44 protein-coding genes, 1 pseudogene, 1 riboswitch and 1 other annotated feature are annotated in these 57,671 nt (G+C 29.7%); of the genes and pseudogenes, 8 read left to right on the forward strand and 37 right to left on the reverse strand.

Annotation, left to right across the window (positions count from 1 at the left end; translation table 11 throughout):
* Positions 1 to 62: 62 nt before the first annotated feature.
* The 4 genes from E5347_RS14230 to E5347_RS14245 form a co-directional block, all read right to left on the reverse strand.
* The gene (locus E5347_RS14230; protein WP_136007902.1) at positions 63 to 476 is read right to left on the reverse strand and encodes a PTS sugar transporter subunit IIA; all 414 of its coding nucleotides are present in this window, start codon (positions 474 to 476) and stop codon (positions 63 to 65) included.
* A gap of 212 nt (positions 477 to 688) precedes the next feature.
* A complete protein-coding gene (locus E5347_RS14235) occupies positions 689 to 3,412 on the reverse strand; it encodes a sigma 54-interacting transcriptional regulator (protein WP_136007903.1) in 2,724 nt (907 codons plus the stop codon).
* Positions 3,413 to 3,642: 230 nt separating this feature from the next.
* A complete protein-coding gene (locus E5347_RS14240) occupies positions 3,643 to 5,367 on the reverse strand; it encodes a Na+/H+ antiporter NhaC family protein (RefSeq protein WP_136007904.1) in 1,725 nt (574 codons plus the stop codon).
* A gap of 163 nt (positions 5,368 to 5,530) precedes the next feature.
* Positions 5,531 to 5,707, reverse strand: a riboswitch (Lysine riboswitch).
* A 198-nt stretch (positions 5,708 to 5,905) separates the two neighbouring features.
* Positions 5,906 to 6,484 carry a TetR/AcrR family transcriptional regulator gene (locus E5347_RS14245; protein ID WP_136007905.1) on the reverse strand — a complete coding sequence of 193 codons (579 nt, stop codon included), beginning with the start codon at positions 6,482 to 6,484 and terminating at the stop codon, positions 5,906 to 5,908.
* A gap of 184 nt (positions 6,485 to 6,668) precedes the next feature.
* On the opposite strand from E5347_RS14245, the gene E5347_RS14250 reads away from it, so the two are divergent.
* Positions 6,669 to 9,341, forward strand: a complete 2,673-nt coding sequence (locus tag E5347_RS14250; protein ID WP_136007906.1) for a YhgE/Pip domain-containing protein — start codon at positions 6,669 to 6,671, stop codon at positions 9,339 to 9,341.
* A gap of 126 nt (positions 9,342 to 9,467) precedes the next feature.
* On the opposite strand, the gene E5347_RS14255 is transcribed toward E5347_RS14250, so the two are convergent.
* On the reverse strand, positions 9,468 to 10,511 hold the full coding sequence (locus E5347_RS14255) for an aldose epimerase family protein (RefSeq protein WP_136007907.1): 1,044 nt from the start codon (positions 10,509 to 10,511) through the stop codon (positions 9,468 to 9,470).
* A 184-nt stretch (positions 10,512 to 10,695) separates the two neighbouring features.
* Between E5347_RS14255 and E5347_RS14260 the strand changes: the two genes are divergently transcribed.
* Positions 10,696 to 11,871 carry a galactokinase gene (locus tag E5347_RS14260; RefSeq protein ID WP_136007908.1) on the forward strand — a complete coding sequence of 392 codons (1,176 nt, stop codon included), beginning with the start codon at positions 10,696 to 10,698 and terminating at the stop codon, positions 11,869 to 11,871.
* Between the two features lie 26 nt (positions 11,872 to 11,897).
* A complete protein-coding gene (locus E5347_RS14265; protein WP_136007909.1) occupies positions 11,898 to 12,923 on the forward strand; it encodes a LacI family DNA-binding transcriptional regulator in 1,026 nt (341 codons plus the stop codon).
* 188 nt (positions 12,924 to 13,111) lie between these two features.
* On the opposite strand, the gene E5347_RS14270 is transcribed toward E5347_RS14265, so the two are convergent.
* From E5347_RS14270 to E5347_RS14285, 4 genes are all read right to left on the reverse strand, one after another.
* Positions 13,112 to 15,058 carry an FAD-dependent oxidoreductase gene (locus E5347_RS14270; protein ID WP_136007910.1) on the reverse strand — a complete coding sequence of 649 codons (1,947 nt, stop codon included), beginning with the start codon at positions 15,056 to 15,058 and terminating at the stop codon, positions 13,112 to 13,114.
* Positions 15,059 to 15,238: 180 nt separating this feature from the next.
* Complete coding sequence (locus E5347_RS14275; protein WP_136007911.1) at positions 15,239 to 16,306, reverse strand: helix-turn-helix transcriptional regulator; 1,068 nt, start codon at positions 16,304 to 16,306, stop codon at positions 15,239 to 15,241.
* Between the two features lie 341 nt (positions 16,307 to 16,647).
* Entirely contained in the window at positions 16,648 to 19,989 is a 3,342-nt protein-coding gene (locus tag E5347_RS14280) for an ABC transporter permease (protein WP_136007912.1), read from the reverse strand.
* A 9-nt stretch (positions 19,990 to 19,998) separates the two neighbouring features.
* A complete protein-coding gene (locus E5347_RS14285; RefSeq protein WP_136007913.1) occupies positions 19,999 to 20,700 on the reverse strand; it encodes an ABC transporter ATP-binding protein in 702 nt (233 codons plus the stop codon).
* A 125-nt stretch (positions 20,701 to 20,825) separates the two neighbouring features.
* Here E5347_RS14285 and E5347_RS14290 point away from each other — a divergent pair, with 125 nt between their 5' ends.
* Complete coding sequence (locus E5347_RS14290; protein WP_136007914.1) at positions 20,826 to 21,413, forward strand: TetR/AcrR family transcriptional regulator; 588 nt, start codon at positions 20,826 to 20,828, stop codon at positions 21,411 to 21,413.
* Here the strand turns inward: E5347_RS14290 and E5347_RS17245 are convergent.
* The 10 genes and pseudogenes from E5347_RS17245 to E5347_RS14345 all read right to left on the reverse strand — a co-directional run.
* Positions 21,389 to 21,544 (reverse strand): annotated as a pseudogene (locus E5347_RS17245) (transposase); the annotation flags it as partial. The gene E5347_RS14290 and the pseudogene E5347_RS17245 sit on opposite strands and share 25 nt — an antisense overlap.
* Positions 21,545 to 21,782: 238 nt before the next feature.
* Positions 21,783 to 23,645, reverse strand: a complete 1,863-nt coding sequence (locus E5347_RS14300; protein ID WP_136007915.1) for a beta-glucoside-specific PTS transporter subunit IIABC — start codon at positions 23,643 to 23,645, stop codon at positions 21,783 to 21,785.
* Between the two features lie 150 nt (positions 23,646 to 23,795).
* A complete protein-coding gene (gene licT, locus E5347_RS14305) occupies positions 23,796 to 24,626 on the reverse strand; it encodes a BglG family transcription antiterminator LicT (protein WP_136007916.1) in 831 nt (276 codons plus the stop codon).
* A gap of 320 nt (positions 24,627 to 24,946) precedes the next feature.
* On the reverse strand, positions 24,947 to 26,380 hold the full coding sequence (locus E5347_RS14310; protein ID WP_136007917.1) for a 6-phospho-beta-glucosidase: 1,434 nt from the start codon (positions 26,378 to 26,380) through the stop codon (positions 24,947 to 24,949).
* A gap of 709 nt (positions 26,381 to 27,089) precedes the next feature.
* Positions 27,090 to 27,617, reverse strand: a complete 528-nt coding sequence (locus E5347_RS14320) for a putative immunity protein (RefSeq protein ID WP_136007918.1) — start codon at positions 27,615 to 27,617, stop codon at positions 27,090 to 27,092.
* Between the two features lie 74 nt (positions 27,618 to 27,691).
* Positions 27,692 to 28,102, reverse strand: coding sequence for a peptide deformylase (locus E5347_RS14325; protein ID WP_136007919.1), 411 nt, complete (start codon positions 28,100 to 28,102; stop codon positions 27,692 to 27,694).
* A 243-nt stretch (positions 28,103 to 28,345) separates the two neighbouring features.
* On the reverse strand, positions 28,346 to 28,786 hold the full coding sequence (locus E5347_RS14330; RefSeq protein ID WP_136007920.1) for an ACT domain-containing protein: 441 nt from the start codon (positions 28,784 to 28,786) through the stop codon (positions 28,346 to 28,348).
* A gap of 77 nt (positions 28,787 to 28,863) precedes the next feature.
* Positions 28,864 to 29,085, reverse strand: coding sequence for a hypothetical protein (locus tag E5347_RS14335; RefSeq protein ID WP_136007921.1), 222 nt, complete (start codon positions 29,083 to 29,085; stop codon positions 28,864 to 28,866).
* 120 nt (positions 29,086 to 29,205) lie between these two features.
* The gene (locus tag E5347_RS14340) at positions 29,206 to 29,730 is read right to left on the reverse strand and encodes a spore maturation protein (RefSeq protein WP_136007922.1); all 525 of its coding nucleotides are present in this window, start codon (positions 29,728 to 29,730) and stop codon (positions 29,206 to 29,208) included.
* A 12-nt stretch (positions 29,731 to 29,742) separates the two neighbouring features.
* Positions 29,743 to 30,318, reverse strand: coding sequence for a nucleoside recognition domain-containing protein (locus E5347_RS14345; protein WP_136007923.1), 576 nt, complete (start codon positions 30,316 to 30,318; stop codon positions 29,743 to 29,745).
* Between the two features lie 116 nt (positions 30,319 to 30,434).
* Here E5347_RS14345 and E5347_RS14350 point away from each other — a divergent pair, with 116 nt between their 5' ends.
* Complete coding sequence (locus E5347_RS14350) at positions 30,435 to 30,620, forward strand: hypothetical protein (RefSeq protein WP_136007924.1); 186 nt, start codon at positions 30,435 to 30,437, stop codon at positions 30,618 to 30,620.
* Between the two features lie 413 nt (positions 30,621 to 31,033).
* Here E5347_RS14350 and E5347_RS14355 read toward each other — a convergent pair whose 3' ends face one another.
* Together E5347_RS14355 and ileS are read right to left on the reverse strand one after the other, a co-directional pair.
* Entirely contained in the window at positions 31,034 to 32,035 is a 1,002-nt protein-coding gene (locus E5347_RS14355) for a LacI family DNA-binding transcriptional regulator (protein ID WP_136007925.1), read from the reverse strand.
* A gap of 247 nt (positions 32,036 to 32,282) precedes the next feature.
* Entirely contained in the window at positions 32,283 to 35,393 is a 3,111-nt protein-coding gene (ileS, locus tag E5347_RS14360; protein ID WP_136007926.1) for an isoleucine--tRNA ligase, read from the reverse strand.
* Positions 35,394 to 35,754: 361 nt separating this feature from the next.
* Positions 35,755 to 36,001, reverse strand: a binding site (T-box leader).
* A gap of 362 nt (positions 36,002 to 36,363) precedes the next feature.
* On the opposite strand from ileS, the gene E5347_RS14365 reads away from it, so the two are divergent.
* Positions 36,364 to 36,582, forward strand: a complete 219-nt coding sequence (locus E5347_RS14365) for a (2Fe-2S)-binding protein (protein ID WP_136007927.1) — start codon at positions 36,364 to 36,366, stop codon at positions 36,580 to 36,582.
* Positions 36,583 to 36,712: 130 nt separating this feature from the next.
* Here the strand turns inward: E5347_RS14365 and E5347_RS16960 are convergent, their stop codons facing one another.
* Positions 36,713 to 36,889: a hypothetical protein gene (locus E5347_RS16960; RefSeq protein ID WP_168354979.1), complete on the reverse strand. Its 177-nt coding sequence runs from the start codon at positions 36,887 to 36,889 to the stop codon at positions 36,713 to 36,715.
* Positions 36,890 to 36,915: 26 nt separating this feature from the next.
* Positions 36,916 to 38,058 carry a glycerate kinase gene (locus E5347_RS14370; RefSeq protein WP_136007928.1) on the reverse strand — a complete coding sequence of 381 codons (1,143 nt, stop codon included), beginning with the start codon at positions 38,056 to 38,058 and terminating at the stop codon, positions 36,916 to 36,918.
* Positions 38,059 to 38,289: 231 nt separating this feature from the next.
* Between E5347_RS14370 and E5347_RS14375 the strand changes: the two genes are divergently transcribed.
* Positions 38,290 to 39,465, forward strand: coding sequence for a class I SAM-dependent rRNA methyltransferase (locus tag E5347_RS14375; protein ID WP_136007929.1), 1,176 nt, complete (start codon positions 38,290 to 38,292; stop codon positions 39,463 to 39,465).
* Between the two features lie 156 nt (positions 39,466 to 39,621).
* Here the strand turns inward: E5347_RS14375 and E5347_RS14380 are convergent, their stop codons facing one another.
* From E5347_RS14380 to E5347_RS14415, 8 genes are all read right to left on the reverse strand, one after another.
* Positions 39,622 to 40,158, reverse strand: coding sequence for a 5' nucleotidase, NT5C type (locus E5347_RS14380; RefSeq protein WP_136007930.1), 537 nt, complete (start codon positions 40,156 to 40,158; stop codon positions 39,622 to 39,624).
* Positions 40,159 to 40,281: 123 nt separating this feature from the next.
* The gene (locus E5347_RS14385) at positions 40,282 to 40,839 is read right to left on the reverse strand and encodes a GNAT family N-acetyltransferase (protein ID WP_136007931.1); all 558 of its coding nucleotides are present in this window, start codon (positions 40,837 to 40,839) and stop codon (positions 40,282 to 40,284) included.
* A gap of 93 nt (positions 40,840 to 40,932) precedes the next feature.
* Entirely contained in the window at positions 40,933 to 42,006 is a 1,074-nt protein-coding gene (locus E5347_RS14390; protein WP_136007932.1) for an ABC transporter permease, read from the reverse strand.
* Position 42,007: 1 nt separating this feature from the next.
* Positions 42,008 to 42,742, reverse strand: coding sequence for an ABC transporter ATP-binding protein (locus E5347_RS14395; protein WP_136007933.1), 735 nt, complete (start codon positions 42,740 to 42,742; stop codon positions 42,008 to 42,010).
* Between the two features lie 274 nt (positions 42,743 to 43,016).
* On the reverse strand, positions 43,017 to 43,862 hold the full coding sequence (locus E5347_RS14400) for a CAP domain-containing protein (protein WP_136007934.1): 846 nt from the start codon (positions 43,860 to 43,862) through the stop codon (positions 43,017 to 43,019).
* Between the two features lie 394 nt (positions 43,863 to 44,256).
* Positions 44,257 to 44,988: a 2-phosphosulfolactate phosphatase gene (locus E5347_RS14405; protein WP_136007935.1), complete on the reverse strand. Its 732-nt coding sequence runs from the start codon at positions 44,986 to 44,988 to the stop codon at positions 44,257 to 44,259.
* Between the two features lie 21 nt (positions 44,989 to 45,009).
* Entirely contained in the window at positions 45,010 to 45,933 is a 924-nt protein-coding gene (locus tag E5347_RS14410) for a TIGR01212 family radical SAM protein (RefSeq protein WP_425350478.1), read from the reverse strand.
* Positions 45,934 to 46,013: 80 nt separating this feature from the next.
* Entirely contained in the window at positions 46,014 to 47,114 is a 1,101-nt protein-coding gene (locus tag E5347_RS14415) for a hypothetical protein (protein WP_243109791.1), read from the reverse strand.
* A gap of 225 nt (positions 47,115 to 47,339) precedes the next feature.
* Between E5347_RS14415 and E5347_RS14420 the strand changes: the two genes are divergently transcribed.
* The gene (locus E5347_RS14420) at positions 47,340 to 48,398 is read left to right on the forward strand and encodes a YkvI family membrane protein (protein WP_136007936.1); all 1,059 of its coding nucleotides are present in this window, start codon (positions 47,340 to 47,342) and stop codon (positions 48,396 to 48,398) included.
* 68 nt (positions 48,399 to 48,466) lie between these two features.
* Here the strand turns inward: E5347_RS14420 and E5347_RS14425 are convergent, their stop codons facing one another.
* From E5347_RS14425 to E5347_RS14450, 6 genes are all read right to left on the reverse strand, one after another.
* Positions 48,467 to 50,239: a heme NO-binding domain-containing protein gene (locus tag E5347_RS14425; RefSeq protein WP_136007937.1), complete on the reverse strand. Its 1,773-nt coding sequence runs from the start codon at positions 50,237 to 50,239 to the stop codon at positions 48,467 to 48,469.
* A 156-nt stretch (positions 50,240 to 50,395) separates the two neighbouring features.
* Entirely contained in the window at positions 50,396 to 51,814 is a 1,419-nt protein-coding gene (locus tag E5347_RS14430) for a peptidoglycan-binding domain-containing protein (RefSeq protein ID WP_136007938.1), read from the reverse strand.
* A gap of 271 nt (positions 51,815 to 52,085) precedes the next feature.
* The gene (locus tag E5347_RS14435) at positions 52,086 to 55,724 is read right to left on the reverse strand and encodes a S8 family peptidase (RefSeq protein WP_136007939.1); all 3,639 of its coding nucleotides are present in this window, start codon (positions 55,722 to 55,724) and stop codon (positions 52,086 to 52,088) included.
* A 317-nt stretch (positions 55,725 to 56,041) separates the two neighbouring features.
* A complete protein-coding gene (locus E5347_RS14440) occupies positions 56,042 to 56,734 on the reverse strand; it encodes a helix-turn-helix domain-containing protein (protein WP_136007940.1) in 693 nt (230 codons plus the stop codon).
* Positions 56,735 to 56,737: 3 nt separating this feature from the next.
* Positions 56,738 to 57,103 (reverse strand): DUF3783 domain-containing protein, encoded by a 366-nt coding sequence (locus E5347_RS14445; RefSeq protein ID WP_136007941.1) that lies wholly within the window; start codon positions 57,101 to 57,103, stop codon positions 56,738 to 56,740.
* A 40-nt stretch (positions 57,104 to 57,143) separates the two neighbouring features.
* Positions 57,144 to 57,668, reverse strand: coding sequence for a peptidylprolyl isomerase (locus E5347_RS14450; protein ID WP_136007942.1), 525 nt, complete (start codon positions 57,666 to 57,668; stop codon positions 57,144 to 57,146).
* Positions 57,669 to 57,671: the final 3 nt, after the last annotated feature.

The raw sequence follows: 57,671 nt of genomic DNA on the forward strand, positions 1-57,671 counted from the left end.
GTAATCCAAGCACAATGATTTGCCATAATTGTATTTGCATTTATTATTCCTCCTTAAACTTACTATTCGTCATCTTCTGATGAGGTAGCTTTTTCTGGACTCATTACAGCCCCTTTAGCTGATTCTTTTAAAGATTCTATTGTTTCACTTAAAGTACTACTTCTTGAAAGACTAGCTTCGATTACTAGAGGTAAGTTAACACCTGCTATAATCTCTACATTTTTATATTTACTCTTAATCTCCAACATTGAAATATTAAAAGGTGTTCCTCCAAATAAATCAACTAATACTAAAAGTTCTTTACCTTCTTCATAACAGTCCTCTACTGCTTTACTTACTTTTTCTTTAAATTCTTCAACTCCACTTTCAGTTAAACCCACAGCATAAACATCTTCTACATCGCCAGTAAACATTTTTAAAGTTTCTTTTAAAGCTGATGCAAGAGGTCCATGGGTAACAATCATTAAATTGTACATCTTATCTCTCCTACTCTGTCCTCTTTATTTTAGTTACTTTTATATAAAGCAATTAGCATGCCAACTTTTAATAAACACTTTTTAAATTAATGAAATTAGCTAAAATAGCCACTTTGTAAGTTTATTAAATATTTAGTGTCCAGGATTGTCTTTAGTGTCCTATCTATATACGCAAAAAAGCTATGACACAAACAAATTGTGTCATAGCTTTTCTATAATTCGACTTTTCCTATTCTACTTTCAATTATAGTTTGAATAATAAAGATTTCTCTTAATGGTATTTCTAAATTATATTCATTAACTATTGAAGAAAAAATAGATTTTGATATTTCAATAAACTTACTGAACTCATTCTTATATTTTTCTTCCTGATCATCCTCAAATTCTAACCCTTGCTTAAGCATTACTCTTTCAATTAATACACTAATATGAATATATAATGTCATTTTTAAATCAACTGAAAATGATTGTCCAATTATTCTTTCATAATTAATTATAATATTTTCAACTTCATTTATAATCTTCTTAGGATTAAGGATTGTCATTCTTGAAATAAGGTTGTCCATAGAAAACATCTTTATTAAATCTTGCCTAATGCTATCAATATTCTTTTGTAATATTACATCTTTTAAGACTTCAATTAATAATTCATCCTTGTCTCCACTTATCAGTTCTTGAAGAAGTATAGTATTAACCCCTTCTATTTCGAGCTTCGTTGTACTTATAATAAGCTTAACATCATAATCAGTAAATATTTTGTCTCCCTTACCCTTTAGATTAAGATTATTATATTCATACTCCTTAACTTCTATATTAGCATCACCTATGCATTCCTGTAGTAATTTTTTCAGCTTAACAGCTGTACCTATTCCAGAAATACATGTTGTAATAATAGCTTTTTTCTTTTCTTTAGCCTTTATATATTTACACATTAAAGTATTATGTTTCTCTATTCCTGAAATCATACTTTCAACATCTTGTCCATTTATAATTCTACCAGCGATATCTAAGGCGATATTAGTAGTTATATTATTTATAATACCTAAATCACCCTCCATTATATCTTCTAATTCATCATTTATATTTACTAATGAACCCATATCAACTAATATAATTGTTCCTTTTGATGTCCCAATCTTGCTTATATAATTCTTTATCTTATTCTTTACTTCTATTGGTGAAATATCTATTGGCATATCAAAGGCTTCAAATATAAATTGTCCATATAGTTGATTAGCAACACTAGCTATACTACTAGCAGTTGAATATCCATGGGCTACAATTAAGGCATTTATTTCAGTTGATTCATTACTCATCATACTAAATATATATAATATTATTATTAATTTAACTCTTATATCTAAGGTATAATCTAAATTATTTTGAAGGTTTACTATTATTTTTTCTGCTACTATAAGAGATTTACTTAATTCCCTACTTATTAAGCTTTTTAACTTTTCTATTCTAATATCATTTTCTATATCATCACTATTAAAGGAATTATTCCTTTGATATAGTAAAACCTTTGATAATACACGAGAAGTATTGCCATAGTATTTTATACCATATGTAGCCTCTATTACTTTTAAAGTATTTTCTACTGTCTCTAAATAAATATTTTTAACTACATCATTATCTTCTTGCTCATCTTCATCGTATACAATTAACTCTAAGCTTTTATTTAACTCCATAGTTAAGTTCTTTCTTAGCTCATCTATAGATAATGAATGACTTTCATAAGATTCAAGTAGATTTTCTACTATGTCAATCATCTCATTTAGCCTATTTTTTCTATCATTACTAACCATATTAATTTGGCTAATATCCTCATCATCTTTATTAACATTCATATATTCTTCAAAATAATATTGCTTAACCTTTAAGTTCATATTATCATCATATACTTGCAAATGATCTTTTCTAATAAAGATTACCTCTTCATTCTTTTGTTCTTTATATGCTAAGGCACAACAGAACTTAACAATATTTTTTAAACTTCCTACATTTCCACCTTTTTTCTGAGAAAGAATATAATTTATAACTCTTCTAGCTACCTTTATATTCTTGTCTATTTCTATAGCCTCACTTTTAAAGAATTTATAAATCATTGTTAATCTTTCATCTATAGGTCTTTCATCTAGCCTTGGAATATTTATTTTAAGTGGTATTCTTCTAGTAAATGTTTGTAATAAAGCTTGATTTGGATTTTCTGTCGTAGCAAAAATAAACCTTACTGATGCTTTTCTTTCTGCTTTTCCTTCTCCTAACCTTTTAAATACTCCCTTGTCCATAAATACAAATAGTTTTTCTTGTCCCTCTGCAGATAATCTATGAACTTCATCTAAAAATAGATATCCACCATCAGCTAACTCTAATGCTCCAATATGATCCTTATCAGCTCCAGTAAAACTTCCCTTAATGTAACCAAATAAATTAGCAGAAAGTAATTCTGGGTTATCAGCATAATCAGCACAGTTAAATACTATGTATGGTGCTCCTTTTTTTATTATCTCCTCATCTTCAGCATATCTATGTAATAAACTAGCTATATAACTTTTTCCTACTCCACTATCACCAGTTAATAATACGGACATATCCTTACTAGGATAATAAACAGCTGCTTTACATTTTTCTATAGTTTCTCTTAAACTTCCATTGTATCCCACCAATTCCTTGAATACATCGTTTTCATTTTCTTTTAAAAAAATAGATTGTGAGTTCATTATATATGTAAATAATACAGGCCTTGTCTTAGATTTAGTTGCTTTCTTTTCTTCAACCAATTCATTTAAATATTGACTTACAATATTTCTTCTCAAATTAAGACTATCTGAAATTTCAATAGTAGTTACACCCTTAAAATCATCATTGCCTATTAGGCTTTCAGTTAGTTCTCTTAATTTTAACTCTACTTTTTTCTTGTTACTTACTATCATTTGAGTATCTCCCCCTATGATTCTTTAGTTAAATATAAGCCTAAAAATTTTTATAAATCAAATTATACATCATATTATTACTTAATAAAAGTAAATGTTAACATTAAAATAAATATATCTAAAATATGTAACTAGTTCCCATAACTCGCTGAAATAAAAAAGAAACTCAGCTTTTGCTGAGTTTCAACATAAATTTTTAACTATAAATTACACCTATTTTATCAAGAAACTTATTTGCTTTCCTCTACTTTTTTACCTAATATCTGAACTCCTAAGAATGTTGCAAGTAAAGCTATTGGTAATACTATATACCACTGAATTCCAAATCCTGCAGGTATATATCCGAATACTATAGTTATTCCAGCTACAAATAATGCATACCACATTTGAGTATTAACGTGAGCTATATGGTTACATCCTGCTCCCATAGATGAAAGAATAGTTGTATCTGAAATTGGAGAACAGTGGTCACCAAAAATTGCTCCAGTTAAAACTGCACTTGTACTAACTATTACAAATCCCATATCTGGATTCATAGAATGAGCTAGTGGTATAGCCAAAGGCATTAATATTCCCATTGTTCCATAAGCTGTTCCTGTTGCAAAGGAAATTACAGAGCCTAAAATAAATATTATTGTTGGAAGTAGGAAGTTTGGTAATGATCCTGATAGCATATTAACTAAATATTTTGCTGTTCCTAAATCCTTAATTACTGAGCTTAATGACCATGCTAGTAATAATATTACTCCAGTTATTAATAGAGGCTTCATTCCATCTATCCAAGTATCTATAGCTTCTGAAAGAGTAAATATCTTCTTATAAACTCCCATTGCAATTGCTACTATACTTGCAATTAATGCTGATTGGAATAATGCAACAGATGCATCAGATGCACTAAATGCCTCTTGTATAGCCTTAAATGATATTGGAGAATTAGTCATTATTTCTTGAACTGCTACATTTTCTCCAGCCATAATTGAAGAGTAACCACTGTAATAGAAGCAAATTAATGCTGTTACTACTAAAACTCCTATAGGTATTATTGCATTCCATATGCTAAGCTTTATCCCTTCTTTAGGTTCAAGTTCTGAATGATCCATCTTTGAAGACTCATCAGCAGACTCTTCTTTATTTAAATCTGCTCTTCTGGCTGCAATTTCAGCCTTATACATAGGTCCAAAATCCTTAAGTAATAATGAAGTTATAAATACAAAGGCCAAAATTAAAATATTATAAAATCTATATGGAATAGTTTCTAAAAATACTCCAAAAGCATCAACTTCAATTCCAAGTCCATTAGTAAATGCATCATTTATTAATCCTACTTCTAGTCCTATCCAAGTTGATACTATTGCTAAACCTGCAATAGGAGCTGCTGTTGCATCTATAATAAAAGCTAATCTTTCTCTTGAAATCTTCATCTTATCTGCAACTGGTTTCATTATAGGTCCAACTATTAGTGAATTTGCATAATCATCAAAGAAAACTGCAAGACCAAGTAATAATGTAACTAATTGTGTACTTTTAGCAGTCTTTGCTTTTCTAGCTAGTGCTTCAGCAACTGCCTTTGCTCCACCCATTTTGGCTACTAAGTGGATAACACCTCCAATTACTAATACTTGAAGTATTATCCCTGCATTCCAAGGATCTGCTAGTGAGTTTAGAGCTCTAGATACAAAATCTAAAAATGCTTGAATTAAAGCACCAACAAATGAATGATCAACTAAACTAACTAAAAATGTACCTGCTAAGGTTCCTACAAATAATGAAATAATAACATTTTTAGTTATAAAAGCTAATACTATCGCCACAATTGGTGGTATTAATGTTAAAAATCCATAATGTTCTGCATTAGATGTTGCAATATCAACTTCAGATGCAAATACAACTGATGTTGATAATAAAACCATCATCATCGTCATAATAATAATTTTAAAATTTCTTTTGTTGTTCATGTTGTTCCCCCCTGTTATAAGTGTAAATAACTAAAAGGTAGCATCTAAAAAAGTGAAATACCAAGTCTAGCTTATACTAATTATAGTCTTAGTCAAAGCTACACCAGATATTCCACCTTTTATTATTTAAACAAATTTAAATTCTTTTTAAAAAGTAAAATTCTCTAATGATAGCTCTCCACAAAATAAACTTTGTGACAGTGTTATATATATTATATATAACCCCAGCGACATGATATTAAAGCATTAATCATACGCTTCGGCAATATTCCCTTTCCTATTAACTCATCGTGCTTACCTCATTAATAGTACTCTTTAATACTGCACCTCTACCTCGTTATTATTTACATTCAATTTCCATATGTATTATACATTCTTAATACTAGTTTTACAACCTTATCCAAGTATAATTAAATTGGTTATTCTTGCTATTATTATCATATCCTCTTGATTACTATATTATATGACTACTTTCCATTATTCAAATTATTAATATACTTTATACTTATTATTTAAAATAATTATTTTAATATTTTTATTAATTAATTAAATTTACTGATTTTAATCCATTTAAAATTATATTTTCTGTTAACATTGCCATATATTCTGGTGATTCCTTAAGTCCATTCTTAAGCCAATAATCTATCAATCCTATGGCTCCATATAAAATAAATGAATAATATTTATCAAAAAGATCCTTATCATTCTTTTTTAAAATATTAGACCAGTCACTATAACCTTTTTCATATATTACAGATACTATTTTTTTCATAAAAGCCATATCTCCTCTTTCACAAAGAATAACTATGCAAAAATCGCTATTTTTTGCTATAAAAGTAAATATATCTTTCAATATAGGTTTTGTTTCAATCTTATCTGGAGAAATTTCATAAGATAATATCATATCTTGAAATTCCTCAAAGAGTTCCTTCTCTATTTCACTTAGCATATGAAAAACATCTTTATAGTGCAAATAAAAAGTTCCCCTATTTATATCTGCTGTTTCACAAAGCTCTTTTACAGTAATAGAATTTATACTCTTCTCCTGCATAAGACTTATTAAGCTTTTCTTTAATACATCTTTTGTTTTTCTTATTCTTCTATCTTTATTAATCATAAAATACCCCTTTCTGAACACTATTAATATCAAATGTTCATTAATGAACTATTTGAGCAACATTGATTATTGCCTTTAACCCTTACTGTAATTATAATAAATATTAAATTAAAAAACAACACCGTGTTCAATAATGCGCATGTGTTGTATTATCAAAGGCAAAAGAAAATAGGAAGGTGATATTATGGATGAATTAAAAGAAGACAAATCACAATTATTTAAAATTATCAAATTTATCGCAGTTATAGCAGTAATATTAATTCCAACGATTTATACTACTGTTTTCTTAGGCTCAATGTGGGATCCTTATGGAAATGTCGATAAACTACCTGTAGCTGTAGTAAATTTAGATGAATCCTGTAATTATAATGGCGAAGAATTAGCTGTTGGAGATGAGCTTGTTAAAAATCTTAAAGAGGATGCTTCTCTTGATTTTAATTTTGTAGATGAAGAAACAGCTCAGATAGGATTAGACAATGGATCTTATTATATGATAATTACAATCCCTGAAAACTTCTCTTATAATGCCACAACTCTTTTAGAGGATAATCCTCTAAAAATGGAATTGAAATATAAGACAAACCCAGGAAAAAATTATATTGCTTCTAAAATGAGTGAATCAGCAATTCAAAAGATTACAACTTCTGTAGAAAATAGCGTTACTGAAGTTTATGCTAAATCTGTTTTTGATGAATTATCTTCAATAGGAGATCAGCTATCTGATGCTGCTGATGGTGCCTCTCAAATAAATGAAGGATTAACATCATTAAAAGAAGGTTCTGATACTATAGGCTCAAACTTAAAACTTCTTTATGATAGTAGTTTAACCTTCACAGATGGAATAAACACATATGAAGCAGGAATCAACGATTATTTATCTGCTGTAGATAAAATACACGATGGTTCTAAAAGCTTAAATGCAGGAATCAGCACATTAAATGATAAATCTTCAACTCTTGCTGAAGGAGTTAGCAGTCTTAATGCTGGTGCTAATAACCTATATTCAGGTTTACAAAGCTATACTTTAGGCGTAGCCTCATTAGGAGATGGTGCTTCCAAACTTAATTCAAATTCTAGTAATTTATTATCAGGTGCTGATAATCTAAATTCTGGAGTATCAGATTTACAAAAAGGAAGTGAAAGTCTTCTTGGTGGATTAAATGCTTTATCTTCTTCTTTAAAGACTTCAGTTAATGATGAAAACAATAAAAACATCAAAACTTTAACTACTTCTTTAGATAGCCTAAATTTAGGTATTAATACTATTAACAATGCTATTCAAAATAGTTCAAGTGATAATTTAACATCTGATTTTACATCTTTAGGAAAAAACTTATATAATGTAGGAACTTCAGTTAAAAATTCTTCAACCTACATTAATGAACTTAAAACAAAAATTGCTGAGACTAAAGAGGCCCCTTGGTTTAAAGCTTTAGACAAGGCTACTCAGGAAGAGATTATAAATGGTCTATCTTCCCCTCTAACTAATTTAAGTAATGAATTAAATAATATAGCCACAGAAACCTCATCAGCATCTAATAATTTAAACTCAGCTGTAAATGGAGTATCTACTATTTCTAGCCAAGTCAATGAAGCAAAAACAGCTTTAGGATCTATTGCTAGTAATTCAGATATACTTACTGATAAAGCTAAAACTACTGTAAATAGCTTATATTCAGGTCTTGAAAAGGTAGAAACTGCTTTAGATAATCAAATAATACCTGGAGCTAAAGCTATAAATTCTGGTATAACTTCTTTAAAGAATGGTAGTGAAATCTTATCTTCTGGAATTGGAAGTTATACTGCTGGAGTTACTGAAATTTATAAAGGTGCTAATACGTTAAATTCAAATTCCAAGGCAATTGTAAGTGGTTCTGAAAGTTTAGCTAATGGAACAGCTACTTTAAATTCTTCAGTTCCAACCTTAACAAATGGAATTGGACAAATTGCTGACGGTTCAAATACCTTAGTACAAGGATTAAACACCTTATCAGAAAATAATGATTCACTAAGATCAGGAATTAGCACAATAAATTCAGCTTCTACATCTATTTCTAATGGAGCTTCTAAGCTTTATGATGGTTCTGTTGAATTAAGTAGTGGAGCTGATAAATTAAAAGATGGTTCAGGAACTTTAATGGAATCTCTTGAAGAAGGCTCAGAAACCATAAAAAGCACTAAATTATCTGATAAGTCAAAAGAAATGTTTGCTTCACCTGTAGAAGGTGTTGAATCAATAAATTCATATATAGCTAACAATGGTAATGCAATGGCAGCATATATGATGTGTGTAGGATTATGGGTAGGTTGCCTAGCCTTCTGCATATTATTCTCTACAGAAAAAGACCTTAAGAATGGAAAAGAAAATCCAAGAGCATTCTGGTCTAAGAAAGCATTAAAACTTTTATCCATAGCAATTATCCAAGCTGTAATTATGGTTAGTGCACTAAGATTATTTAATGGACTTGATCCAGCTTATATAGGTGAAACTTATTTAGTTGCCATAACTGCTTCCTTATCATTTATGGCTATTGTTTACTTGATGAATTTACTTTTAGGAAAAGTAGGAAGCTTTATTTTATTAGTATTTATGGTTTTACAATTAAGTGGTTCTGCAGGAACTTACCCAATAGAACTTTCAGATAGTTTCTTCAAAGCTATTCATAACTATATGCCATTTACCTATGCCGTAGATGGATTTAGAAATGGAATATCTACAGGATTATCAATAGTTCCTCAAATAACTGTTCTTTTAGTAATAGGTATTGTTTGCTCAATCCTTTCTGTAATTGTAGTAATTAAGAAAAATAAAAGCACTAAAACAACTCTACCTGAATTACTAGAAGCATCTATATAAAAATCTTGATAAATAAAATATTAAGAACCTATAGAGTAGAAATTATAAAATCTACCCTATAGGTTTTTTCTATTAAATTTCAGCTACTAGTATGCTCACTCTCATCTTATCCTACTACTTTAAACTCTATCTCCAATAAAACTTAAATACAGTAGTTGTACTATATTCCTGTCCTTCCCTTATCAAAGAATCCTCAATAAACCTATAATTCTCACCTACAGGTAAATTCTGTGTCTCAAAGCAAATTCCATCATACTTACTTTCTACATTTCCATTATCCAACTTCTTGTCCACAGGAAAATTAGTAGAATATATTACCACTGCTTTTCTATTTGTATACACTTCCATTATTCTTCCTGATATATCATCTTCAAGCTTAATATTATATCCCTGATCTTCTGTTAATACCCATGGATGATCATAGCCATTTGCTAATTCTAATTGCTTATTTATTTTTTCTATATCTTCTCCTACTTTTTTACTAGTATTAAAATCAAAAGGTGTCCCCTTAACATCAATTAAATTTCCAGTTAATGCAGAGTCCTCTCTTATAGTTGCAATCTTATCAGCTTTTACAGTTAGTCTTTGATCTAATATATTTCTCTTAATATTTCCAGATAAATTAAAATAACTATGGTTAGTCATATTTAATATGGTATCTTTATCACTTATTCCATTATTCTTTATTGAAAATTCATTTTCATTATTTAAAGAATATACTACTCTTAACTTAAGATTGCCTGGAAAACCTTCTTCACCATCCTTGCTAGAAGACTCTAGTATTAAACTTACTTCTTTATCATTAACTTCTATGGAATCATTCCAAACCTTTTTATTAAAGCCTTCATTTCCTCCATGAAGAGTATTTAATCCTTGATTCTTAGTTATTTCATAAACCTTCTCTCCTATTTTTATCTTACCATCAGCAATCCTTCCACTATTTCTTCCTACAATTGCTCCTGCATAGGATGTATCATCCATATAATCATTTAAGTCATTCCACCCTATAACTATATTTTCTGAAATTCCCTTTGAATCTGGCACTATAATATCTGTTATAATTCCACCTAATGTTAATATCTTTATTTCTATTCCATTATCATTACTAAGTGAATATTGTAATATTTTTTTACTATCATTTAGAGTTATCTCTTTTTTATCTATTCTCATAATTCTTCTCCATCCCCCTTCAGAAACCGCTTACTATATTTGTTCCTTATTAATAATAGTATAATCCTCCCCTTCTCCATTGTAAACATTTTAATAGTAATATTATTGAGAATATTTTCTAAAAAACTCTTTACTTCTTAATAGTAATCGCTTACTATTAAATTATAATAAAGGAGGTATTGAGATGACTGATTTAACAATTTTAAAAAATGATTTTTATAATACTTTTAATGCAAACTGTGAGGATATTTTCTTTTCACCTGGAAGAGTTAATTTAATTGGTGAGCACACAGATTATAACGGTGGTAATGTATTCCCTTGTGCTATTTCCTTTGGAACTTATGGTCTAGTTTCAAAAAGAAATGATAATAAGTTCTTGCTTCATTCTCTAAATTTTAAAGAATTAGGAACTATTGAATTTGATTTAAGTGAACTTGTTTATAACAAGGAACATGATTGGGCTAATTACCCTAAAGGTGTAATAAAGACTATTATTGATCATGGTTATAGCATACCAACTGGATTCAACATCCTTATTTATGGTGATATTCCTAATGGTTCAGGCTTATCTTCTTCTGCATCTATAGAAGTTTTAACAGCTACTATCTTAAATCACTACTTTAAATTAAATATAAGCAATGTTGATATAGCTAAAATAGCTCAAGAAGCTGAAAATAAATTTATCGGTGTTAACTGCGGCATAATGGATCAATTTTCTATATGTATGGGATTGAAAGATTCTGCCCTTCTTCTTGATTGTAATACATTGAAATATAAATATAGCCCTATCAATCTGGATGGATACAAACTAGTAATAGGTAATACTAATAAAAAACGCGGCCTTGCAGATTCAAAATATAACGAGAGACGTACTGAATGTGAAACTGCACTAAAGGAATTACAAACTGTTGTAAATATAAGTTCTTTAGGCGACTTAACTATAGATGAGTTTGAAAAATTTAAAGATTCAATAGCAGACTCCACTAGAATAAAAAGGGCTAAGCATGCTGTTTATGAAAATCAACGAACTTTAAAAGCTGTACAAGCACTTGAAGAAAATAAACTTGAGGAATTTGGTAAGCTCTTAAATGAATCTCATATTTCCTTAAGGGATGATTACGAAGTTACTGGAACTGAACTTGATACCCTTGTTTCTTTATCCTGGGATCAAAAGGATATTGTTTTAGGTGCAAGAATGACTGGTGCTGGTTTCGGTGGATGCACTGTAAACTTAGTTAAGTCTGATTCTATTGACGAGTTTATTGAATTTACTACAAGAGAATATGAAAAGAAAATTGGCTATAAACCTGACTTTTACATTGTAGATATTTCAGATGGCCCAAGAAAATTAAATTTATAAATACATTATAAGGTGGATTATTAATTATGAAAGTAACTATAGCAGAAGTCGCAGAAAGAGCTAACGTTTCCGTTGCTACAGTATCAAGGGTAATGAATGGAAATTACCCTGTAAAAGCTGAAACAAAGGAAAGTGTTCTTAAAGCAATAAAAGAACTTAAATATATACCTAATATGCAAGCTAGAGAACTAACTCAGCAAAAATCTTCTATAATAGGCGTAGTAGTTCCAAGTATAAGCAATATGTTTTTCCCAGCAGTAATTGACGGTATTGATAGTGCTCTTAAATCTAACTCACTATCTTTTATTCTTTGTCGTACTAATGATGATAAAGATGAGGAAATCAAATATGTTAGGGAATTAATCTCAAGAAATGTATCAGGTATAATAGTTATTAGTCCTAATTTAGAGAATGTGAAGTCTAAATTTTATGATGATATAGGAAGTCAAGTTCCAACTGTATTTGTTAATGGTTCTTCAACTTCTCCAAACGTTTCAACAGTCTGTAATGATGAAGCTATAGGTGCAAAAATTGCTTTAAACTATCTTTTGGAAAATAACCATAAGAATATATTATTCATTAGAGGTACTAATAGTTATTCCTATGATGTTAAAGAAGAGTGTTATACTGAATTCATGAAGAATATAGGTAATTTTAAAGAAGAGAATATCATTAATATAGGTTCTGGTAATAGTAGCGAAACTGTTAGTAACACCACTTCCATACTTTTAGATATTTTACAATCTACTAAAGCTACTGCTATATTTGCTTGTAATGACCTTATGGGGGTAGGGGCAATAAATGCATGTAAGAGATTAAATATTAATGTTCCTAACGATATGTCTATAATAGGTTTTGATAATATAGAACTTTGTAAATTTATAGAACCTAACTTAACTACTATAGACCAGAACATGTCTTTATTAGGTGAGAATGCAGCATCTTTACTACTTGAAAAGATTAATACTAATAATGAGTATAGTAAGAATATTATACTTAATAACGCATTAGTAAAAAGAGATACAGTTGCTACGCTTTCTGATAGTATCTAAAATTTTATATAATATATAAAAGGAGATAACTTTTGGGTTATCTCCTTTTCTGATATCTTAGTACCTACTTTTTATTTTAGGTGTTTACTTTTTCTTTCTACATATAGTTAAGCTTCCAGCTCTAATTTAATCTATTAAATAAAATTAAACTTTCTAAAGTTTACTAAAAATTATTAATATACTCTGTATTACAACTCTTTAGCAATATCATATCCTGCGTGAATAGCATCTTTTATTGTTCCAACATTGTTTGCGTCTCCTATAGTGTGATAAGGCATTTGAAGTTCCTTTAAGATATCAGCCAGTTTGGTATCTGTGCGGTAACCTACTGCAAAGATAAGTGTATCAGCATCAGAAATGCAGTGAATCTCACCGTCTTTGCTATAGTATATTTTATCTTCTTCTACCTTTTCAACTTTAGCGCTACAGATTAGCTCTATACCTTTTTTCATCATACGTTGTACAAGTAAACTTCTACCATGGCCTGTTTCTGTTGACATAATTTCTGGAGCCATTTCAATTACAGTAACTTTTCTGTCTCTAGGTAGACGATCGTAAACTAAAGGTGCTAGATAATCTGCAGTTTCACAACCTACAGAGCCACCCCCAATAATGACTATTTTACGGCCAGGGAAGGCTTTTCCACCTAGAATATCATCAGCAGTTGCCCAATGTTTAAATATTGTAAATGGTTGTATAACAATAGGGGAAGCACCATTACTGATAACCACTTCATAATCAGAAAATTCATTTTGCAATAAATCTTTATCAACTTTACATTTTAAACGTATTTGAACTCCAGCTTGTTCAAGTTTTCTAACCATATATTGCGTAACTTTTGAAAGCTCTTGCTTAGCAATTGGAACAGAAGCTATGTTTATAAGCCCGCCTAGTTCTTCATTTTCATCGCAAAGAACTACATGATGACCTCTTTTCTTTGCAACATAAGCTGCTTCCATACCAGAAGGTCCACCACCAATAACAAGAATTTTTTTCTTTATATTTGATAACTTAATAGTATCTTCATTTTCAATTTCTAGAGAAGGATTGATTGTGCAAGCTACACGATTTCCAAACATAATACCGTTCAAGCAACGAAGACATCCAATGCATGGACGTATATCCTTATCCATACCTTTTTCAGCCTTATTAGCAAATTCAGAATCACATAAATTAGCTCTTCCAATCATACAAATATCTGCCTTGCCATTGGCAATTAATTCATCAGCAATCCAAGGCTCTGTAATTCTTCCAACAGTAGCTATTGGAATTGAAGTATGTTTCTTGATTTCTTCTGATAATTTAGAGTGAGAACCTTGCTTTGTACCAGGTGCAGGTATTGAGCTACCACGCATGATAGTAGTTCCTCCAGATACATGAATCATATCAGCGCCAGCTTTTTCTAACTGTTTAGCAATATATATTCCATCGTTAAGGTTTAATCCTCCATCACAGTATTCATCACCAGAAATTCTTACATCAATGATGAAATCTTTTCCGCACATTTTTCGAACTTCTTCAATAACTTCTAGTGTTAATTTTAAACGGCCATTGATATCACCGCCATATTCATCAGTTCTTTTATTATATAGAGGAGATAAAAAACCTCCTAGTAAACCGTGGGCATGAGCAGCATGAATTTCAACACCATCTCCTCCAGCAGTTTTAATTCTTAAAGCTGCTTCACCAAATTGCTTGATAATAACTTTTAATTCTGGTATGGTTACTGCTCTTGGTGCTTCCTTTGCATAGGCAGGCCCAACATTTGATGGTGCAATTAAACGAGGTGTTCCTGGAATAGGGAAGGCCATGTAAGCAGGATGGAATAATTGAGGAATAATTTTTGCACCATACTTATGTACAGCCTCCGTTAACTTTTTCCAACCAGGAATATAAGAATCATCACTTATGGACATATCTCCAGGTAAATATGTATAAATAGGTTCAACAGTAGTTACTTCAGTTACAATAAGACCAACACCACCTTTTGCTCTTGCAGCGTAATGTTCAACTAAAGTATCTGTTACATAACCTTTATCTGCTAGATTTGTAGATATTGGTGGCATAAAAATACGATTTTTAACTGTGGTTTCACCAATTTTAATAGGTGAAAATAAATGACTATATTTTTTCATATCCTCATCTCCTTTTTCCTTGATGTTATCATATTATTCCATTATCATCCTTGTCCTAGCTTGATGTTAAAGGTTAAAATATGCCCTCATATTTAAAAATTAAAGGTGAAAGGAGATGATATTAAAGCAAAAAATGACTTGTAATAGAAAGTCACAAGGTGGATTTTAAGCTACCCAATATTAAACATTATCAATATCTATAATAATTTCATCATTACAATGAGTTATAGTGCTTCTTATATCTTTAGATTTTTGAATAGAACAAAGAATATGCCCTTCTTTCATCTCGATTTTTATACCATTATTTTCATAAATTATGTTTTCTGATTCTTCTAATAAGTGTTGAAGAAGCTGCCTTTGGTTATAATCTAAATACATTAATTGTTCTCTTTTATCTTCATTAAACTTAATATTATTGACAAACTTTTTGCGATAATGACTAGGAACAATTCCATAGAGTTCTTTAAAAGCTGTGGTATAGGCTTTAGAATTTGGCATCCCACAATCAGCAGCAATCTGCTCAATGGATTTTTTCCCTTCTAATAAAGATTCTATGGATTCACGGACTCTTACTAGAGCAACATATTTTACAAATGGAATACCTGTATACTTCTTAAAGAGCTTGGAAGTATATGAAATACTAAACATAAGTGTATTTGCTACATCACTTAAACGTAGATCCTCTTGATAATGGCTATCTATATACTGAATAGCTTTAATATAGTTTTCTCTATGAATAGACTGAAGAGGCAAACGTTCAATAGGGTACTGCATATGATTAGAAGTTATATAAACAATTTCCATCATTATTGTATTTAACTCAAGTAAATTATTATTACCACGTAACAAAACTCCAATTAATTTACCTATTTGAAGCTTTAATTTTTTCAATAATTTAAAATTATTATTGTCAGTGCAAACAATTGATTCGTAAGAATGCTTTATTTCTCCTATCATCGCTGATGGAAATAGAGAAAAATCAATATGTATAGTTAAAATCACATTTTCTTCTCTAGAATTTGGGCGAATTATATGAATATCATTTGGAGCAATGATTACTAGTTCATGTTCTTTAATTATATGAGAGAAGTTTTCTGTAATAACCTCATATTCTCCCTTTAAAACGTAGGCTATTTCTAAACTACTATGACGAGAAAATACTTGTCGGTTAAAGCTGTTAATACTTAAACTTAAAGGATATCCGAATTTTTGTCCCGAAAAATCATAATAATATTTCATATTTTGCATAAAAAACCTCCATTTATCTTAGCTGTAGATTTAATGTGTTTTTTTAATATTTAAAATTTATCTACTCCAATATTCTCTATTTATCATGTTATATATTATAACTTAGCTTAATTCCAATTCCAATATTTGATTTTCTATTTTAAAACATTTATTCTATTATATAGAAATATATAAATTTCATCTTCTCATTCCAATATTTCTTAACATAAAAGAAGAATGAGCACCTTTATGAATACTCATTCTTCTTTAATTATATAGTAGTTATTATTTATAGTCAGATTTATTTAAGAACTTACTGAAATTATCTAGTATATTTTTAATAAAATCACTTTAATTTTACTTTATTCAACTGACTTTAGAGCTTCAAGCATATCAACATTCTTTAATTTATTATTAACATAATATTTCAAAACAAATAAAATAATTGTTATTGCTACGAATGGAATAGCATATGCTCCATTCCAACGATTTGGATTAAACATAACATCATCTGGTGGAACAACATTTAAAATATAGCTATGCAATAGAATACCACATCCCCATCCAGCAATAATCCCAATCAACGATAATACAATTGTTTCTCGATAAATATACATAGTTACTTCTTTATCAAAAAATCCTAAAACTTTGATTGTTGATAATTCTCTAATTCTTTCTGATACATTAATATTAGTTAAATTATATATAATAACAATTGCTAATAATGTAGCTAAAATAATTAATACTTCCATGATTTTATTAAGTGAAGTGACTATAGTATCAATTTGCGAAGTCAAAGTTGTATTTTGAACAACACCTTCAACTGCTGATAATTCAACAAATTTAGATGATTCTATTTTTGTGTTATCAATACTTGAATTCTTTAACATGACAAGGTTAGCATTACTATTGAAAGATGTATCATAAACATTTTCATATGCTTCTGCATTCATAAAAATAAAATGTCCAGCATACATTTCACAAATATTTGATACTACAACTGATCTTTCATTATCATAATTATCTGTAAAAGTAAATGTATCACCAACCTTAACACCTAACAGTTCAGCTAAACGTTCTGATATAACAGCACCATCATCTGTTAATTCTAACTTCTCATTACTCTTTCGATTTTTAAGAGAGATGTAGCTATTAAAATCATTTGCATCTTCAGAAACAATTAATTTTATATCCTGTCGATCATTATTTTTTCCTGCTACTTTTGATACTGTTTCATAATATACAGGAGAGTATCTATCTACTCCATTTGATTTCAATAAATCTAATAGTTCCTGTTTATCACTTTCTTTTGAACTACTATTTTCAGCAACAATAATGTCATACTTGAGAATATCTCCAAACTGGCTATCTTTCATTCCAGCAATAGAGTGCTGAACTGCAAATCCTGCAAATAGTAATGCTACAGACCCAGCTACACCAAAAATAGTCATAAGCATTCTTTTTTTGTACCTAAATATATTTCTTGCTGTAACCTTATGAGTAAAACTCATTCGACTCCATATTGGTGTAATGCGTTCTATAAAGATTTTAGAACCTTTTACTGGAGGTTTCGGAAGTAATAATCTTGACGGCTTATCTTTCAATTCTTTACTTGCTACTATATAAGCAGGAATGACTGCACTTATAATAGATAAAGCAATTGATAATACTGCAATTTTCCAATTAAAATGTAATTCAATTTGGGGAACTGTGAATCCTGAACTATAAGCATTATAGACAATATAAGGTAATAATGTATGTCCTAAAAATATTCCTATAACAGTTCCAAGCATCCCAGAAATAGTACCATAAATAGTAAATTTTTTAATAATATCAAAATCATCATAACCTAATGCCTTTAAAGTTCCTAAGTTTATTCTTTCTTCATCGACAAAACGCGTCATTGTAGTAAGTGTTACTAAAGCCGCTACTAAATATAGAAAGGCAGGAAAAACTTTTGTCATAGAATCTATAATAGATGAAACTGTACTATAAATCTTATACCCCTCGCCTCCAGGAATCTCTCTACGGCTATTAAATGAATAAACTGGACCTGGTAAATCTTCAAATTCCTTTCTTGCATCATTTAATTTTTCTTCATTTTCCTTAATTTCTTTCTCTGCTTTTGGTTCTTCCTCTTGGAATTCCTCTAGTTTTTCATTATATTCTGTTTCCTTAGAAGCAAGTTCACTCTTGGCACCTTCAAGCTGACTTATTCCTGAGCTATACTCACTCTTTGCACTTACCAGTTGCTGTTTAGCATTCTCTAATTGAAAATTTCCTTCATCAAGCTGTGCCTTAGCTAGTACCAATTTCTCCTCTGCCTGCGTTATGGCTAACTGTCCATTTTGCAATTCTTGATTTTTTTCATCAATTTGTGCCTGTGCTTCATTTACTTTAGTAATACCCGGATTGTAAATTTCTTCTATAAAAGTATTATGCTCACTTTCAATTTGTTCAAGTTGTGCCTTATATCCTAACATTTTCTTCTCTAACTGTTTTTTTTCTAATTCAGAAAGATTAGGATTAGTTATGACTGATTCAATTTGACTAATTCCTACTTTAAGTGAATCAATACCTTCTTCATATTGTTGTTTACCACTTTGAAGTTGTGTTTTAATATCATTAACTTCTTTTTGTTTAGTATTTATTTCTTCTTTACCTGACTCTAATTGATTCTTCTTTACTGCCAGCTCACTAATTCCACTATCATATTCAGATTTCTTTTGATTAAAATAATTCTCTTTTTCAGCTATCTCTGCTTCCCCTTTTTCAATCTGACTCTTAGCATCATTTAGTTTAACTTCATTTTCTTCAATTTGAATTTTAGCTGATTCAATTTGACTTTTAGCTTCATTCAGTTGAGCCTTAGCATCTTCTAATTGTTTCTTAACTTCATCTAATTGTTTTCGACCATCATCTATCTTACTTTCATATTCTTCTTGAATAGATTCCATTCTAATTTCTGGCTGATCCTCCAACAACTCAGATAAATTATCCTTATGCTCTTGAATCAAATCAACGTATTCATCGCTATATGGATCAACTCCCTGAGTATCTTTAAAAGTAATCTTTGCCATCATATACACATTAGAATCAAAAACTTCCTCGTTCACAACTGCAAAACTATTTAATTCTCCTGTTCCAGCAGTAGTTTGTCCACGATTTATACTAGATAAAATTTCACCTGAATTAATATATCCAACAACTTTAAAATCATGTCTCTTTAAAATCTTGGCTCCTATAATATCAGAACTTTCAGTAAAATTGATAGTATCTCCTATCTCATACTCATTACCATATACACTATCAATAACAATCTCATCATCTGCTTCTGGCATCCTACCTTCAACTACTTCATATTTAGAAATTGATTCAGGTTTAGAAAATATTCTAAAGCTTATATTAGTATTTTCTACAACAACATCTTTAAGATAAATATATTCAATATCTTTAATATCACTGGCTTTCTCAATGTTACCTTGATCAATTTCATTAATACCATAATCCCCAATGATTGTTATATCAGCAACATTAAGGTCCTCAAAGTAATGTTTCCCAGTTTCTCTCATATCTGGTCCAGTTACAAACAGACCTACCAATGCAAAAGAACCTAAAGCCATTAACATCATAATCGAGAAAAATCTTCCCCATGAATTAGAAAATGTCTTTCTAATATCTTTCCATAACATTGTTTTTCTCATCCATATCACCTACCATTCAATATCAGCAATTTTTTTCGGATTTGGATTTATATCAATTTTTTTAACTTTAGCATCATGCATATGAATCACACGATCAGCAATTTCCGCTATAGCGGCATTATGAGTTACAATAATAACAGTTGCTCCATGTTTTCGACTCATATCCTGAAGTATCTGTAGAACCTGCTTTCCCGTATTATAATCAAGTGCTCCTGTTGGTTCATCACATAAAAGAATTTTCGGATTTTTAGCAACTGCCCTAGCTATTGCTACACGCTGTTGCTCTCCTCCAGAAAGCTGTGCTGGAAAATTATTAATACGCTTTTCCAAACCAACATCCTTTAAAACCTCAATTGGATCCCTTGCATCCTTAACAATTTCCGAAGCCAACTCAACATTCTCCTTAGCAGTAAGATTTGTAACCAAATTATAGAACTGAAAAACAAATCCAACATCACTACGTCTATATGCAGTTAACTGCTTAAGATTATAATTTGAAATATCCTTACCATCAATAATTACTTGTCCCTCACTATTGGTATCCATTCCTCCAAGAATATTAAGAACTGTAGATTTACCAGCTCCTGATGATCCTAAAATAACAACCAATTCTCCTTTTTCAATAGAAAAACTAACATCATTATTAGCAACAATTTCTGTATCACCTGTCTTATAACGTTTATAGCTATGAATCATTTCAATATAACTCATGTTCTTTTCTCCTCCCTTAAATGAACAACATGTTGATTTGTTTATGGATTTATTTTATACTGTTCATATAGAACAATCAATAATCACTTTTTTTAATGTGTTGATTTAAGGAGGAAAAATAAAATATGACTCAGAAAAGAAAGACACAAACTAAAGCTATAATTAAAAATGTCTTTACACAACTTCTTATTGAGAAAGGATTCAATTCTTTAACAGTGAGTGATATTACTAGAATGTCAAATATCAATAGAGGAACCTTTTACTTACATTATGTTGATAAATATGATTTACTAGAGCAATTAGAAAATGAAATAATTAGTGAACTCACTAATATTTTATTAAAAGATTCAGAATACAATTTAAATAATCCCTTAGAATTAATTCCTTACTCTTCAATTTTAAATGCTCTATATTACGTAAAAGAAGATTTTGAATTTATCATGGCTTTAATAGGCAGTAAAGGTGATTCTGCTTTCATAGAAAAATTTAAAGATATTATAAAAAAATTAATAGAGTCCAGAGTAAATAAATCTAATAGTTTAAGTTTATCTATGAAAGGAATCCCGAATGATTACGCCAATGAAATTTTACTTAGCAGTATAATATCAGTTATTTTACTTTGGATAAGAAAAGGTGGAGTAGAATCTCCAGAAGATATTGCTAAAATTATTAGCCAAGCAAAAGAAATTGCCCCATATGAGTTGTTAATATAGATGCCTAAAATATCTTTATAGGCTTTCATTGTGTAACCTAAACAAATGTAAACTGCTTTGTTAACTGTTTTTCCATTACTTCTAACTTTAAAATACATATCATCCAAATACACTATAGGATATATTTTATTAGTTATCCACAGTTTTTAAAAATATAATCTCCTAAAGAATAAAAAAATAACACCTTAAAGTTACATTCTTCATACTGTAACTTTAAGGTGTTATTACTTGCAAATACCTGTGTTAATAATATATTTTAATTACATCTATATTCTCACTAATAACTAAAATTTAATTTCATGCCAGATATTATGAGTAATATTTATAACTACTCATAATATCTACAATCAATAATTTTTATAAACTAAACTATATTACTACTGTTAATAAATCTTCTTTAAAATCTATTTGTTTTTTATCGATTTCTACAACATCTAAATAATTATCTGAGTTTGTTATGATTACTGGTGTGATTAAAGAATATCCTTCTTTTTCAATTGCTTTAATATCAAACTCTACTAAAGTCTGTCCTTTTTTAATTATGTCTCCTTGTTTAGCTTTTAATGTGAAGTGTTTTCCTTCTAATTTTACAGTATCCATACCAATATGTATTAATATTTCTGCTCCATTATTAGTTGTAATTCCCATAGCGTGTCCTGTTGGAAATAGTGTTGTAAGTATTCCATCTGCTGGAGCTACAACTTTCCCCTCTGTTGGCATTATCGCTATACCTTTACCTAATGCACCACAAGCAAAAGCTTCATCTTCAACATTTTTTAACTCTGTTAATTCTCCTTTTAATGGGCTTGAAATAACTTCTTGTTTAACTAATGTATCTTCACTATTTTGTGAACCATCTGTATTAGAATTATCATCTTCCATATCCTTTGGATCTAATTTTATAAATAACATTGCTAAAAATCCTAAAATTAAACCTGCTGCCATTGCTATAATAACTCCATAAAATCCCTTGTCAGGTCCATTTGGTCCTATAAAATTCGGTAAAACAAATATTCCTAAACCACCTGGCGTATATTTTTTAGATTCAAAGAAACCAAGGATACCTCCTGTAACTGCGCCTATTATACAGCTTACTATAAATGGTTTTTTTCTTGGTAATGTAATACCATAAATTGCTGGTTCAGTAACACCAAAGAATCCTGAAATGATTGATGGAACACATAATGATTTTAATTTCTTATTTTTTGCTTTTAATGCTATTGCTAAAACTACACCTGTTTGTGCAAAACATATTGCAACTGAAGTAGCTACAATTGGGTCGTATCCTAAAACTGAGAAATTGTTCATTGCTATTGGAACTAATCCCCAATGTAAACCAAACATAATAAATATTTGATAGAATCCACCGATAAATAAACCTGCTATAGTTGAGTTTAAATTATAAATTGCTAATGTTATATTTCCTAACATTTCACTAGCATATGATGTTACTGGTCCTATAGCTAAAAAAGTAACAGGAACTACTACTATTAAAGTTAACATTGGAACAATAAAAGTTTTAACAATATCCGGAACAATTTTCTTAAATAACTTTTCAACATAAGATGCAAATACAATTGAAATTATAACTGGAATAACAGTTGAAGTATAACCACCTGAAGGCATTATAACTGGAATACCAAAGAATTCAATTGTCTTACCTGCAATACCTGTTATTGTAGGATGAACAAGAGATGCACCTATTGCCATAGCTACAAATTGATTTACATTAAACTTCTTAGCTGTTGTAAATCCTAAGAATATTGGAAAGAAATAAAATAAGCTGTCTCCAATTGTTTGTAGTATAGTGTAAGCACCACTTTCAGGACTTAACCATCCCAAAGCAACAAACATTGATAAAAATCCTTTAATCATACCAGTTGCAGCTAATACTCCAAGTACTGGTTGAAAAACTCCTGATATAATATCAATTAATTTATCGAAAGTCTTCATCTTTTCTGAAGAATTATTTCCTGAACCTTCAGAAAGTCCTGCAACTGCAACTACATCTGCATAAACATCTGGAACATGATTTCCTATAACTACTTGATACTGTCCAGCACTTTGAACAACTGTAACTACACCATCCATATTTTTCAATACATCTGTGTTGGCCTTTTTTTCATCTTTTAACTTAAAACGTAATCTAGTTATACAATGAGTTAAACTGCTAACGTTTTCTTTGCCTCCAACATTTTTAATTATTTCTTTTGCAAGATTTTCGTATTTCATAAGCAATCGCTCCTTTTAAATTAATCATAATCTTATATATAAAAAAGCAAGACCTAAAGTTTAATAATACTTAAATTACTTTTGTATTTTCAAACCTATGGTCTTGCCTGATTCAACAGTAACAATCCTAAATATTTAATTATTTCTATATTATCTATTAACAATACGCTTAATATGAAGTGTCAAATAAAGCTGTTCTTCATGACTTAACTCTATATTTAAATATTTTTCTATCTTAAGCATACATTTATAAGCATCTTTATATTTTTCCTTTACTTGAGCTAAAAGAAAGTCTTCATTTTCATTTCTATACTGTGTTTTATTATTAAGCCTTTTAAAGAAAAATCTTAAATGAGTAATAAACCTTTCATAGTTTAAAGATTGTTCATCTAATTCAATATCAAATGTATATTTCACAATATTTAGTATATCCTGAATCTTTTTGGTCATACTATAAGCAATATCAGTTTTATCGCTTTTTCCATTAATCTGAGCTGTTATCAAGTGAAGTGCAATATTTCCGGCTTCTTCTTCATTAATCTTTTTACCAAATTCACTTTCAATAAACTCTAAAGCTTTTAATCCAATATTATATTCTTTAGGATAAAACTTCTTTATTTCCCAAATCAATATATTTGGTCTTTCTATTCCTTCATCAAATAATTTTAATGTATAACTTATATGATCAGTTAATGTTACATAAATATAATCATTAAGTTCACAGTTTAACATGTTCTTAGCATATTCCACAATATCATAGCACAATGATATTTGTTCTGTAGGTATGTGTTCTAAAATCATTTTAAACTTTTCTAAAGTATCCTTTTCCTTTAAAATAAAAGTTTTTTCTATTAATGATTCATCTACTTCATCGCCAACTTTTTTTCTAAACGCAAGTCCACATCCAATGATAACAGAATCTCGTCCATTGTCTTCTTTAACTATAACTGCATTGTTGTTAAAAATTTTATCTATCTTCAATGCACATCACCTCATACTCCATTCTATACTTGACTATATTAAAAAATAAAAACCTTAATTAATTAAAAGAAATAAATATCATATTTCTTCTACTTAATTAAGGTATAGCCTGATCGAATCAGTAACAATCCCAAGTTAATGTAACCGTTTATTTTCAATTTCATCATACTTTTTTTATGATAACTTGTCAATACTTTTTTTTAAACTTTATATGCTTTCATAAAAAGCTTTAAAAACTCGATTTTGTTTTGCATGACTATAATTTATTCTTCATTTTTGAATCAGCTTTTAAAATATAATAGAATTTAATATTAAGTAAGTTATAGTTCTTCTCCATTAGTTTTTATTACATTTTTGTACCATTCAAATGATTTTTTCTTCTTTCTGTCTAATGTACCTTTTCCAGTATTATCCTTATCTACATAAATAAAGCCATATCTCTTCTCCATTTCACCAGTACTTGCACTTACAAGATCAATACATCCCCAAGGAGTATATCCAATTAAGTCTACGCCATCTTTAACGGCTTCCTTCATTTGAATTATATGATCCTTTAAATATTCAATACGATAATCATCATTAATTGAACCGTCTTCTTCAACTTTATCAAAAGCACCAAGACCATTTTCAACTACCATAAGAGGTATATTGTACCTTCCATACAACTTATTTAAAACATATCTTAATCCTTTAGGATCAATCTGCCATCCCCAATCACTTGCTTTAAGATATGGGTTTTTAATTCCACTAACTAAATTTCCTGAAACTTTGTCTTTTCCACCCTCTGATGATTCACAGTTACTCATATAATAACTGAATGTATAATAATCTACTGTTCCTTCTTTTAAAATCTTCTTATCTTCTTCAGTTATATCTAGAACAATATTATTTTCTTCAAAATATCTCTTAGCAAAGAAAGGATATTCACCTCTAACATGTACATCTCCACAAAGATCATTTGCCACTTGATCCATCTTCTGTGTAAGTAATATATCATCCGGATTACATGTATAAGGATATTTTGTCATATAAGCAATCATACAGCCTATTTTAAAATCCTTATTAATACTATGACCAAGCTTTACTGCTTTTGCACTTGCTACAAATTGATGGTGAAGTGCTTGAAAACGAATCTGCTTGTTATCATTTTGGTGTAATAAATCTTCTGTGCCTTCATTTAAAATACCAAGACTAAGATATCCTCCTACTGGCTTTGTACCACAATTAATTTCATTAAATGTAAGCCAGTATTTAACTTTATCCTTATATCTATTAAATATTACGTTACAGTAGTTAACAAAAATATCTATTACATCTCTTGAAGCCCATCCATTATATTTTTTAGTTAAATTAAAAGGCATCTCATAATGTGAAATAGTAACTAATGGCTCTATATTATATTTTTTTAATTCATCAAAAACATCATCATAAAACTTTAATCCTGCTTCATTAGGTTCTTTATCATCACCATTAGGGAATATACGTGTCCATGCTATAGACATTCTAAATACCTTAAAGCCCATTTCTGCAAATAACTTAATATCATCTTTATATCTATGATAAAAATCAATAGCTTCATGACTTGGATAATTTAATCCATCAATAGTTTCTCTAGTAATTTTACGTGGAGTAGTGTGAGTTCCTCCTGTCAGCATATCACTTGTACTTATACCTTTTCCATCTAAATTCCATCCACCCTCAAATTGGTTAGCAGCTGTAGCACCGCCCCATAAAAAATCTTTACTAAATCCCATAGAATGTTCCTCCTTAGATTTACAAATTAAAATTATTTAAAAATAAAAGACCCATCTGTAGAGATATAAGCAATTGCACAAAATACACTCCTTATAAACTCATACAAATAGGTCTAGCTTGTCTTTCAACAATAACCATCCAAATTTTATATTCACATTATAAAACATTCTAAACATTCTGTCAACGGTTTCACTTATTTATCTTTTATAATTTTTTCTTCTTTTTAAAATACCTAAATAAGACCTTTTACTACATACACGTTTCATCTACCCAATCCCCCTAACATACTGTAATATTTATTATATAGTCATATATATTATTTAGGCACATGAAAGAAAATAATATACCAAATTTGTTGCCTATGCCACAAATGGAATTAGGAAAAGCCTTAATGATCTTATTAAGAAAAGCAAAAATAGAAGCCATTTAGAAGGACATGAAGCAGAATACTGTAAAAGAATATGCAAATCTTCATAATATAAATTATTCAAATAGAAACAACTGAAATAAATTCAGCTGTTCTTTTAAGACTTAATACATTATATTTTTAATTATTTTGACTAATAATTTTGGTTCTCCACAGATACGCTTCAACATAACTAATTCTAAACTTATAAATTTAACCTTTTCACTAATGAATTTTATTATTTATATACATCTAAAAATACCTAGCTTCAATGCTACGTATCTTTAGATAAGTCTCTTTATTTAACAATACCAATTTATCTTTGCTGGATTAGACTCATCTATTATAGCAATTTTCTCTAGAGCTTCCTCTATCTTTTTGCATTCTCTTGCAGCGATTTCTTCATAAACCTCTTCATTCTCATTAACACCAACAGAAGAATATGCTATTGCTGCAGCTCCATAAAATACAAGTCCTAAAGAGCTAGTTACAGTATTAATAGTTGTAGTTGTTGCAGCAATTGCCCTAGCTGCTGCTTGTGCAGCTGAATTTCCTTCTGCTTCTCTTGCTGCTACTTGAGCTTCCTTTATAACTTTCTTTGCTTCTGCTAATTTAATTTTCCCATCTAGCCATTCACTAGTTGCATTTAATGAATCCCTTAAACGAGTATCCTCAGGATAATCTTTTTCATAAATAGGTAAAATATTCTCCCTTGCATACTCATTGCACCATTTTACAATAGTATTTTTGCTTTGTGTTTCTATTAACTTCATTAGAGAAATAATATATGGTGAATCTGCTTTTCCAAGCATTTTTCTTATTTTAGCCATAATAACTCCTTTTTCTTAAAAGTATTTTCATATTAATAAACTCAGTATAAATTCAATATAATTACTTTTATATATTAGATTATTATACCTTCAAAATGATCTACTTCATGTTGAATAATCTGTGCTGTGAATCCAGTAAATGTTTGTTTATGTTTCTTGAACTGCCTATCAAAATATTCTACTTCAATTATTTCATATCTCATGGTTTTTCTAAATCCAGTTAAAGATAAACAGCTTTCTTCTGTTTCATAACGTTTCTCTTTCTTTACTATAACTGGATTCACCATAGGAATTATAATATCACCTACACTAAATACTAGTATTTGTTTTTTAACTCCTATCATATTGGCTGCCATACCAACACAACCATCTAGGTTTGCTCTTAAAGTATCTACTAGATCATCTATAACTGCTATATCTTCTTTAGTTGCAGGTTCTGATTTCTGTCCTAAAAATAATACATCCTTTACAATTGGTCTTATCATAATTATTCAACCTTTCTATTCCTTGTCTAAACAATCTTCATCATTTTCATTATAAGTTAACTCATTTTGAGAATACAACTTTATAATCCTCAAAAAGCACAGATATATTTCCCAATAACTTACTGAAATAATTATAACATAAGCCAATGATACTTTAGCATCATTGGCTTGATTTTAATATTTAATAATTTTTATTTTATTAAACATGCCTTCACTTCATATTAATAAAATTAACTTGTCCTTTTATTCCATAGCCAAAACCTTAACACTTATTACATTTTGCAATAATCTTAAAGTGTTAACTAAATGCTTTATATCCTTCGTCATATTAGCTATATCTATTGTTATCGTAACGTTTGCAGCCATATTTATAGGAATATCCTGACTTATTGTTAATATATTTCCCTTATTAAAGGCTATGCAATCTAAAACCTTTGAAAGTGTTCCAGCTTCATGGGATAAAAGTACTACTAACGTAATTTTCTTACTGTTAATTCCCTCAGCCATAGGAAAAATATAATCCTTATATTTATAAAAAGTGCTTCTACTAATTCCTGTATTTTTTGTAGCTTCACTTATATCCTTATATTTTCCTGTTAATAAACTCTCTTTAACCTCCAGAACCTTCTTAAATACCTCTGGAATAACCTTGTCACTAACTATATAATATTTATCTCCTGCCATCCCTACACCACCTAAATAAAAAAATAAACTATATATTTATCTATTATATAGCTTATCTTGTATAAAATATATATTATTTACAATTTGTTTATATTAACTCTGTTGGACTTCCTAATTTTATTTATATAGATCTTAATTAAGGAAACTACAACAGACATTACTCCTCCTAATGCAAAGCATAATTGTATATTATCTAAAAACAACCCAATTAATACCCCAATGCCTACTCCGTAAGCTAAATAAATTGAAAGAATTTTTATTTCATCATCTGACAAAAATAATTTGTCATTCCATTCCATTAACTCATCACTTCCCTCCCTCATTTATATATTCATTATAACTTATTAATCTTCAGAACTAGTTACAAAATTATTACATATCAGTTTATTTTTATTAATATTTTAAGTCATTTATTTAATCTATATTAAAAATCTAAGAACAATAAATATAGATACTATTATAGCAGTCATATCTGCCAATAAAGCTGCCCAAACAGTATGTCTAACTTTCTTTATTTGTACAGCTCCAAAATAAACTGTAACTGTATAAAAAATAGTTTCTGTAGTTCCCATAATTACTGATGCTATTAGTCCTATGTAACTATCTGGACCATAATTCTTTAAAATATCTGTTAATATTCCCATTGCTCCACTTCCTGATAAAGGCTTTATAAGAACTAAAGGAATTACCTCTTTAGGTAGTCCAATAACACCAGCAATTGGAGAAATCATATTATTTAATATATCTAATAACTTAGCTTCTCTAAAAATATTAACTGCAATTATCATTGCTAATAAATAAGGAAATATATTTATACAAACTTTAAGGCCTTCTTTTGCTCCTTCTATAAACCACTCATATACCTTTCTTCCTTTGATCATTCCATAAGTAATTATAATAATTATTATAATAGGTATTATACTTTTAGTAATATATTCAAACATAGATAGTCCCTCCTAAAAATATCTTTGAAGTAGCTTACAGAGTAATACTCCTGTAACTGCTGCAAAGGTGCTAGCTATTACAGCCGGTAAAATAATCATTCCAGGATTATTAGAATTATAAGCTGCTCTAATAGAAATAACTGTCGAAGGAACTAGTTGAATACAAGCTGAGTTTAATACTAGAAAAAGAGTCATATCATTTGAGGCTGTTCCTTTATTTTTATTTAACCGATCCATTTCTTGCATGGCTTTGATCCCAAAAGGTGTAGCTGCATTACCTAACCCCATCATATTAGCAGTTATGTTCATTACTATTGCCCCCAGTGCTTTTTCATCCTTAGCTGCTTCTTTAAAAATAAGCTTTAATATAGGTCTTAGGAGCTTAGCTAGCTTATTAGTAAATCCACTTTTTTCAGCAACCTTCATTACTCCACACCAAAAGCACATAAGTCCAACTAATCCAATAATTAATGAAACTGTAGAATCGGCAGAATTAATTACCGCCTTAGAAATACCTTCTCCATTACCTGTTAATAATCCAACTAAAATCCCTAAAAATATCATTACAAACCAAATATAATTAATCAAATTCTCACCTCTTCGCAATTACTCCTATAAATATATGACTTGAATATGACTTTTATTAGTGATAGGATAAATATAACTAACAATAATTATGTTTAAACACATAAAGGAGATTAATTATGAAGGAAGAAAACTTAAAAATAGCTCAAAAAGATATTGATGATGCACTAAAAACTGTTGAAGATATGGTTAATTTTATTGATGAAGCTGACTTATCTAAAGACGTATTAAAAGAAAAATTTATTACTTTAACTGAAAAAGTTCAAGAATTAGAAAACATATTAAAGGTTGAAGGAATACTATAGAATTATCTTCTACATAACAATTTAAAATTTATAACGGTATTATAAAATCAGCTGTTACATAATGCAAAATTAAGAATTAATAATGAAAATATAATAAAAAACTTTTAATGTTTTAAAAAAACAATTTTTAGTACTTATACATGATTATTAATTAAATTTGATTTAAATGTAAGAGTTAATATAAAAAAGCAACTTCAAAATGAAGTTGCTTTTTTGACCATAACCTTTTTCAATTAGTTACCCATCCTAATCGAAAGCAATAAATTCTCGTATCATAGTTGAATTTGAAAACGTTTGTAAATTATAATTTGATTATAACATGGTTTATATTACCTTTCAATAGAAATCAAAAAAAGAAATGCAAAAAATATAACTTAAATACATTTCTTACATTTCTTTCATTTAAACAGAAATTATTTCTTACAACTATCTCTTTCAACTAATAAATAGTCTAATACGAATTGAGATTCTTCTACTTCTTTCTTGTTAAGAAGTTTGATTAACATTCTCATAGCAACAGATCCCATATCATAACTTGGTTGCTTAACAGTTGTTATCTTAGGATAGAATACTGAAGACATAATATTATCATTGAATCCTATAACGCTTACATCTTCTGGAACTCTTTTTCCATTATCTCTTAATGCATTTATAACACCCATTGCAATTTCATCTGAAGCACAAACTACAGCATCATAATCTTTTTTACTTGATTCAAAATGTTGAACAGCTTCATATCCACTCTTAACTTTTAAACCTTCAGCATATATTAAATCCTCATCAATAGATATTCCATTTTCTTTTAATGCATTTTCATAGCCTATGTATCTATCTCTCCAAGCATTCATATTGTCTCTTTTAGCTCCAGCAAAGGCTATTTTTTTCATTCCCTTATTTAATAAGTATTCAGTAGCCTCTTTTACAGCTTTTATGTTATCTATAGTAACGCTTGGTAAGCTTTCTTCTTTATCCTTAGTTTCAACTAAAACAGTAGTTAAGTTTAGCTCATTTATTATCTCTAATGTTTCTTCTTGCAGGGATGAACTCATATAAATAACTCCATCAACCATTTTTTCTTTTAATACTCTTAAGTATTCTTTTTCTTTTTCAATGTCAAAATCAGAGTTACATAATATTACATTGTAGTCGTAAATATTTGCAACGTCCTCAGCTCCTCTAACTATTTCAGGATAAAATCCACTTGAAATATCAGGAACTAATATCCCAACTGTCTTTGTCTTTTGAGTTTTTAAACTTCTTGCTACTATATTAGGTCTATATCCAAGCTTCTTAATTGCTTCTAGAACCTTCTTTTTCGTGTCCTCATTTACAACATCTATGTCATTTAAAACTCTGGAAACAGTAGCAATTGAGACTCCCGCCTCTCTAGCAACATCTTTTATTGAAGTAGCCATATATCATCACTCCATTTTTTTATAGTCTTTATCTCATTTTAACAATAATTATACTCTTTGAAAACAGTTTATACAATAATCAATATTTTTCTTTAATTTTTATATAAGTTGATTGTGTAATTACCTAACTTAAGTATTTTAAATATGAACTAACTTAATAAAATGTATAAATTTTATTTCAAATTATATATACTAAAAAGTTAGAAGTCTCCTATTGAAAACTTCTAACTTTCTAAACTAATTCTGTCTAGCCAACTACAACTACTGTCATATTTAGTTTTTCACCATTTATAACAGTTTCAGTATAATCAGCATCTTCATTTACTGCAATTTCTTGAGTTAATGTTTCCCTCTTTATTACATCTGCATATTTATTGATAACATCAAGTAGCATATCGTTATTTGCAACAAATAGCTTAATCTTATCAGCAACTTCAAAACCCTTTTCTTTTCTCATGTTTTGGATCTTTGAAATAATTTCTCTTATTTGTCCTTCTTCTTTTAACTCTTCTGTAATAGTAGTATCAAGAACAACTCCAATTTGGCCTTCTCCAGCAAAAGCATATCCTTCTAAACCTTGCATAGTAACTAATACACTTTCACTATTTAATACTATTTCAGTTCCATCAACATTGATAGTTTCAGTTCCACCACTTTGTAGTTTTTGAGCTAATTCCATTTGGTTTCTTGCTGCTATTTCTTTTCTTATTCCAGGAATTAATTTACCATATTGTCTACCAAGTACAGGTAAGTTAGGCTTAATTTCAAAGTTAACATATTGTGATAAGTCAGCTCCAAATTCTACTGCCTTTATGTTAAGCTCATCTTTTATAATATCTCCATAGTACGCTGGAATAGCATCTGTAGATAATAACATCTTAGAAAGTGGCTGTCTATTCTTAATGTTAGCACCGTTTCTTGCACTTCTTCCAAGCTTAACTATTGTATAAGCTAATTCCATTTCCTTTTCTAAGTTCTTATCTATAGCATCTTCAGAAACTTCTGGCCATGCACATAGGTGTAAACTTTCTTCTGCTGAATTATCTAAACCTACTACTAAGTTTTGGTAAATTTCTTCTGTTACAAATGGTACAAACGGAGCAGCTACCTTTATTAAAGTAGTTAATACTCTATATAGTGTAACATAAGCACCTATCTTGTCATCAGTTAAATCTTCAGCCCAGTATCTTGCTCTATTTCTTCTTACATACCAGTTTGATAGCTCATCTGTAAAATCTTCTATAATTAAAGCAGCTTGAGTTATTTGGTATGAAGCTAAGTTTTCATCAACTTCTTTTATTACTGTGTTAAGCTTAGACATTATCCACTTATCCATTACATTTTCAGATTTAAAATCTTTATAATCTAATGGATTAAAGTTATCTAACTCAGCATATAACACGTAGAATGAATATACATTCCATAAAGTACTTAAGAACTTTCTTTGAGCTTCTGAAACATCATCAACAGAGAATCTTGTTGGAAGCCAAGGAGCACTTGCAGTGTAGAAATGCCATCTTGTAGCATCTGCACCTTGTGAGTCTAGTACTTCAAATGGATCTACTACATTTCCCTTTGATTTTGACATCTTTAAGCCCTTCTTATCTAATACGTGGCCTAAAACTATACAGTTTTCAAATGGGTTTCTGTCAAATATAGCTGTTGAAATAGCTAATAATGTATAGAACCAACCTCTTGTTTGGTCAACAGCTTCTGAAATAAATTGAGCTGGAAAGTTTTCTTCAAATAACTCTTTATTTTCAAATGGATAGTGCAATTGAGCAAATGGCATTGATCCTGAATCAAACCAACAGTCAATAACTTCAGCTGTTCTAGTCATTTCTTTACCACACTTAGAACACTTAAGCTTAACTCCATCTATATATGGTTTATGAAGTTCTATATCATCTGGAACATTAATTCCCTTTTCCTTTAAATCAGCTATACTTCCTACACATTCTCTGTGTCCGCATTCACATTCCCAAATTGGAAGTGGTGTACCCCAGTATCTATCTCTTGATATACCCCAGTCAATAACATTTTCTAAGAACTTACCAAATCTACCTGTTCTTATGTTATCTGGATACCAGTTAATTTTATCGTTATTTTCTAAAAGCTTATCTCTAAGCTTAGTCATTTCAACAAACCAGCTTTCTCTTGGATAGTAAAGAAGTGGTGTGTCACATCTCCAACAGTGTGGATATGAGTGAGTATGCTTTTCAGCTTTAAATAGTTTATTATTTTCTTCTAAATACTTAACTATTGATTCATCACATTTCTTAACGAACTTTCCTGCCCATGGAGTTACTTCTGGAACGAAGTTACCACTAGCATCAACTAAGTTAATAAATCCAATTCCATTTTTCTTAGCAACAATGCTATCATCTTCACCATATGCTGGAGCTATATGAACTATACCAGTACCATCCGATAAAGTTACGTAGTCACCATGAATAACTTCAAAAGCTTTTCCATCAACTTTTCCAAATGGAAGTAATCTTTCATATTTAGTTCCTAGTAATTCAGTTCCCTTGAACTCTTTTACTACTTCATAATCTTCTCCTAAAACCTTTGGAGCTAATTCTTTTGCAATAACTAAAATTTCATCTTCAACTTTAGCTTCTATATAATCATAAGCCTTGTTTACACATAATGCTAAGTTAGATGGTAAAGTCCAAGGAGTTGTTGTCCAAGCAAGTATATACTTATTTTCTTCTCCTTCAACTTTAAACTTAGCTATAGCAGTTAAGTCCTTAACATCCTTATAACCTTGTGAAACTTCATGAGAAGAAAGTCCAGTTCCACATCTTGGACAGTATGGCATTACCTTATGTCCCTTATATAAAAGTCCCTTTTCCCATAATTGATTTAATGCCCACCAAACAGATTCAATATATGAATTGTGATATGTAACATAAGGTTTTTCCATATCAACCCAATATCCAATTTGGTCAGTCATCTTTTCCCACATATTAACATAAGTGAATACTGAGTCCTTACATTCCTTAACGAACTTTTCAACTCCGTATTCTTCTATTTGCTCTTTTCCTGAGATTCCAAGTTTCTTTTCTATCTCTAGCTCAACTGGAAGTCCATGAGTATCCCATCCAGCCTTTCTAATTACTTTGTATCCCTTCATTACCTTATATCTTGGGATAATATCCTTCATAACTCTTGTTAATACGTGTCCTACGTGTGGTCTTCCATTTGCTGTTGGAGGCCCATCATAGAATGTAAAATACTCACCATCTTGGTTCATATCAAAGTTCTTCTTAATTACATTCTTAGCTTTCCAAAGGTCAGCTACTTCTTTTTCCATGCCTACAAAACCCTTTGGTAATTCAACCTTTTTGTACATAATTAAACTCCCTTCTTGTGATTTAAACTCATTTAAAAGCTACTTTGCTTTCCTATTAATAAATTTAATATATAAGCTTTCAATTAATGTAATTTACACTTTAAAATTATTTTTCACTCAAAATAATATAGGCACTTAAAATGTAGATTGTTTATTGAAACATATATATTTGTTTTTAACAATTTTTATAAATAAAAAGTATAAATTATAATATTTAATGCTTTTTAGAAAGATCCAAATCACTAAAATATGATAATTCATACTTCAAAGATATTGGTCACTTCATTATTATGTTAATACCCTTATTCTTTGCACTATATCCTTATTATATTTCCTAAATATAATAAAAAAACTTCGCCCACAATAGGACGAAGATTATTCGCTATACCACCTAAGGTTATAATTTCACTTATATTAATGAAATTAATAATTTCGAGCACTAACATACTCTATCTTTTAACGCAAGCTAACGTGAAGACCTAATAAGCATTTTACCTTTCAGCCTCAAACTCCTAGGTGATTTTCCCTAATCTTATCTATGGTTTTGCACCTTCCAACCACTCTCTTAAAGAATCCAATTAAGTACTTTTCCTAATCATAGTTTTTATTTATAAAAGTCATCTATGCTTTCGATTAATGTAATTTGATTTAATAATTATTTATCACTTAAAATAATATAAATTCTCAAAATGTACATTAATTACTGAAACATATATATTATTCTACTACAAAGTAAATTAATATAAAAGTATATATATGAGAATATTTTAATAAATTTAAAGAAAAATATCAATATATTTCTAAATGTTAGCCATCTTGATAGTCGAAACTAATTAATAATTTTTATCAATTAGTATTGACTTTCTATAGCAATCCACATATAATATAATCATAAAGAATAAATATTAAAAATTTATTTTTTATCCCCTTTATTTTCCTTAATCTATTCTTATATTAGGAGGAAAGATAAATGGAAAATAACTTAAACGAACAAGTCCTTGATAAGCTTACTAAAGTTTGTACTTGCAAGGCAATACCAAGATCCAAAATTAAAGATGCAATCAAAGCCGGAGCTCATACTGTATCAGAAGTTTCTAAGGCAACGGGAGCTTGTACAGGTGGGTGCAGAGGCTACAGATGTACCCCTACAATCCAAAATTTGATTGAGAAGCATCTGGAAAATAACTAATATAGTTCCCCCAAACTATATTAGCATATAGATTATATCTCCCCTAAAACCACCTGCTATGGAAACAGGTGGTTTTTTTATGCAAAAAATAAATAGAGCTGCATTACAACAACCCTATAAATCTAATTTTTTAAAATATCTTCATTGATATTCCATAACTTTTGAAACTATCTTTTGATAAATTAATATGTTTTAATTCCTTGTCTTCCTCTTTTTTAAGACTTGATGTGTTAAATTCTATCATTGCTTCTTCAAAGTATTTTTTTATTCTCTTTGGCGTAGGTATAATAATAGCCTTAAATATCATAAAAATCTCCTAAAAATTTATCTACATTATAATATACTGTGTTTTATTGCAATTATTCTTACTATATTTTCTGTAGCTACCGCTAAATTGTTTTTTCCTTCTTTTAAGGCCTTATCTAATTCCATTACTCCTGGAGTTATACCTACTATGGAATCTATACCAAGAGAATAAAGTTCATTAATTTCCTTGCCAATCTTCCCTGCAAAAGCTATTACTGGAATATTATATTTCTTAGCTAAAGTAGCAACACCAGCTGGTGTTTTCCCAAACTTAGTTTGAAAATCTATACTTCCTTCACCTGTGAATACGAAGTCTGCACCTTTTAACTTATCTTCTAATCTTGAATATTCTATTACAGTATCTATACCTGGCTTTACTTCACCATTACAAAACCCTATCAGTGCAGCTCCTAAGCCTCCTGCAGCTCCAGCGCCTTGTATATTATCTATATCTTTTCCTATTATTTTTCTAGATATATTAGCAAAATGTTTTAGATTTTCATCAAGAATTTTTACAATTTCATCATTTGCACCCTTTTGCCTACCAAATACTTCACTTGCTCCTTCAGGTCCAGTAAGAGGATTCTTTACATCACAGGCTATTTCTATTTTAGTACTTAATATTCTTTTATCTAAATTAGAAATATCTATAGATGATATTTTTCTTAATTCTCCTCCGCCATAGGAAACTTCATTGTTTTCCTTATCTTTAAATCTAACTCCTAAGGCTTGAAGCATTCCTACCCCGGCATCATTAGTAGCACTTCCTCCTAGCCCTATAAGTATTCTATCAACATCTTTATCTAAGGCTTCCTTTATTAATTCTCCTGTTCCAAAACTTGTAGTTATTAGCGGGCTCCTATTATCTTTATCTACTAAATGTAATCCACTAGCTTCAGCCATTTCAATTATAGCTGTTTTTTTATCTCCTAAAATTCCAAACCTTGCCCTAACCTTATTTCCTAATGGAGCAACAACATCTTTATAATAAATTTCTCCATTTGTAGCATCAACCAATGCATCTAAAGTTCCCTCTCCTCCATCTCCCATGGGGGCATGAACTATTTCTATTTCATTTATTACTCTCTTTATTCCCTTTTCCATGGCTAAACAAGCCTCTTTTGCAGTCATACTTTCTTTAAAAGAATCAGGTGCTAATACTATCTTCATACTTCTTCTCCACTCAACATAATAGTTACTAATTTAAAAATCATTATTTATTATTGTTAAATAACTTATAATAATTTTTATCTGCTAACTATATAATTAAATATTTTATCTACTTATAATTTTATACAAGATCTATATATTTATTTTATCATTATTATATCTATAAATATCTATACTTAATTCCTAATTGTGATATAATTTTATAGAACTTATTCAGGAAGGAGCTATATTATGGCAAGTAAGTTTTATTTACATAAAGGAAAAAATAAGAGAGCTGAACAAGGCAGACCTTGGATATATATTGATGAGATAAATGAATATGATGGTGACTATGAAAATGGTGATATAGTTGAAGTTTATAACCATAAAGGATTCTTTATAGGTAAAGGCTATATTAACGATAGAAGTAAAATAACAATTAGAATAATGACTAGAAATATAGAAGAAGAAATTGATTATGATTTCTTTAAAAGAAGATTTGAAGCTGCCTATGATTACAGAAAAACTGTTATAGACACTTCTTCTTGTAGACTTATCTTTGGTGAAGCTGACTTTTTACCAGGTCTTACAGTAGATAAATTTGAAGATTACTATGTAATTCAAATATCTACATTAGGAATGGATCAGTATAGAGATATTGTAGTAAAAATATTAGTTAATGAATTTGGAGCTAAAGGTGTTTATGAAAGAAGTGATATTAAGACTAGAGAAATCGAAGGTCTTGAGCAAACTAAAGGCTTCTTAACTGAACCTTTTGATACTAATATTGAAATTATTGAAAATGGTGTTAAATACATAGTTGATTTAGAAAATGGTCAAAAAACAGGTTTCTTCCTAGACCAAAAAGAAAATAGAGCAGCTATGCATAGAATTTGTAAGGGCAGAGATGTATTAGATTGCTTTACTCATACTGGATCTTTTGCATTAAATGCAGGAATAGCTGGCGCTAAATCTGTTTTAGGTATTGATGTATCTCAACATGCCATAGATTGTGCTACAAGAAATGCAGAACTTAACAACTTGCAAGATACTGTTAAATTTGAGTGTCATAATGCTTTTAATGTTCTTGGCGATTGGTCAAGAGAAGGTAGACAATTTGATGTGGTTATTTTAGATCCACCAGCTTTTACTAAATCAAGGAATACAATTAATGCTGCTATTAGAGGATATAAAGAAATAAACCTTAGAGGTTTAAAAATGGTTAAACCAGGCGGCTACTTTGCAACTTGTTCTTGTTCACATTATATGAGTGAAGAACAATTAAAGAAAACAGTTCTAGAAGCAGCTCATGATGCTAGAAGAACCTTAAGACAAGTAGAAGTAAGAACTCAAAGTTCAGACCATCCAATATTATGGGGTTCTGATGAATCTTATTATTTAAAGTTCTTCATATTCCAAGTAGTTTAAACTCAATGAAGTAAATTCACCTTAATATAAAGGGTCTGTTTCATTAGAACAGACCCTTTTTTAATTAACAATTAACAGTTAACAATTATTGATGTAATTCTTTCAGAATCACTAAAAATTATTTATTTTTAATTTTTCACTGTGCTGCAAGCACCTTTATATTAATCCCTTTTCTTCAAAATAAGCTTCTACTTCAAGCCAATTATTTACACGAATATAATCGTAATCCTTATCTAAATTATGATAAGCTGAAAATAATAATCCCTTGCCAGAAAAAACTCTTAAATTTTCAAGTGAATCATCAATTAAATAATCTGTATTAATAATAGACTTATCACCACAAAAAACATAATGCTTCTGATCAATAAATGGAAAATTACTTTTCAACCAATCAATTTTTCCATGAATGCTATTAGAAAAATGCATAGCTGCTGTTACAATAAATATTTCATGCTTCTTTGCTAAGCGTTCAATAACTCTCTTAGAATCTGGCATAACCTTCATATCTCTGAAAAAATCAGCATTATTCCTTATGAACACCATAGCGTCCTCATATTCAGGATACTTTTGTGTTACATATCCATTACCAACCTCTTCTTGAGTAACCTCTTTATTAAATAACTTATTAAATGTTCGCAAATCCTTCTCAGAAAAATCTGCAATTACCTCGTCCATATCTATGGCAATCCTCATTTGTAATCCCCCTTACCTTTTTATTATGAATTAACACTTATATAATAACTTATAATAAAGGAAAATTAAACCACACGTAAAATGTTTTCATAACTTGATTATCTTTGCGATTATATTAGCATTTTATGACACATAGTCTTCAGCAAGGATTCCATACATAGAGTAATCGCATATACCTTGATTATTTATATCAGCTTGTCTCATTGTTCCTTCATATTTCATTCCACATTTCATCATTACCTTGCCTGAATTAGGATTATTAGGGTCATGTCTAGATTCTACCCTATTTGCCCCGACTTCCTTAATCAAATAATGAATTACAGCTTTTAATGCTTCTGAAGTCACACCTTTATTCCACCATTTTCTACTAATGCAATAGCCTATATGAAACATATTTATTTCTTCATCTTTATCTACTACACTAATACATCCTATAGGTTCATTACCATTTTCTTTTAAGGTAATTGCCCATTGATAAAAGTCATCTTTATCATAACTATTTACCCAAGCTTTAAGGACGCCTTCTGTTACCTCTACATCTTTATGAGGAGGCCACGTTAAAAACTTAGCAACCTCTGGATCAGATGTCCAATTCTTATAAGCAGCTTCTGCATCTTCTACTTTAAATTTTCTTAAAATTAATCTTTCAGTCTCAATGGTCTTCGTTCCTAAATTTTTCATAAATTTACCTCAAATCTAATTATTTTTATGAGTAATTCACTCTTCTACAAGAATTTTCAATATTAAACAAATATTTTATAAGCTAACGAAAATTTATAGTCTTCTGTATTTTTTTAGGGCTATCGAGTTTAATATAATAAACACTATTGCATAAACAGTTAAAATTAATAAATCCAATGATATATCACTTAAAGATGAACCTCTAAGAACCACCCCTGTTAATGCATCCGCTGCATAAGTTAATGGAAATACCTTTGATAATCCTTGTATCCATATCGGAGACTCTCTTAATGAAAATAGTCCACAAAATAATATTTGAGGAACAATCACTATTGGTACAAACTGTATTAATTGAAATTCATTTTTTGCAAAGGTTGAAAGCAAAGTTCCTAAAGAAAGTGAGCCAGCAGCCAACAATATATTTATTAAGAGGACTAGTAAAGGACTTCCTTTAACAGTTATTCCAAGTACATATATCATAAAAATTTGTATAAGTATTGTTTGTATAATTACAAATACTCCAAATCCTAAGAAGTATCCCATTACTATTTCCATTCTCTTTATTGGAGTAGCCATTAATCTTTCTAAGGTTCCACTTATTCTTTCTCTTAAGAAGGCTATACCTGCTAATAAGAATACAAAGAAAAATATAAAAAAACCCATCATCATTGGTGCTATAGAATCGAATGTAGTCATATCAGATGACCCATTTATATAGCTAAACTCATTATCTAACATCCTAATACCCATTTTAGATAAATTTTCATTTCCTGATATCATATCCTTAGAATAATTACTAAAAGCAGTAGAAACAGCCTTTTGTACAGCTGAATTTATACTCATTTCACTTCCTTCTACTATTGTTATTAAATCTTCATTCTCCATTTGAATTAAGGCATCGTACTCTCTATCTTTTATTTTTTCTATTAAAGATTCTTCTGAATCACTACTTTCATAGACTTCGCCTTGATTTTTCATCTCATCAATTAATGCTATTGGAATATTACTATTACTATCAATAAGTAATTTAGGATTATCAATTGTGGAATTCAATATTATATTGAATAAAGTAAGTACAAAGATTGGAGCTATAAATAGTAATGCTAAGGATCTTTTATCACCAATAATTTGCTTAACTATTCTTTTGGCTACAGTAAAAGTTCTCATCTTACTCATCCCCTTTTTCTCTACTATAGAATAAAAATGCATCCTCTATAGTTTTTCCGCCTGAGGATTCTATTATCTCTTTTGGTGTACCTTCTGATATAATTTCTCCATCCCTAATTAAAGCTAACTTATCACATTTATATGCTTCATCCATAACATGAGTAGTTACTATAATAGTCCTTCCAGCATTCTTTATTCTCTCAAATTCATCCCAGAATTTTTTTCTAAGAATAGGATCTATCCCTACGGTAGGCTCATCTAAAATCAATAATTTAGGGTTATGAAGAAGAGCTATTGCTAATGAAAGCCTTCTTTTCATTCCTCCAGAATAATTTTTAACTGCTTTATTAAAATCTTTATCTAGATTAACTAATCTTAAAACTTCCATAGCTCTTTCTTTAGCTGCTTCACCTTTAATTCCATATAATTCTCCAAAGAATAAAACATTATCAAGTGCTGATATATCATCATATAAAGCATCACTTTGAGCCATATATCCTATATCTTTTGAAACATCTAATGTTGGCATCTTATTGTCAAACACTTTAACTTCACCTTTATCTACTTCTTTCATCCCAATAATAACTTTAACTAAAGTAGTCTTTCCAGCTCCAGATGGACCTAGCAGTCCTATTATTTCACCCTCTTTAATCTTTATATCTACATTACTTAATATCCTTGTTTTATTGTAAGTAACATCAATATTGGCAACATCTACGACAACACCTTTATTCATTTTATTCACCTCTTAATATAACCTGTCTTCATAGTATCACTAAATAGAAAATTTGTGAATAAATGTATAAGTTTTAATAAATAAAACTCATTAGTTAAATATACTAGTTAATACGACAATGATTTTCTCATTTTCATACCTAATACAAATAAAAAAACACCAGTTTAAAAGATAATCTAAGGCGCTATCTCACAATTTATTACTCTTGTGTGATAGCCCTTAAATTTTTATAAACTGATGTTATTATAAAAAATAATTTTTTTATTGTATCTTCTTATCTATAGAACTCTTGTGTTGCATAATAAGTATTACCTATTTTATATACACCTACTCCTATACTGGTAAAGTTAGTAGATAAAATATTAGCTCTATGCCCAGATGAATTCATCCAATTATTCATAAATTCTGTTGCTAATCCTTCATTACCTCTTTTACCTTGAATATAGGCTATATTTTCTCCCCAAGAATTATATGAAACACCATCGGCTTTCATTGTATCTGTTATTAGTTTTCCCTGAGGATCTTCGTGAGAAAAATATCCTTTTTCCCCCATATCAGCTGACTTAATCCTAGCATATTTCTCCATGGTAGTATTATAACTTAATCCTGGAAGACCCGCTGCAGCTCTTTCTGAATTTACTCTTTGGTAAATTAACTGTTCAATTTCTGCTGCAAAATTATTATCACTAGGTGCTGATTGTGCACTTGGATTCTCTGGAGTACCAGTTGAGCCACTATTATTTCCACTATTTGCTTGAGGTGGCAATGGATTTACACTAGGATTCTTTTCTGGATTACTTGGAGTGACTCCTCCAGTTGATCCATTATTATTTGAATTATTATTATTCTCATTACCATTTGAAGGATTATTATTTTCAGTAGACCCTCCACCATTATTTTCATGAGAAGCATTTGGTGGATTATTACTGCTATTAGGTGTATTTGAATTCTTCTCTTTATTTTCTTTTTCAACCTGATTAGAAGAATTTTTGTCTTTTTCTTCAACTTTAGCAATATCACCTGGAGTTTGTTTATTTGAGTACATAAAATACGCACCTACACCTAAAACTACAATAACTCCTAATGATACTATAATCGTTACTATCCTAGACTTGCTCATAAGATTTCCTCCTTTAAGCTTTTTCTTCATCTGGTCTGATAATTTTATCATAATAAAATCATTATCTAAATATGAGGTCATTTGTAATTGTTGAAACTTTTCTACCTATTACCACTATTTATTCTACATAGATTTTTTTTCAACTTTTTATGCAAAAAAAATAGAAATGGCCAAAGTTGCCTTTAGCCATTTCCTCGAAATAAATTCTATAATATAGGAGTTTAATTTATACTGTATATTATTAGAAGTGTGGAGCTTTTAATAATATATTTAAATCCTAACTGATATTGATTATCAATCTAATATTATAATATATCTTTTCCCTAAGATTGTCAATAAAAATTTTCAAATTATTTAACAATTTAAATAATTTATTTTTTTAAGTGACTTTCTATTATAATTTTATACTTCTAGACCTCTTATCTACTCTAGGAACTACATCTATTATGTCCTTTTTACAGCAATATTCTAGATCATTATTTAATCCAAGTTCCATTAAAATATTATAATGTCTTGCATTTTTAATAAAATCAATTATATTAAGATTATTTTCATAAATATATTTTGCAGTTTTAGATATATCTGAAATTTCATATTTATTTTTTTCTTCACCTTCACATAATAAACTAATCATATATCCCGAACATATAAAGTCATCCATGGAAAACTCTCCATTAGTTCCTGCATTTATAAATACTACATCTTTATTTATTTCTTTTACTAACTTAATAACAGCTTTAGAATTAATCATTGCCCCGATTAAAATTTCCTCTGAGTTTAAACTTAAATTTATGGCTCTAGTTCCATTTGTGGTACTTAAAATTATACTCTTTCCTTCTACCTTTTCAGCTGTATATTCTAAAGGTGAATTAGAAAAATCAAATCTTTCTATTCTTACTGCTTTTCTTTCTCCACCAAGTAAAGGGCTAATTCCTTCAGCTACTAACTCATTCTTCTTACTAAAGGCTTCTTCTACCGTTAATATAGGAAATACTTCTTTTGCTTTATTATTTAATGCTGTAACTATAACTGATGTAGCTCTTAACATATCTATAACTACAACTACTTTTCCCCTTAAGTCCTCTTCTTTTATATTATCAGCTGATATTATTAAATCTACCTTCATTAAATCTCCCCCTGAGCTAAACTATTTAAAGTTCTTTCCTTGCCAAATATCATTATCTTCTAAGGCTTTATCTATAGCATTTAATACTTCCCATTTCTTTAAGCTCCACATAGGTCCTATTAACATTTCCCTAGGTGCATCACCTGTCAGTCTATGAACTACCATATCTTCAGGCAGCATAGACACACCCTTGCATATTAAATCTATATATTGCTCTTGAGTCAGTAATTTTAATTCACCATTCTCATATTGCTCTACCATTTTTGTACCTTCCATCAAGTGAAGCAGGTGGAACTTAATTCCCTTAGCTCCTGAATGAGCTATATAATCTACTGTCTTTAACATATCTTCTTCAGTTTCACCTGGAAGTCCAAATATTGTATGAACTACTACCTCTATATTTCTATCTAATAATCTCTTAAGTGTATTATCAAATACTTCAAAGTCATATCCTCTATTAAAGTTTCTCGCGGTTTCATCATTTACAGTTTGTAAACCTAGCTCTACTATTAAATATATCTTTTCATTTAATTCACTTAAAAATTCAAGTACGTCATCATCAATACAGTCTGGTCTAGTGGCTATAGATAAGGCAACTACATTCTTTTGAGCTAAAGCTTCTTGATATTTTCTTCTAAGTTCTTCAACTGGTGCATATGTATTTGTGTATGCCTGAAAATAAGCAATTAGCTTTCCATCCTTCCACTTTTTCTCCATCATATCTTTTCTATCTTCAAATTGCTTAGTTATTGATAATGTTCTGCTTCCTGCAAAGTCCCCTGATCCCCTTGCACTACAGAATGTACATCCACCTTTTGCAACTTTTCCATCTCTATTAGGACAAGTAAATCCCCCGTCTAAAGATATTTTATATACTTTTTCGTTAAATTTATTTCTAAGATAATAGTTTAAGCTATGATATCTTTTATCATTCCATTTTTTCATAATTTCCTCCAAAAATAAAAGTACCACTTTATTTAAGTCGTACTTTTATTCTACTACAATATTCACATATGTTAAGTATTTTATGTACTTTTTTTGATTTCTTTTCCTTCTATTGAAACATCATACTCACCTAATTTTTCTGCATTTATATCCTTAGCCCCTAACTTACCACCTACTGATATTTTAAAGTCCTCTTTATCAAAATTAATTAGGGATATATTATAGGTATCCGCTGGAAACTCCTTATCAAAGTCGAGGTCTACTAGTTCTCCATTTTCGCCATTATAAACTTTAATTCTTCTTACTAAGTTAGAGTTTAGATATTCTACTATTAAAAATCCCTCTTCTTTTGTAAATACTAAGTTATCTATTTTTATATTTCTTAGTAAATCAAGTGGTATTACTTTTTTAGCTATTGGTTTGTCTAAAGCATCTTCTAAATTAACTTCAGTGCTTCCTTCTTTATTAGGATTAGATTCATTTGCTCCTCCTTGGGTTGCCTTACTTTCTTCTATATATGCAATTGATAAGAATGTCTTATTTCCACCCGTGGTAGAAATAGCTACTTTTTTCCCCTTATATCCTAAGGCTACTGGCCCAAAGGCTTCTGCTTCTACCTTTTCCTTATGTAACATAAGTTCATTTCTTCTTAAGTAAACATCCTTAGGCATATTACTTAAAGAAACTATTAAATCACTTTTTCCACCATCTTCACCAATGATTCTTAATGAGTTATTCTTAACAAAGACTTGCATCTTATTCATAGCTTTAATTTCATCTATTTTATAGTCTTCTCCATCCTTTATAACTTTAATTGCAAAGTTATCCAAATCACATTTTGGCTCAGATGAAGAATTTCTAATAACATTAAAAGTAATAAATACTGATTTACTAGATGCTTCAATAAGTGCTTCAGGTTCAAAAGATATTATTTTTGATGTTCCTGTTGTTATTTCATTATTATTTTTTAATAGGTTTTCTGTGCAAAGAGAGTTAGCCTCTTCAATATTATCATTTCTAATTAAGCCAAGATATTTATCTGATAGTTCATATGCCTTTTTAGGCTTAAATAAATCTACTTCCACATCTGAAGATTGATAATATGAGCATCCTGAAAAAATATATAGATTTAATATTATTAAGGACAGTATATACATTATTTTATTTTTTTTATATTTCAAAGCTATCACTCCTTAAATGGTCCTTAAGGTTATTTTCCCTAAGTTTAGATAGCTTATTCATCTTTAAAGTAATAACTTTATTTCATATTCAATTAGAATAGACATTATAATTATTATTCTTCATTTTAAATATCAAAATAATTATTACGAAAAATAGCCCGCTAAAGAATAAAAATTTAATAAATCCTATATATTGTTAGTATAGATGAAGTAGGGGGATTAAAAATGAAGGATGAATTTTCAAAAATTTTCAAAGTATCAGTGGTATTTATAGGTACCATAGTAGGAGCTGGACTTGCATCTGGGCAGGAAATAAAAGAATTCTTTACTTCTTATGGAGTAATTAGTTTTTTAGGAATAATAGCCTGTGGATTTTTTTATATATTACTTGGCTCAATTGTCTCTAAAATCAGTATTAAACATAACTTAACTTCCTATGGAGAAGTAATAAGGGTAGTTAGCCCAAATATCCTAGGGAAAATAACTGGTGTTATCACCACTCTTTATTTAATTTCTAGTGCATCTATTATCCTTGCTGGAAGTGGTGCCTTAATCAATCAATTTTTCGGAATACCTAAAATAGTAGGTTCATTAATAATGGTAGTAATAGCTTTATTCTTTTTATTAAGAGGCACTAATGGATTAATTGAGGTTAATTCCTTTATAGTTCCTACTTTAATAGCTACGATATCCATTATTACTATACTATATTTTATGTTCTGTAAGGATCTTATAAGCCTTGAACACTTATTTAGCTTTAAAGCTCAAAAGAAAGGAATAGCAATTTCTACCCTGCTTTATGCTGGCTATAATACTCTGTGTAGCCTTGGAGTATTAGTCCCTTTAAGCACTGAAATTAGGAAACCTAAAACTATGTTTTATGGAGTTACATTAGGCGCCATAGGCTTAGTTTTATTGAGCATAGCTATAAACTTCTTACTTATGATTAATCAACCTTATATAGATAAGTATGAAATACCTCTTTTATTTGTGGCACAGCCTTTTGGCAATATAATTCAAGCATTATTACTAGTAGTTATACTACTAGAAATGTTCTCTACAGAAGTTTCTGATGTATATTCTATTAGTAAAACTTTAGATGATACCTTTAAATTAGACTTTAAAAAAGCTATATTTATTGTTATTTTTATAGCTCTTCCTATTTCAGTAATAGGTTTTTCTAAACTTATAGGAGTACTTTACCCTATGTTTGGCGTATTAAGTCTAGTATTTATAAGTCAAACTATATATTATTATTTTAAACATAGAAAAGAGTTAATTTAGTTCATAAAAATACACCCTAGGTTACCAATCCTTCGGTTTCCTAAGGTGTATTTTATTATTTTTTATAATTAATCCACATCTGTTACAAAGTTTTCCCCAACATCTCTTACTTTTCCTAGAGTTATCAACATTTCTTGAATACTTTTTGTAAACTCTTCAACATTTTGATTTACTAGTTGTGATGATGCAGCATTTTCTGCAGCTATAGCAGCTAATAAATCTATGTTTTTACTCATATCTGATACTGAAGTAACTTCTTTATTTAACTTATTTATAGCTTCATTAGTTTCATTTGAAACTATCTTTATTAGATCATTTGCTTCTGAGCTTACTGTTCTAACCTTCTCTAGATTAGAAGCTTCTACTTCTAAGAATGTATATTGATTTTCAATACTAGATACTAGTGTATTTATCTCATTTGCAAAATAAGATAAATTATCATTTATATCTTTTACTGCTTGTTGCGATTGCTCTGCAAGCTTTCTTACTTCTTCAGCTACTACTGCAAAACCTCTTCCTTGTTCTCCTGCCCTAGCTGCTTCAATTGATGCATTTAAAGCTAAAAGATTCGTTTGATCTGAAATCCCAGAAACTAATGAAACGATATTAGTTATATCATCAGCTTTTCTTTGTAAGCTTTGTCCTCTTTCCTTAACGTTCATAAACGAACTTAAGGTTTCTCTAATAGCTTCATTAGACTTGTCTACATTTAAGTAACTTTCTTTTATCTTATCAACAGACTTATCTAGTATATTTTTATTTTTATCCTGAAGTACAACTAAATCCTTTAAAGCTTCTATATTTTCATTAGTTTGATTAACAAGCTCTTCTGTGCTTACTTCTTGTCTCTCTGCTAATTCTAGTACTTGTTCTGAAGAAGTTGAAATTTCTTGTGTTGCTTTCTTCATATTTTCAGTCGTTTTATACATAGATTGAGTAAATACACTTAACTCATTTAAAGTTAAGTTAGCTGATGTTAAATCTTCACTAATACTATTTTTTAATTTAGATATTCCTGCATATATCCTTTCTAGTTTATCATTAGTAGATATACTAGTGTCTATAGCCTCAAAATTATTATTTTCTATGTTTTCAATAATATCATTTAACGGTTTAACTACTATATTACTAATAAAACCAGATATTAATCCAGCTACTCCCCCCATTAATACACCTTTAAGTAATCCTACCATCGGTAATCCTATTAAAGTAATTACTATAAATATTGGAACTCCAATCTTTAATTCTAAACTCTTAAAACCAAAGTTAGATAACGTTCTACTGATAAGATACTTTTTATTTAAATGAATATTCTTCTCGAATTCTATATATACTGTAAGTTTTCCTTTATCTCTACCTACTTCTTCAATCTTTACTTTTTCACCGAAGAACTTAACACTTCCCCCTAGCAACCCTAAGAAGTAGTCAAAAAGTTCTCTATCTGATCTATAAGTAAGGTTAATTCCCTTTTCTGATATTTGTTTAATTTCCATTATCGGTGGCTTAGCACCTCTTATTTTCTTCATTATTATGGCATGAACAAAATTAAGAGAATTTAAAAATCTATAAAGGTCCACCCTTTTAAAGAAAACTGGATAATCTTCTGCGAATTTATTTAAATTATTTTCTCCAATGATTCTCCAAAGTTCATTTATAGGCGTTCCTACATTATTAGCAATCACTCCTATAAACTTAAATATCTTTTCATCCTCTACGTCATCTAAAGGACTAAAAACTATATCTTCCGGCCAATTAACTGCTTTTAAAGATTTTCTAATTTGATCATTTCCATATAAATCCCTACATGTCCTAATCCATGTAGATACTACCGTCCCCTTCATTGTTTCCCTCCCGCATATTATAACTAATGTAATATAGACATTATAACCTATTAACGACAAAAATAGTGTAATACACTTATTATATACTTATTATCGACAAAAAAATAGATTTATAGAAAAAAATAGATGAATTGGAAAACTTCCAATTCATCTATTTTATATAAAATCATCAAAATAATTAAATTTAGGAATTTTATTACTATCATATCCATCAAAAGCTGTTGGTGGTATAAATATTCTCTCTACAGAATTTATTCCTCCTCTATAACCACCTCTTAATTCTGCTATTCTAGTAACCCCTACATAAATATCAGATATCTTGTACCATGTAGCATAATCTACTATTCCTGTCTTTGGTAAGTTAAATACTCCTTGGAAAACACTAACTGCTTCTGCAGTTCTAGGTCCAAATACTCCATCTTGAGCTACTTTAGGAATCAATGGATAGTTTTGTGCTATCCTATTTAGATATTCTTGAATTGATCTTACTTCATTTCCTGATGAACCAACAGTCAAATCATATCCTGGGAAAGATTTTGGTATCCCTTTAACTTGTTCTGCTGTTACTAACTCGATGTCATTGCCATAAAAACTGGTTAATATATCAAATGGAGCCTTTCCTTGGTCCCCTAGGTACTTACTTCCCCATTGGGTCATCCATCCTGGGCAAGTTACATTTTTACCATCACAATATTGTGTAAGAAGTGGCTGCTTTTTCCCTATTCTTCTTATATAAGTAGAAAATATATCATCTACTACAGCACTAATACTTTCAAATATGTTTCTTCCATAAGTAAATGCATGATCATATGCAGTTGAAGTAGTAATATCAAAGTTCTTTCCTTTTCCTCTATACCATTCAGTATATATTCTATTTAATGTAAAGGAAATGATAGCATAGATATTTGCCCTAATAGTATTATCCGACCAAGTTGAATAAATCTCACATGATGCAACATTCTTTATATAATCTTTATAAAGAACATTATAATTTGGAGCTGATGTATTATTAGGTCCCCCAGCATGAACCACTATAAATTCTGGAATAACCGGCTTTGGTAAAACTACTCCACTAGTTGGTGGTGGAAGTGGCTTATCAACTTCTTCTGGAATCTTTGCTGGATAATTACCATTTAAAGTATTTGGCCCAATATTTATAACTTCATTAATATTTCCACCTTGGAAACTAGGTGGTGCATTTGCAGTATTAGGGGGAGTTTCTATCGTTTCCATCCTAGTTAAAATCCCAGAACTCTCTATGAGGTTACATTGCTGAATTGATAATTCTCCAGGGAATATCTGACATCTATTTATTAAAATACTCTGGAAACCATCTCTTTCAACTAAGATGTCATACATGCTATAAGGAACTTGCCCTGTTGGTTGTTGAGAATATGATAATGGTGGTGCATCTAATTCTACTATTTCAGATTCTCCCATAGAATTAGTAGATAATGAAATTGTTTGAGAAACTGCTCCTTCGGCAGATGGTCTTATAGTTATTTTAGAATTATCTACAGGTATATAACTATCGCCTAAAAAACACTGTATCTTTAAACTTCCCTTTTCAGCCATATATTTCTCCTTTAATTATTTTCCTATATCCAATATATGCCTCTTATAATAATTTTGTTCAGATTTATTAATATATATGTTTCAACAAACAATATATATTTGCAGTCTTATAGAGTTCTAAGTGAAAAATACCTTTAAAGTAAACTACATCAATTGAAAGCATCGACCTTTTAATTTTTATATAAGTTGTCAAGCTAATTCAATTTCTTAAAGTTTTAACATGAAATATAAATTAATAAAGTGTAAAAACTTTATTACAACTTATATATCTTTACATGCCTTTCGGTTTACTAATAAATAATTCTCCTACTTTATATTCTTCATTAAATCTTGTCTGAGTAACTCCCCCAGATAAGTTTTCCCTAATAGCATCAAATACACCCTTCATATTTAACATTCCATATCCCCACTGCTCATTAGGATATATATCTCCTGCTCTCATAGTTGCTCCTCTTATAAGATAAGTTCTCATCTCTGTTGAGTATAACCTTGGATAATTCCCATCAACTATTCCCCATTGAAGAATAAGAGCGCAACATCCAGCAGTTACTGCTGTTGAAACTGATGAACCACTTATAGTTTTTGTTGTGCCTCCTGGCGTAGTTACTGTGGCGTTTATTCCTCCTGCAGCAATATCCGGTTTTATCCTCCCATCTCTAGTAAATCCTCTTCCGGATTGACCTACTGTTCCATTATTAACTTGATTGTAAAATGATGGGATTATTGCAGTTCTTGCGGTGCTTGGTACTGTTAATGTTACATACTGGCTAGGACTTAAGAACTTAGTATCTTGATCTAGTAAACTTCTTTGTGGTAGCCAACTCCAATATCTTCCGTCTACTATATAGTCACCATAAAGCCTAAATTGCCATATCCCTTCCTTTAGTCCTCTTGCCTCTATGCTAATTACTTCATCTCCAGTAACTAAATCAGGATAAAAATAAGCAATTCTCATCCTTGTTCCTTCATATATAAAGTTTATATTTTCTACTTTATTTAATCTTACAGGAATTTTATCAACTACTTCTCCTGATGGGGAAACAACACCAATAGAAACCTTATCTGGTTGTTGTATATATATTTGAAAGTTTAAATCTTTCTGACCCTTTCCTATTCTAACTTCTATATTTTTTATCTCTCCAGGCTTTTCGAACCTTCCTTCTGTATGGGTATCTGTATCCCCCTCATTTCCAGTACCCGTTACTGATATTAACCCTACCCTTGTACTTGTAGAGTCTAAAGTTACTTCTATGCTATTTGTACCATCATGAGCTCCAATATTACTTCCCAATGGTACACAAATTACCATTGGCCTATTTAGTTCAGATGCCATTCTAGCTAAATATCTTATTGCAAAATAAAGCTCTACAGTTGTATATCTTCCAGTACCTGGAGTGCTTACCCCAGCAAAATCTAACATTACTTGAGGTGCTTGCTTTAATTTTACAACTACAAAATCACAATCTGGGGCTGCTCCTATTACTTCTGGATTAATACCCCTAGCCCCAGCTATACTTGCAACTGATGTTCCATGCCCAACTTCATCTTTGCTATTTACTATGGCATATGGATCTTCTCCCCTTTTAGATGCTTGTATGGCTTCATTAATTTGGGTTTCATTATACTCTACTCCTAACTTCACTCCAAATACTTCCTTGTTACCTTCTATACTCTGATCCCATATTCTTAAAATCCTAGTTGTTTCATCTTCCCTCATAAATTCCTTATTTAAATAATCTATACCTGTATCAACTATTCCAACTACAACTCCTCTTCCATTTAACTGAAGTAAGGGATTATTATGAAAAAGAGTAGCTCCACTAGCCTCAACAGGTGTAATTTGCTCTAAAGTATAAATTACAGGTATTTCTATTGATGTAATATCTCTAACATAGGGTTCTATTTCCAATACTTTATTGAAAGGTATCATTACAATAGCAAAGTTATTATCAATTACAGTCACAGATGCTCCCGGTATATTATTAATTTTAAGTAAATCCTCTAGTGATGTATATTCTACAAAAAAACCAACAACTTCATTATATTTGTCTATATCTCTAATTAAACTTGTCTGAAAATATCGATATAGGCTGCTTCTCCCCTTAACTGATGAAGCCTCTGGTTGATTTTCTACTCTGTTTTGATTATTATTATTCAAATTACTATCCTCCCTTCTTGGAGTGACTATTCCTATATTTTTAATTATATTTTCTATAGCTGAACTTAAGCATACCTCCCCATACCCCCAGCTTGGATCTGGATAAAATATATCTGTTCTAGACCTCCTAGCTCCTATTACTAAATAATACTTTAGACGTTGCCCATATAAATATGGATCATTATTCATTAATATTCCCCACTCCATCATTAAAGCAGCTATTCCTGATACATGTGGAGTTGCCATAGATGTACCACTTTTAGTATCAAAACTTCTATTAGGTGCAACAGATGTTATATTTTCTCCTGGTGCTACTAAATCTGGTCTTATAGGCTGATATACTGTTGGCCTTCCTCTTCCACTAAAAGATGAAATTGTGTTAGTTAGATAATTATAGCTTCCAACTGCAATAATATTAGTTACTGTTGCAGGAATTCCTAAAGTATTTAATACTGTTGGCTGTAAGAATTTTGTTCTAATATTTAAACCTTCAGAGATAGGTAGCCACATATCAAAATTTCCACTATACTGATTTACTAAACTTATATCTATCTCCCATTGACCAAAAGATATATATTGCATATTAGTATTTATGGCTATTGTTATTTCTCCAATAATATCAAAAGGTTTTGGACCTGTATAAAAGACCTGATATATATCAGTTCCTATAAGTCCTTGGGAATATCCCTCTCTAATAGGTATATCTCCGCTGGTTGCTCCTGTAGGACTTATAATTCTAATTGATATTTCTGATAAAACTGGTTTATATAAATTAAGTACAAGATACCTTTCATCTTCTGCCACATTTATTGATATCCTATTTGTTCTATCTAATTGTCCTCCCACATGATGCGCTGCGTCCCCTTCATTCCCAGCTGCTATTACTATAGTTACTCTCTCTAAAATAGATGTAGTAGAAATATATTGTTCTAGTAGACTAGTTCCATTATGAGCTCCATCATTTGTACTTAAACTAATATTGATTACTAAAGGCTTATCTAGTTCCTTTCCAGCATCTATTAGAAACTTTATTCCTCTCATAATATTCGTGCTGAGGGCGAATCTGCCTCTTGTACACTTAACCATAGCAATAGAACTCCTAGGAGCTACTCCATAATACTCTGCATTAATTCTTCCTCCTGCACATGCAATACCTGCTACATGAGTTCCATGTTCATTAGTATCAATTGAAGGTACAACTGAATATGGATCAGTATTTTGAAGAGCTAAATTAATGGTTTCCCTATTATAAATCTTCCCACCAGCATTTAAATCATATATATAATCTATCCTTGTAGTTCCATCATCATTTCTAAAAGCTGGATGTGTAAAATCAATACCTGAATCTATAAAACCTATTAATATCCCATCTCCTTGGATATTATAAGTATCTCTAGCTACTGGTACACAAGATGCCCTATTACTTTGAGAATCTGTAGTGTAAAGTTCTTTTGGCAACTCTATATATTGAATATATTTACTATTTGCAAGGGCTACTAGATTTTCAATAGGTATTGTTATAATGCTATATCCAAAACCTAAATCTTCATATTTCCCATTTAGTCCTTCTACTAATGACTTAACATTAACAGGATTATCCCCAGATAAAGCTATCACCTCAATAGTATTCCCATCTATAGATGTCAGCCCAAAGTTTACTCCTAACTTCCCTAATAAACTCTTTGGAGTATTTTGTATAATCCCAAGAGAGGAATTTATCTTGCTTGAATTTGTATTTTCTATATTAATCACCTCACAAAAGCCATTTATATCAATATATGAAAAGTAAGCTTATGGTGAGAAAAATATTCATTAGTTATAAAAATAAGATAGGTAATATTGATGATTAAATATAGATTTATAGTCTAGGGCTGAAATTTATCCACAATAAAAATAAAGAGTACCCCTATTTATCAACAGAAGTACTCTTTACTTTATTAATTTTAAACAATTTACTTCAAAAATCATCATATCGCCCCCTAAAATAGGACTTTATACACTGATTACTAACTTATTTTAAAATTAAAGGCTGTTGACAATTTATCAACAGCCTATTTACCTATAATATTTTATAGTTTTATTTCTAATCTTTCTAACTTAGCTATTACTGTTATTTCATTTAAGTTTACAGTTTCAGTTAAAAGGCTTCCTCCATTACTAACTAATAAAGCTTTTGAATTTCCTAATAGCTTTACTTGTCTTACAGCTCTTTTTCCATTATATTCAACTAAAAAAATTCCATTATTACTAGTTTCCTTTGATAATGAAGCAAATGCTAAATCTCCTTTTAACATTCTAAAGCCAGACATTTCATCATCTTGAACCTCTAGGTATAATACCTTATCCTGTGCAAACCCCTCTATTTTATTAGAGTGGATTGGAAGTTCCTTATAACCCTTATTATTCTTAAGTGAATAATCATAAATAGGTACATTTTTTAATACTGATGAAAATGCATTAGTCCAAACTTCTTCTTCCTTACCAAGGCTTTTTGGAGCTTTAGAAGATTTAAAGGAATTTGTTTCTTTTAAAACTTTTCTTTCCTCTTGTAGAGCCTCATCAGTTACTACCATACTAACATCATTTAAATCTGTCTTTAATAGTTTAGATACTTTTTCAATAAAATCCTCATTAGCTATTCTTCTTCCAAGTTCAACTTCATTTATAAACTTTTCAGCAACTCCAAGTTTTTTTCCTAAAGCTTTTTGACTTAAACCTTCCTTAAGTCTAGCTTCCTTTATCTTATCACCAACTCTACTCAAAGCTTATCTTCCTTTCTGATTCTTCAAGTACCACTCTCTTTCTTCAATTAAATGTTCTACCAGGTAGTTAAACTTCCATTCGATTGAAGTAGGAGTAACAACAGCAAATATTCCGCCTTTAAATCTTTGTCTGATACTTGCTATAATTTGACTAATTTCTTCATCTGAAAAGTCATTAAATAGAATAACTGTTTCATCTACTATGTTATTAGTTACTGTCTCAAATCTTAACCCATCTAAAATATCAGAAATCTTCATTTCTGTCATTTCAGTTGAAACCTCAATAACCTTAAGGCCATTCTCCTTTAAGATATTTACTTCTTCTAAAGGAGCATTAAATACTAAAATACTCTTATTTCCGCTAAGCATACTTTCTCTCCCATAAACTAATATTCTTTATATCCCTTTATTATCTTGATACCTTTTCAGGATCATCATAAGTTTCTCCAAAAGTATCTACAGTAACCTTCACCATTTTTTGATCTTCAAATGGCTTATCATTATAGTCTCTTTGAGCCTTAACAATTCCATCAGCTACTTCCATACCTTCTATAACTTTACCAAATGCAGCATATTGATTATCTAGATGTGGTGAATCTTGAACCATAATAAAGAATTGACTTCCTGCTGAATCATGAACCATAGTTCTTGCCATTGAAAGCACTCCTCTAGAATGTTTTAGATCATTTTTAAAACCATTTCTAGTAAATTCTCCTTTAATGCTATATCCTGGGCCACCCATTCCATTACCGTCTGGACATCCCCCTTGAATCATAAAACCTGGAATTACTCTGTGGAATATTACTCCATCATAGAATCCTTTATTAATTAAGCTAATAAAATTCTTAACTGTATTTGGAGCTACTTCCGGATATAATTCAGCTTTTATAACTCCTCCATTTTCCATATTTATTGTTACTATTGGATTTTTCATAAT

It is taken from the genome of Clostridium sartagoforme (assembly GCF_004794105.1).
GTDB lineage: Bacteria > Bacillota > Clostridia > Clostridiales > Clostridiaceae > Clostridium > Clostridium sartagoforme_B.

Bases quoted from the DNA above. Each gene is read 5' to 3' on its own strand.
- E5347_RS14265 (WP_136007909.1), top strand. From the start codon at position 11,898: ATGAAAGTAACTATAGCAGAAGTCGCAGAAAGAGCTAACGTTTCCGTT.
- E5347_RS14255 (WP_136007907.1), bottom strand. From the start codon at position 10,511: ATGAGAATAGATAAAAAAGAGATAACTCTAAATGATAGTAAAAAAATA.
- E5347_RS14380 (WP_136007930.1), bottom strand. From the start codon at position 40,158: ATGAGGATTGCCATAGATATGGACGAGGTAATTGCAGATTTTTCTGAG.
- E5347_RS14275 (WP_136007911.1), bottom strand. From the start codon at position 16,306: ATGCAAAATATGAAATATTATTATGATTTTTCGGGACAAAAATTCGGA.
- E5347_RS14425 (WP_136007937.1), bottom strand. From the start codon at position 50,239: ATGAAGGGGACGGTAGTATCTACATGGATTAGGACATGTAGGGATTTA.
- E5347_RS14250 (WP_136007906.1), top strand. From the start codon at position 6,669: ATGGATGAATTAAAAGAAGACAAATCACAATTATTTAAAATTATCAAA.
- E5347_RS14370 (WP_136007928.1), bottom strand. From the start codon at position 38,058: ATGAAGATAGTATTAGCACCTGATTCTTTTAAAGAAAGTATGACTGCA.
- E5347_RS14240 (WP_136007904.1), bottom strand. From the start codon at position 5,367: ATGAACAACAAAAGAAATTTTAAAATTATTATTATGACGATGATGATG.
- E5347_RS14340 (WP_136007922.1), bottom strand. From the start codon at position 29,730: ATGTTTGAATATATTACTAAAAGTATAATACCTATTATAATAATTATT.
- E5347_RS14350 (WP_136007924.1), top strand. From the start codon at position 30,435: ATGAAGGAAGAAAACTTAAAAATAGCTCAAAAAGATATTGATGATGCA.
- E5347_RS14290 (WP_136007914.1), top strand. From the start codon at position 20,826: ATGACTCAGAAAAGAAAGACACAAACTAAAGCTATAATTAAAAATGTC.
- ileS (WP_136007926.1), bottom strand. From the start codon at position 35,393: ATGTACAAAAAGGTTGAATTACCAAAGGGTTTTGTAGGCATGGAAAAA.
- E5347_RS14325 (WP_136007919.1), bottom strand. From the start codon at position 28,102: ATGATAAGACCAATTGTAAAGGATGTATTATTTTTAGGACAGAAATCA.
- E5347_RS14310 (WP_136007917.1), bottom strand. From the start codon at position 26,380: ATGGGATTTAGTAAAGATTTTTTATGGGGCGGTGCTACAGCTGCTAAC.
- E5347_RS14235 (WP_136007903.1), bottom strand. From the start codon at position 3,412: ATGATAGTAAGTAACAAGAAAAAAGTAGAGTTAAAATTAAGAGAACTA.
- E5347_RS14395 (WP_136007933.1), bottom strand. From the start codon at position 42,742: ATGAATAAAGGTGTTGTCGTAGATGTTGCCAATATTGATGTTACTTAC.
- E5347_RS14230 (WP_136007902.1), bottom strand. From the start codon at position 476: ATGTACAATTTAATGATTGTTACCCATGGACCTCTTGCATCAGCTTTA.
- E5347_RS14355 (WP_136007925.1), bottom strand. From the start codon at position 32,035: ATGGCTACTTCAATAAAAGATGTTGCTAGAGAGGCGGGAGTCTCAATT.
- E5347_RS14270 (WP_136007910.1), bottom strand. From the start codon at position 15,058: ATGAAAAAATATAGTCATTTATTTTCACCTATTAAAATTGGTGAAACC.
- E5347_RS14420 (WP_136007936.1), top strand. From the start codon at position 47,340: ATGAAGGATGAATTTTCAAAAATTTTCAAAGTATCAGTGGTATTTATA.
- E5347_RS14430 (WP_136007938.1), bottom strand. From the start codon at position 51,814: ATGGCTGAAAAGGGAAGTTTAAAGATACAGTGTTTTTTAGGCGATAGT.
- E5347_RS16960 (WP_168354979.1), bottom strand. From the start codon at position 36,889: ATGATATTTAAGGCTATTATTATACCTACGCCAAAGAGAATAAAAAAA.
- E5347_RS14245 (WP_136007905.1), bottom strand. From the start codon at position 6,484: ATGATTAATAAAGATAGAAGAATAAGAAAAACAAAAGATGTATTAAAG.
- E5347_RS14400 (WP_136007934.1), bottom strand. From the start codon at position 43,862: ATGAGCAAGTCTAGGATAGTAACGATTATAGTATCATTAGGAGTTATT.
- E5347_RS14405 (WP_136007935.1), bottom strand. From the start codon at position 44,988: ATGAAGGTAGATTTAATAATATCAGCTGATAATATAAAAGAAGAGGAC.
- E5347_RS14330 (WP_136007920.1), bottom strand. From the start codon at position 28,786: ATGGCAGGAGATAAATATTATATAGTTAGTGACAAGGTTATTCCAGAG.
- E5347_RS14300 (WP_136007915.1), bottom strand. From the start codon at position 23,645: ATGAAATACGAAAATCTTGCAAAAGAAATAATTAAAAATGTTGGAGGC.
- E5347_RS14365 (WP_136007927.1), top strand. From the start codon at position 36,364: ATGGAAAATAACTTAAACGAACAAGTCCTTGATAAGCTTACTAAAGTT.
- E5347_RS14260 (WP_136007908.1), top strand. From the start codon at position 10,696: ATGACTGATTTAACAATTTTAAAAAATGATTTTTATAATACTTTTAAT.
- E5347_RS14320 (WP_136007918.1), bottom strand. From the start codon at position 27,617: ATGGCTAAAATAAGAAAAATGCTTGGAAAAGCAGATTCACCATATATT.
- E5347_RS14390 (WP_136007932.1), bottom strand. From the start codon at position 42,006: ATGAGAACTTTTACTGTAGCCAAAAGAATAGTTAAGCAAATTATTGGT.
- E5347_RS14375 (WP_136007929.1), top strand. From the start codon at position 38,290: ATGGCAAGTAAGTTTTATTTACATAAAGGAAAAAATAAGAGAGCTGAA.
- E5347_RS14445 (WP_136007941.1), bottom strand. From the start codon at position 57,103: ATGCTTAGCGGAAATAAGAGTATTTTAGTATTTAATGCTCCTTTAGAA.
- E5347_RS14410 (WP_425350478.1), bottom strand. From the start codon at position 45,933: ATGAAAAAATGGAATGATAAAAGATATCATAGCTTAAACTATTATCTT.
- E5347_RS14385 (WP_136007931.1), bottom strand. From the start codon at position 40,839: ATGAAAAATTTAGGAACGAAGACCATTGAGACTGAAAGATTAATTTTA.
- E5347_RS14450 (WP_136007942.1), bottom strand. From the start codon at position 57,668: ATGAAAAATCCAATAGTAACAATAAATATGGAAAATGGAGGAGTTATA.
- E5347_RS14335 (WP_136007921.1), bottom strand. From the start codon at position 29,085: ATGGAATGGAATGACAAATTATTTTTGTCAGATGATGAAATAAAAATT.
- E5347_RS14285 (WP_136007913.1), bottom strand. From the start codon at position 20,700: ATGAGTTATATTGAAATGATTCATAGCTATAAACGTTATAAGACAGGT.
- E5347_RS14280 (WP_136007912.1), bottom strand. From the start codon at position 19,989: ATGAGAAAAACAATGTTATGGAAAGATATTAGAAAGACATTTTCTAAT.